Raw genomic sequence first — 56964 nt, forward strand, 5'->3', positions numbered from 1 at the left:
CCCAGGGGGCGGCGCGGGCGCGGAGAGGGGGACCGGCGCCGGGCGCGATGGGACGGCGCCGCGAGGGGCCGGGGGACGGCGCGCGGTGGCCGTCGATCCGCCACCGGCGTACCGCTGGAACCGGTCCCTGATCTGCGCCGCGCTCGGGCGGTCGGCCGGGCGCACCGCGAGGCAGTCCTCGAGCAGCGGCCGCAGGTCGCCGTCCACACCGTCCAGGCGCAGCTCGCCGCGGCGGATCCGGTCGAGGACCACCTCGATCGGACCCCTCCCGGACGGCGCGGTGCCGGTCGCGGCGTATCCGAGGACCGCCGCCCACGCCCACCAGTCGGTCGCCGGCGTGGCCTGGTCGCCGTACACGACCTCCGGCGCCACGTATCCCGGCGTCCCGATGAACAACCCGGTCATCGTGAGTCGGACGTCGTCGGCGAGCCGCGCGATGCCGAAGTCGATCACCACGGGGCGGTACCCCTCGAGCAGGACGTTCCCGGGCTTGAGGTCGCGGTGCACCACGCCGACGGCGTGGATGGCGCGCAACGCGCTGATCAGCCCGCGCCCCAGCGTGACCAGCCCCTCGCGCCCGAGAGGCCCGACGTCCGCCACGTAGTCGTCGAGCTGCGGGCCGTCGACGAACTCGGTCACGATGTACGGGCGAGCCGCCTCGAGGTCGGCGTCGATCACGTCGGCGATGTTGCGGTCGCGCACCCGCCGCATGAGCTCCAGCTCGCGCCGCAGCCGGGCCCGGGCCTGCGGGTCGTCCGCGATGTGCTCACGCAGCACCTTCAGGGCGACCGGCCGCTCGTCGGCGTCCACCGCCAGGTACACCACGCCCATCCCGCCGGAGCCGGCCTCGCGGACGATCCGGTACGGGCCGACGTAGTCGTCGTCCCGGCGGGCGGTCGGCAGCCACAGGCCGGCGCGGTCCGAAGCGGTCATGCGCTCTACGGTACGTCGCGGCCCCCGCGAAGGCACCCGCACGCTGCCCGCCCGTTCTGCGGTGGAGTAGTGCCCGCTGCGCGCCGACTACCGTGCACTGATCCACCGCGGAACGGCGATCGCGGTGGGCGCCCGCCGAAACCGGCATCGACCTGCGGAGGCGGTACGGCCCGGCGTGCCGTTGCGCTCGCGGCGGTGCCAGACTGGGCGGATGCGACCAGCCGGCGGGACCGACGTGCGGCGGGTCGTGGGCCTCGCGCTGCCCGCGCTGGTGGTGCTCGCTGCCGAGCCGCTGTACGTGCTCGTCGACACCGCCGTGGTCGGCCACCTCGGTGCGCTGCCGCTGGCCTCGATGGCGATCGGCGGCACCGTCCTGGCCCAGGTCTCGGGCCAGCTGAACTTCCTGGCGTACGGGACGACGGCGCGCGCGGCGCGGCGGTACGGCGCGGGGGACCGCGCCGGTGCGGTGCGCGAGGGCGCCAACGCCACCGTGCTGGCCCTCGCGATCGGCGCGGTGATCGTGGCGCTGGTCGAGCTGCTGGCGTGGCCCGTCGCCGCGGTCATCGGCGGCACCGGCTCGCCGGCGCTGGCCGGCGCCGTGGAGTGGATGCGGATCGCGATCCTGGGCGCGCCCGGGATCCTGCTGTCGCTCGCGGGCAACGGCTGGATGCGCGGCATCCAGCGCACCCGGGAGCCGACGGCCTACGTCGTCATCGGGTTCGGGCTGTGCGCCGTGCTGCTGCCGGTGCTCGTGTACGGGCTCGGCTGGGGGCTGGCCGGCTCGGCGGTGGCGAACGTGATCGCGCAGTGGGTGACCGGCGGGCTGTTCCTGCGGGCGCTGCTGCGCGAGGGCGGCCGGCTGCGCGGCGACCGGGCCGTCATGCGCGGCCAGCTGTCGACCGGCCGCGACCTGGTGATCCGCACCCTGGCGCTGCAGGGCTCGTTCATCCTCGCCGCGGCGCTGTGCTCGCGGCTCGGGCCGGAGGTGCTCGGTGCCCATCAGATCGGCCTGCAGCTGTACATGCTGACCGCGCTCGCGCTGGACGCGGTGGCCATCGCCGCGCAGTCGCTGGTGGGGGAGGCGCTCGGGCGGGAGGACGCCGCGGCGGCGCGCCGGACCGCCGCGCTGTGTGCGCGGGTCGGGTTCGCCGCCGGTGCCGGCCTGGCGCTGGTCCTGCTGGCGGTGCGCCCGTGGGCGCCGCGGCTGTTCACCTCCGACGCCGCAGTCCTCGCCCAGGCGGAGGTGATGTGGTGGTGGCTGGCCGGGATGCAGGTCGTCTCCGGCGTGCTGTTCGCGCTCGACGGGGTGCTGATGGGCGCCAACGACGTGGCGGTGCTGCGCACGATCACGATCGTCGCGCACGCGCTGGTGTTCGCGCCGATCAGTGTCGTCGCCTATCTCGCCGGCTGGGGGATCGGCGGCATCTGGCTGGGGCTGGCGGCGGCCCTGGTCGTGCGGCTGGCGCTGGGCGGCCGGCGGGTGCGCGGCGACCGGTGGATGTCCGCGCGCGTCGCCTGAGCAGCGCGACGGATGCCCCGGACGCTAGGCCGCGCGGCGTCCGACGCCACCGTCCCGGGCGGTCGCGGCCCGGCTCCGGAAATCGTCGCCCAGGAGGCTCGCTGTCCACCCCGAACGCCCAACGCTCGTCACGGGCGACGTTCTCCGGGAAGCCCAGCGCCGGTGCCCGCCGGCGGCCGCGTCGAGCCGCCCGCGGCTTCGGCTTTGCCGCCCGTTGACCGGTTGAATAGGCTCATACGACGACGACTCAGGGAGGGGCCATGCCACACCTTCGGATCAACTACTCCTCGAACCTGCCGGGGTTCGACGCCGGGCGCGCGCTGGAGCAGGTCGCGCGGGCGATGGTCGACTCGGGGGAGTTCAAGGAGGAGACCATCAAGGCCCGGGCCTACCGCGCGGACGTCTTCCAGGTGGGCACGGCGCCGAAGGGCCGCGGCTTCGTGGACGCCGCGATCGAGGTGCTCCCCGGACGCTCGGACGACGTGAAGGCCGCCATCGCCCGGCTGGTCTGCGAGACGATCCGCGACAGCGGCCACTGGTCGGACGACGTCGACGTCCAGATCACCGCCGACGTCACCGAGCTCAACCCCAGCTACACGAAGCTGGTCGTCGGCCCCAACGCCTGATCACCCCGGGCCGGCCGGCCGCGTAGCCGCGCGCCGCACCTGCTCGCAACCCGAAGCGGGCTTCGTCGTCGAGAGCGGGGAAAATTCCCCGCTCTTGCCTCCGAAGCCCGCTTCGTCGTCGAGCCCGCGGCGGGGATTCACGCCCGGCGGTAGGTCAGGAAGCGGTAGCGCAGGCCGTCGTTGCTCGACTCGAGCCAGCCGTCGGCGGGGGCCGACTCGGTCAGCAGCCACTCGGCGCCGATCACCGGCGCCCGGGTGTCGCCGTCCACCTGGAGGTCGACCTCGGTGACCTCGAGGACGTCGGCGGCGGCGAGTGCCTCCGCGTAGACCCGCGCCCCGCCGATCACCCACGTCTCCTCGGACCCGTCCAGCGCCTCCGGCAGCGAGGCGCACACCCGAGCGCCGGGCGCGGCGTACGCGCGGTCGCTGGTGATCACCACGTTCTCGCGGCCCGGCAGCGGGCGGAACCGCTCCGGCAGCGACTCCCACGTCCGTCGTCCCATGACCACCCGCGCCGCACCGGTGACCTCGCGGAAGTGCCGCAGGTCCTCCGGGATCCGCCACGGGATGCCGTTGTCGCGCCCGATCACCCGGTCGTGCGCCTGCGCCCAGATCAGCCCGAGCCTCATACGGCCACCGGCGCCGCGATGCCGGGGTGCGGGTCGTAGCCGACGATCTCGATGTCGTCGTACTCGTAGTCGAAGATCGACGCCGCCTTGCGCAGCCTCAGCGTCGGGTACGGCCGCGGCTCGCGCGCCAGCTGCCGCCGCACCTGCTCGACGTGGTTGTCGTAGATGTGGCAGTCGCCGCCGGTCCACACGAAGTCGCCCACCTCGAGGTCGGCCTGCTGCGCGAGCATGTGGGTCAGCAGCGCGTACGACGCGATGTTGAACGGGACGCCGAGGAACAGGTCGGCCGAGCGCTGGTACAGCTGGCAGGACAGCCGGCCGTCGGCCACGTAGAACTGGAACAGCGCGTGGCACGGCGGCAGGGCCATCTGGTCGACCTCCGCCGGGTTCCAGGCGGTGACGACGTGCCGGCGCGAGTCCGGGTTGGCGCGCAGCTGCTCGACGAGCCGCTCGATCTGGTCGATGTGCCCGCCGTCGGGCGTCGGCCACGCGCGCCATTGGACGCCGTACACCGGGCCGAGGTCGCCGTTCTCGTCGGCCCACTCGTCCCAGATGCTCACCCCGCGCTCCTGCAGCCACCGGACGTTCGAGTCGCCGCGCAGGAACCACAGCAGCTCGAGGGCGACGGACCGGAAGTGCACCTTCTTGGTGGTCAGCAGCGGGAAGCCGGCCTGCAGGTCGTACCGCAGCTGGTGACCGAAGATCGACCGGGTGCCGGTCCCCGTGCGGTCCGCCTTGGGCGTACCGGTCTCGAGCACGAGGCGCAGCAGGTCTTCGTACGGCGTGGGGATCTGCGAAGGCATGCCCCCAGGGTAGTGCGCCGGTGCCGGACCGCCGGGGGCCGTCACCCACGCGGCGGCCCGTACTCCACACGGCCCCACCGACCGCGGGCACCGCACCCGGGGGCTGCGCGCCACGCTGCTGTGGGCAGCGCTGCCCACGGCAGCACGGCGAGCCGGCGCCACCCCGCCGGGCGGACAGTGGCCCCATGACTGACGACACCCGGCGCCCGGGAGCGGCGCTCGACGACGTGCTCTACCGATCCCTGTTCGAGAGGCGGACGCTCGTGCTCGGCGAGCCGCTCGAGGACTGGAACAGCAACCGCATCTGCCATGGTCTGCTGCTGCTCGCGCTCGACGACTCGGACGCCGACATCCGGCTGCTGATCAGCTCTCCGGGCGGCTCGGTCCCCGGCATGCTGGCGATCCGCGACTGCATGCGCGCCATCCCGAACGACGTCGTCACGGTCAACATCGGTATGGCCTACAGCGCCGGGCAGTTCCTGCTGAGCTCGGGCACCCGCGGCAAGCGTTTCGCGATGCCGCACGCCAAGGTGCTGCTGCACCAGGGATCCGCCGGCATCGGCGGGACGGCGATGGACATCGCGATCCAGGCGGGTGATCTGCGCAGCACTCGTGACGTCGTGCTGAGCCTGGTCGCCGAGGACACCGGCCAGGACGTCGCCACCATCGAGCGCGACTCCCGGCGCGATCGGTGGTTCACCGCGCAGGAGGCGAAGGCCTACGGTTTCGTCGACCACGTCGTCGGTGACATCGACGACGTGCTGCCGATCCGGCGGCACCCGGTGGGATGGGGCGCCCGCTCGTGAGCAGCTACGCGATCCCGTACGTGACCACGCGCACCAGCGGTGGCGAGCGCACCGTCGACATCTACAGCCGGCTGCTGTCCGACCGGATCGTCTACCTCGGGACGGCGATCGACGACGGCGTGGCGAACGCGATCATCGCGCAGCTGATCCACCTCGAGTCCGAGAGCCCGGAGCAGCCCGTCGACCTCTACATCAACTCGCCCGGCGGCTCGATCCCAGCGATGCTGGCAATCTACGATGCCATGCAGTACATCCGCCCAGAGGTGCACACGACCTGCGTCGGGCAGGCCGCGTCGACGGCCGCCGTCCTGCTGTCCGGTGGCGAGCAGGGCCGCCGCGCGATCCTGCCGCACGGGCGTGTGGTGATCCACGCCCCGGCCGCGGAGGGCAGGGGAGCGATCCCCGACCTGATCCTCGAGGCGGAGGAGGTCGAGCGGGTCCGCACGATGCTCGAGGAGATCCTGGCGCGGCACACGGGCAAGACGGCGAGGCGCATCCGGGAGGACACCGAGCGCGACCTGATCCTGTCGGCCGACGCGGCGGCGGAGTACGGCGTCGTGGACGCCGTGGTCCGCGTCCGGGAAGCGGGCTGACCTACGCGGCCAGGCAGACCGGACCGGAGAGCCGGTCGGCGACCCGCGACGCGACGTCGGCCATCCGCAGTCCCAGCGCGCCCCCGACGGCCGACAGCACCTCGGAGGAGGCGTCCTTGCGGCCGCGTTCGATCTCGGAGAGGTACTGCGGGGCGATGCCGGCACGTCGAGCGACGTCCACGATGCGCTGACCGCGCTCCCGGCGCTCCTCGCGCAGCACCTCGCCCGCGGCCTCCCGCCAGAGCGGCTCGGGCGCCGGCGCCGACGGCCGGTCGGGGCGGGGGAGCGGAACGACGTTCGTCATGGCTCGAGCATAGGTCCGCACGTCCGGTGGTTCACCGGATGCGGTGGGATGTACCCCGCTGGGCGGACGTTAGCGGGGCACATCCCACCGCGAGACGCACCTGCCAGAATCGGGGCATGCCGGCCAAACCACTGAAGCTCCGCAAGGACCTCGACGTCCTCGACGTGCTGCTGGCTCGCCGCGACGCCGGCACGCGGGCCGGGGAGCACGACGACGGGCACAAGGTGGCCGTCGTCGTCGGCGGCGGCGGGATGCGCGGCGGCTCCACCGGCGGCATGGTGCTGGCGCTCGAGGAAGCCGGCCTCAGCGACTGCTTCGACGTCGCCTACGGCTCGTCGTCGGGGGCGTTCATCGCCGCCGCCATGATCCACCGACGTGGCTCGGCCGCGAGCAAGGTCTTCATGGACGACATGTCGTCGCCGGAGTTCATCGACCTCAAGCGGCTGTGGAAGCGCTCCCCGGTCATGTCCCTCGACCACCTGCTCGACGAGATCCTGACGCACAGCAAGCCGATCGACTGGGACGCCGCGCTCGCGCACCCGGTCCCGCTGCACGTGGTGGTCACCGACGCCGAGACCCTCCAACCGGTCGACCTCGGCGTGCTGAGCACGCGGGAGCGCTGGCGGCAGGCGTTCCGCGCGACGTCGGCGGTTCCCGGGTTCGCCGGAGGCGCGATCGAGATCGACGGCCGGCCGTACATCGACGGCTCGGTGTCGGAGCCGCTGCCGGCCATGCGGGCGGTCCGCGACGGCGCGACCCACGTGCTCGCGCTGATCGCGTGGAGCGAGGAGCGGCTGCTCGCACGCAAGCGCTCGTTCTACTCGCTCTGCGAGCGGCGCGCGCTGAACCAGGTCGTCCGCGGCCTCGGGGGGATGGCGCAGGGGCGGCTGCACTACGCGCGCGAGCTGACCGCGCTGCGTACTGTGGCGGCGCGGGTCTATGCGATGGCGAACCCCGTGTCGACCGGGGTGAAGAGCCTGACCCGCGACCTGCCGAAGCTCGAGCGCGATGCGGCGCTCGGGTACGTCACGGCGCAGGCCGCGCTGTACCGGTCGATCACCGACGACCACGAGCGGAGGACACCATGACGCGTGCCGTGACCAGCGGGCTGATCGTCGTCGACAAGCCCGCCGGAATCACCTCCCACGACGTCGTCGCCCGGATGCGCAAGATCGTCGGTACCCGCAAGATCGGGCACGCCGGCACGCTGGATCCCATGGCCACCGGGATCCTGGTGCTCGGCGTCGAGCGCGCCACCAAGCTGCTGGGCTACCTCATGGGGCACGACAAGACCTACCGCGCGACCGTGCGGCTGGGCGAGAGCACCACGACCGACGACCGCGAGGGCGAGACCGTCGAGCGGCACGGCGCCGCCGGGTTGGGCGAGCAGCAGATCCGGGACGCCTTCGCCACCCAGGTCGGCCGGATCGCGCAGGTCCCGTCGGCGGTCTCCGCGATCAAGGTCGCCGGCCGGCGGGCCTACGACCTGGTGCGCGAGGGCGAGGAGGTCGCGCTCGCACCGCGCGAGGTGACGGTGCACTCCATCGACATCGATCGAATCAGCCTCGGAGAGCTCGCCGACGTGGACGTCGTCGTGCACTGCAGCTCCGGGACCTACATCCGGGCGATCGCCCGGGACGTCGGTGCGCTGCTCGGCGTCGGCGGCCACCTCACCGCCCTGCGGCGGACCGCCAGCGGGGACGTCGACGAGTCGGTCGCGCTGACCCTGGAGCAGATCGCGGACCTGGACGACCCGGTCGCCGTACCGCTCGACGACGCCGTGCGACGCACCTTCCGCACCCGCGCGCTCACCGCCGACGAGGCCCGCGAGCTCAGCTTCGGACGGCGCATCTCCCCGGCGGGCGCGCAGAACGACGTGGTCGGCGCGCTCGACCCCGACGGCCACGCGATCGCGCTGGTCGACGGCAGCGGCAAGCCGCGAGTGGTCTTCGCCCCCGCCTGACCTAGGATCGTGAGTTGTCCAGCCCGCACCCGCCTTGGAAGGTTGCCCCTTGAGTACCGCGACGGCGTCCCTGCCCACCCAGCTCGCTGACGGGCTCCCGCTGCGTGTCGTACCCAACGCCAACCCCCGTCCGGCCGCCGAGCGCGAGGCGATCCTCGCCGACCCCGGCTTCGGGCAGCAGTTCACCGACCACATGGTGATCGTCCGGTGGTCGGCCGACCGCGGCTGGCACGACGCCACCCTGCAGGCCTATCAGCCGTTCTCGCTCGACCCGGCGGCCGCCGTCCTGCACTACGCGCAGGAGATCTTCGAGGGCCTCAAGGCCTACCAGCGCTCCGACGGCACGATCGCGTCGTTCCGCCCGGAGGCCAACGCCGAGCGCTTCGTGACCAGCGCGCGCCGGCTGGCGATGCCGGAGCTGCCGCCCGAGGCCTTCGTGGCCGCCTGTGACGCGCTCGTCCTCGCCGACCGTGCGTGGATCCCGACCGGCGGCGAGATGAGCCTGTACCTGCGGCCCTTCATGATCGCCACCGAGCCGTTCCTCGGCGTGCGCCCGAGCAAGGAGTACGTGTTCTGCGTGATCGCGTCCCCGGCGGCCGGCTACTTCGGCGGGACCGTCAAGGGCGTCAGCGTGTACGCCAGCGAGGACTACGTGCGGGCCGTCCCCGGCGGCACCGGGGAGGCCAAGTGCGGCGGCAACTACGCCGCCTCGCTGCTCGCCCAGGCGCAGGCCGCCGACGAGGGCTGCGACCAGGTGGTCTGGCTGGACGGCGTCGAGCGCAAGTACGTCGAGGAGATGGGTGGCATGAACCTGTTCTTCGTGTACGGCGCCGACCCCGACGCGGTCGAGATCGTGACGCCGGACCTGAGCGGGTCGCTGCTGCCGGGCATCACCCGCCGCTCGCTCATCGAGGCGGCCGGCGACCTCGGCATCGCCGCGAGCGAACGGCGCATCTCGCTGGAGCAGTGGCGCGCCGACGTCGCGAGCGGAGCGATCACCGAGACGTTCGCCTGCGGCACCGCCGCGGTCATCACGCCGGTGTACACCTGCAAGGCCCGCACCGGCGACTTCGAGGTCGGGTCCGAGCCGGGGCCGGTCACCATGCGGCTGCGCGAGCACCTGCTCGGCGTCCAGCACGGCACCATCGAGGACACCCACCACTGGATCCACACGATCGGATAACCGCGATGCTGCGCTGGAGACGAGCCGACAACGCACCTGCCGACTGGGGCCGTTGCGTGATGTCCATCGGGCAGTACGACGGCGTCCACCTGGGCCATCAGGCGCTCATCGCCGAGACCGTGCGGCGGGCCCAGGAGGCCGGGCTGCCCTCGCTGGTGATGACCTTCGACCCGCATCCGCGGGAGGTGCTCAAGCCCGGCTCGCACCCGCCGATCCTTACGCCGCTGCGGCGCAAGGCCGAGCTCATCGAGCAGTGCGGCGTCGACGCGCTCTGCGTCGTGCCGTTCACCCAGTCCTTCGCGAAGCTCAGCCCCCGGGAGTTCGTGCACGAGGTCGTGGTGGCGCACCTGCATCCCGAGCAGATCATCGTCGGCGACAACTTCACCTTCGGCCACAAGGCCGCCGGCACGGTCGAGACGCTGACCGAGCTCGGCCGGACGTTCGGCTTCGAGGTCGAGTCGCTCGGGCTGGTCAACGAGGGCAGCCACGAGATCTCCTCGACCTACATCCGGTCCTGCGTCGACGCCGGCGACATGCGCAAGGCGGCGGCGGCGCTCGGGCGGCCGCACCGCATCGAGGGCCTCGTCGTCCGCGGCGACATGCGCGGCCGCGGGCTCGGCTACCCGACCGCGAACCTGCGCCCCCCGATGTACTCCGCGATCCCGGCGGACGGCGTGTACGCCGGGTGGATGACGGTGCGCGACCAGCCGCGGGCCGCGGCCATCTCCGTGGGCACCAACCCCACCTACTCCGGGACCGAACGGCGGGTCGAGTCGTTCCTGCTGGACTTCGAGGGCGACCTGTACGGCGAGCAGGTGCAGATCGACTTCATCGACCGGATCCGGACGATGCAGCGCTTCGACTCCTCCGAGGCGCTGGTGGAGGCGATCGCCGACGACGTCGCCGCGACACGGCGGATCCTCGACGCCGCCGGCTGAGCCCGTGGGGACCGTCACCGGTTCCGGGCGGCCTCCGCGGCCTGCTGCCGCGTGCACGCTGATATGCTGGTCGACGGCCCATCAGCGGCCACGCGTGACTGTCACATTCTCCCGTGGGTAAGACCGGGGGGCGCGCGCGATCTACCGAGGAGAGAACATGGCTCTGTCGAGCGAGAAGAAGTCCGAGATCATCAACGACAACAAGACCAGCGAGTCCGACACCGGTTCGCCTCAGGTGCAGATCGCGATGCTGACTGATCGCATCAAGTCGCTGACCGAGCACCTCAAGACCCACAAGCACGACCACCACAGCCGTCGTGGCCTGCTGCTCATGGTCGGCCGGCGCCGTCGCCTGCTGAACTACCTGGCCAAGAGCGACCTCGACGCGTACCGCGCGCTGCTGGCGAAGCTCGGCCTGCGCCGCTAGTCGTCGATCGAGGGAGTGGTCCGCCGGATCACTCCCTCTTCGGTTCCGAGAAGGTCGCTGCCTTCGCGGACACACCTGAATAACGCGCCGTGGGATACGCTCACGGCACACCCTGCGCTCGCGCCGGCGATGAGCCTGCTCGCTGACGCTGGCCCTCGGTGGTGGTCACCGGATCTGCCTGAGCAGCCGCCGTTGACTTCGATCGAAGACCGGCTCAGCCACCCTTACCAGCAGCCTCTCGATGCGTTGGCGTGCGCGCCACACAGAAAGAGGACACATGTCTGAGACCCCATTCGAGGAGAACGAGGCCCGCGAGGCGATCGCCACGATCGACAACGGCTCGTTCGGCAAGCGCGAGATCCGCTTCGAGACCGGCCGCCTGGCCCGTCAGGCCGGTGGCTCCGCCGTCGTCTACCTGGACGATGAGACCATGCTCATGTCGGCGACCACCGCCCAGAAGCAGCCCCGCGACTTCATCGACTTCTTCCCGCTGACCGTCGACGTCGAGGAGCGGATGTACGCCGCGGGCCGGATCCCCGGCTCGTTCTTCCGCCGCGAGGGCCGCCCGTCCGAGGGCGCGATCCTCACCTGCCGGCTGATCGACCGTCCGCTGCGCCCGACGTTCGTCAAGGGCCTGCGCAACGAGGTCCAGGTCGTCGTGACCGTCATGGCGCTCGACCCGAACGAGGCGTACGACGTCGTCGCCATCAACGCCGCGTCGATGTCCACCCAGCTCGCCGGGCTGCCGTTCTCCGGTCCGATCGGCGGTGTGCGTGTCGCGCTCATCGACCAGCAGTGGGTCGCGTTCCCGACCGTCGAGCAGTCCGCCCGCTCGGTCTTCGACATGGTCGTCGCCGGCCGCGTCGTCGAGGCCGACGGCAAGCCGGACGTCGCCATCATGATGGTCGAGGCGGAGGCCACCGCGGCCACCATCGAGCTCGTCAAGGGCGGTGCCACGGCGCCGACCGAGGAGGTCGTCGCGCAAGGCCTCGAGGCCGCCAAGCCGGCCATCGCCGAGCTGTGCCGCGCGCAGAAGGAGCTCGCCGCGGTCGCCGGCAAGGAGACCGCCGAGTACCCGGTGTTCGTCGAATACCAGGACGACGTCTTCTCCGCCGTGTCGGCGAAGGTCGAGGCTGACCTCGCGCAGGCGCTCACCATCGCCGGCAAGCAGGAGCGCGAGGCGCGCCTCGACGAGATCAAGGACCGCGCGAAGGCCGAGCTCGCCGAGCAGTTCGAAGGTCGCTCCGGCGAGATCTCGGCGTCGGTGCGCGCGCTCACCAAGAAGCTGGTGCGTCAGCGGGTGCTCAGCGAGGGCCGCCGCATCGACGGCCGCGGGCTCACCGACATCCGGTCGCTGTCCGCCGAGGTCGCCGTCGTGCCGCGCGTGCACGGCTCGGCGCTGTTCGAGCGCGGGGAGACCCAGATCCTGGGCATCACCACCCTCGACATGCTGGCCATGGAGCAGAAGCTCGACACGCTCTCGCCCGAGACCTCCAAGCGCTACATGCACAACTACAACTTCCCGCCGTACTCCACCGGGGAGACCGGTCGCGTGGGCTCGCCCAAGCGCCGCGAGATCGGCCACGGCGCGCTCGCCGAGCGCGCCCTGCTGCCGGTGCTGCCCAACCGCGAGGAGTTCCCGTACGCGATCCGTCAGGTCTCCGAGGCGCTCAGCTCGAACGGCTCGACCTCGATGGGCTCGGTCTGCGCCTCCACGATGTCGCTGCTGAACGCCGGTGTGCCGCTGAAGGCGCCGGTCGCCGGCATCGCCATGGGCCTGATCTCGGACGTCGTCGACGGCAAGGCGTCGTACGCCGCGCTGACCGACATCCTCGGCGCCGAGGACGCCTTCGGCGACATGGACTTCAAGGTCGCCGGCACCCGCGAGTTCGTCACCGCGATCCAGCTCGACACTAAGCTGGACGGGATCCCGTCCGAGGTGCTCGCCGCCGCGCTGTCGCAGGCCCGCGAGGCGCGGCTGCACATCCTGGACGTGATGGGCGAGGCCATCGACGGCCCCGACGAGATGAGCAAGTACGCCCCGCGCGTCACCTCGCTGAAGATCCCGGTCGACAAGATCGGCGCGGTCATCGGCCCCAAGGGCCAGATGATCAACGCGATCCAGGACGAGACCGGCGCCAAGATCACCATCGAGGACGACGGCACGATCTACGTCGGTGCCGACAACGGCGAGTCGGCTCAGGAGGCGATCGACCGCATCAACGCGATCGCCAACCCGCAGCTGCCCAAGGTCGGCGAGCGCTTCCTCGGCACGGTCGTGAAGACCGCCGCCTTCGGCGCGTTCGTCTCGCTGCTGCCGGGCCGCGACGGCCTGGTGCACATCTCCAAGCTGGGCAACGGCAAGCGGATCGGCAAGGTGGAGGACGTCGTCAACGTCGGCGACAAGCTCCAGGTCGAGATCGTCGACATCGACCAGCGCGGCAAGATCAGCCTCGTCCCGGTCAAGAACGACGAGGCCTCGGCCGAGCCGGCCGCCGCGGCAGCCGAGTAGCCACCGGCTCTTGCCCGGCACCAGTCGCGCGTCGACGCGTACTGTCTACAGCTCGCCGGAAGGCGGTTCGGTTCGCCGGACCGTCCTTCCCGGCGGGCTGCGCGTCGTTACGGAGAACGTCCCCGGGGCGCTGTCGGCGTCCTTCGGCATCTGGGTCGGCGCGGGCTCGGTCGACGAGACGCCGGGGGAGGCCGGCGCCGCGCATTACCTGGAGCACCTGCTGTTCAAGGGCACCGCGCGGCGCAGCGCGATGGAGATCTCGTCCGCGATCGACTCGGTCGGCGGCGAGATGAACGCGTTCACCGCCAAGGACCACACCTGCTACTACGCCACGGTCCTGGCCAGCGACCTGCCGCTGGCGATCGACGTGGTCACCGACGTCGTCCTCGGAGCCACCATGCGCACCGAGGACATCGACATCGAGCGCCAGGTCGTGCTCGAGGAGCTGGCGATGCGCGACGACGACCCGGGCGACCTGGTCCACGACGTGTTCGCGCAGGGCATGTTCGGCAACCGGCCGATCGGGCGGCCGATCATCGGCGAGCCGGACAACATCCGCGCGATCGGCCGGCGGCAGATCGCCTCGCTCTACCGCAAGCACTACCGGCCGGAGAACATGGTCGTCGCGGTCGCGGGGAAGGTGGAGCACGGCGACGTCGTCAAGCGGGTCCGCAAGGCGTTCGCCGACGTGCTGGGCGACGCGCTCCCGCGTGCGGTGCGGCGCGCCGACCGCCAGCCGATCGCCCGGCCGAGCACGCCGGTGACCGTCGTGCACCGCCGCAGCGAGCAGGCGCACCTGGTGTACGGCGTTCCCGGCCTGGACCGGTTCGACGAGCGTCGGTTCGCCCTCGGCGTGCTGGAGACCGCGCTGGGCGGCGGCATGAGCTCACGGCTTTTCCAGGAGATCCGCGAGCGCCGCGCGCTGGCGTACTCGGTGTACTCCTTCTCGTCGATGTTCGCCGGAGACGGCGTCTTCGGGGTGTACGCCGGAACCGCGCCCGGCAACGCGAAGAAGGTGCTCGCGCTGGTGCAGGACACGTTCGGCGCCGTCGCGCGGTCGGGGCTGAGCGCCGACGAGATCGAGCGCGCCAAGGGCCAGATGCGCGGCAGCCTCGTCCTCGGCTTCGAGGACAGCGGGTCGCGGATGAGCCGGATCGGGCGCAGCGAGCTGGTCTTCGGCGACCACCGCGACGTGCCCTGGCTGCTGGAGCAGATCGCCTCGGTCACCACCGAGGACGTCGCGGCCGTCGCCGCCGAGGTGCTGAGCCGCCCGGCCGCGCTGGCCGTCGTGGGCCCGTTCCGCCGCGGCAGCTTCGATACCGTGATGTCGTAGACCCCGCCCAGGGGCAGGAGAGGACAGCATGCGCGTAGGAGTGATCGGTGCCGCCGGCAAGGTCGGCGAGCAGATCTGCATCGGCGTCGAGGAGGCCGACGACCTCGACCTGGTCGCCCGGATCGACCAGGACGACTCCCTCGAGGACCTGGTGGCGGCGAAGGCCGAGGCGATCGTCGACTTCACCCATCCCGACGCGGTGATGGGCACCCTCGAGTTCTGCATCGACGCGGGCATCCACTGCGTGGTCGGCACCACCGGCTTCACCGACGAGCGGCTGCAGACCGTCCGCCGGTGGGTCGAGGCCCGGCCCCAGGTCGGCGTGCTCGTCGCCCCGAACTTCGCCATCGGGGCGGTGCTGATGATGCACTTCTCCAGGCTCGCGGCGAAGTACTACGAGACGGCCGAGGTCGTCGAGCTGCATCACCCCACCAAGGCCGACGCGCCGTCCGGCACCGCCGCGCGCACCGCGGCGCTGATCGCCGAGGCCCGCCGGGAGGCAGGCCTCGGCGCGATGCCGGACGCCACCTCGACCGGGCTCGACGGCGCCCGCGGCGCGGACGTCGACGGTGTGCGGGTGCACTCGGTCCGGATGCGCGGCATGGTGGCCCACCAGGAGGTCATCTTCGGCACCCAGGGCGAGGTGCTGACCATCCGCCACGACTCGATGGACCGGACGTCGTTCGTCCCCGGCGTGCTGCTCGGCGTCCGCCAGGTGGCCGGTCGCCCGGGGCTGACGGTCGGCATCGAGCAGTACATGGGCCTGTAGCCGGCCGGTCTAGCCGAGCAGCGGCTCGGCCTTCTGGTAGGCCTTCTCGGCGAGGTCCTTCAGGGACGCCTCGTCGATCGCGCCGCCGATCTGCGTCGCGACGAGGGTGCTGTCGCCGCCGGTGATGTAGACCGACCCCGTCGTCTGGGACGGCTGCCCGGCGGCGCTCATGTCGATCGTGCTGAGGACGGCGGTGCTGGAGTCGCCGAGGTCGACCTTCACCGGTGTCATGGTCATCTTGACCGGCATGCCCTGGATCGTCATGGTCATCGAGGAGCAGCTCGCCGACGTCTTCTCCATGTCGGTGACCGACGGGACGACGGACGCCTTGCCGATCATCTCGGTCACCACGCTCTTGTCGCTGCCGGCGAGCATCGTGAGGGCGACCGAGTCGGGGTTGTCGAGGTAGGCGGTGCTGGAGGACATCACGTCGGTGACGGCGCTCTTGCACGCGGCCGGCTCGACCTGGACCTGGTCCATCATCGCCGCGAGACCGCCGGCGGAGGCCTGCTGCAGCGCCGCGGAGATCTGCTCCTGCGGGAGGGCGGTGTAGCCGGGCAGCTCGGCCCCGCTCAGCAGCGCGCCGTTGGCGGCGGTCTTGTCGAACGTGGCGGCGCCGGACGACGCGGCCGAGGTCTGCGAGCCTCCGGACGTCGTGTCGGCCGGCTGCGCCGCGGCGCTGCTCTCGGCACCGCCGTCGGAGTCGCCCGCGCCACAGCCGGTCAGCGCGACTGCGCTGCCGGCGGCGGCGCGCACGAAGGGGCTGGAGATCAGGCGGACGGTCACGGGGGATCCTCTCGTCGGGGCTTGTTCGTCGGGCGCATTCCCGCGCGCCCTTAGGAGGGACGCGCGCGGCCGCTCAGCGGACCAGTGACCTGCGCCTCATCCCGTCGTTCCGTGCGGGCCGGGGGAGAACCGGTCGACGTACTCCTGGCCGGTGAGCCGCTGGATCGCGGTCATGATGTCGATCGTCATGTCGCGGCTGCGGACCGCCATCGGTCCCGAGCGGTACTGTCCGGGACGCAGCAGAGGACCGAAGGTGACGACGACCTTCGCCGGCCGCGGCAGCCGGGAGCCCGGAGCCAGCAGCCGGTCCGAGCCGACGATGCCGCAGGGCAGCACCGGCGCCCCGGTGACCAGCGACAGCCGCGCCACGCCGGTGCGGCCCCGGTACAGGCGGCCGTCCGGCGACCTCGTGCCCTCCGGGTGCATCGCGAACGCGCGGCCGTCCTCCAGCGCCTGCTGGGCGGCGTCCAGCGACAGCAGCGCCGCACGCCCCTTCGCGCGATCCACCGGGATCGTGCCGAGCCGCTCCATGAAGCCGGCCGTGAGCCGGCCCTTGAGGCCCTCGCCGGTGAAGTACTCGGCCTTGGCCAGGAACGTGGTGGGGCGGTCCATCGCCAGCGGCACGATCACGGCGTCCATCGAGGACAGGTGGTTCGCCGCGACGATGACCGCGCCCTCCCGCGGCACGTTCTCGCGGCCCTCGACGCGCATCCGCGACAGCGCCCGGAAGGCCGGCCCCACCGCGACCGTGCGGAGGAACCAGTCGGTGCGCAGGTGCTTGTCAGGCATCGGTCCCCGCCTCACGCGCCAGATGGCTGATGTCGGTGTGCATGCGGTACTGGGGAATCTCCCGGTCGCCGGCGTCGAGGGTACGGCGCCAGCCGTCTCGCTCCCAGCCGGCCGAGCGCAGGAAGTCCTCGGTCGCCTTGTCGCCGCCGAGCACCCAGCAGATCATCCGGCCCGCGGACGCCGCCCGGGCCGTGTCGACCGCGGCCGACAGCAGCCGCGCCCCGTGGCCGCGCCGTCCCCACCGCGGCTCGACGAGCAGCGACACGATCTCCACGGCGTCCTCCGCCTCGGCCTCGTCGGTGGCCGCCGGGGCGAGCGCGACGAACCCGACGACCGTGGTGTCGGTGCGGGACGCCTCGAGCGCGATCAGCACCCGGTGCCCGGCGCCGGGAGGGCTGGTGACGGCGTCCCGCCAGGCCTCGGACGCCGCTTGCGGGGTCATCGCCTCCAGGGCGTCGGCCGGCAGCTGACGGGCGTACGCCTGGCGCCAGGTCGCCGACTGGATGCGACCGATCGCGTCGGTGTCGGTCGGCTGCGCGTCTCTGACGAATCCTTCGGCCACCCGTTCACCTTAGTGGCCGGTCGCGCACCGCGAGGCAGCCGCCAGCCGGCCGTGTCGGAGCGGTGCCCTAGGTTGGGCGGGGATGAGAGAGCTCAGCATCGCCGCGGCCCGGCGCATCGCCCTGGCCGCGCAGGGCTTCGCCGACCGGGCGCCCGCCGGTCCGCCGACCGCGCGGCACCTCCAGCGCGTCTACGACCGCACCGGCGTGGTGCAGATCGACTCGGTCAACGTGCTGACCCGGGCCCACTACCTGCCGGCGTACTCGCGCCTGGGGCCGTACGAGCGGGCGGCCTTCGACCGGCTGGAGCATCCGCGCCGCCGCGTGTTCGAGTACTGGGCGCACATGGCCTCGCTGTCGCCGGTCGAGCACCATCCGCTGCTGCGCTGGCGGATGGCGGACGCGCGCGGGCGCACCTGGGAGCTCATCGACCGCGTCGTGCGGGCCAACCCCGGCTACGTCGACGACGTCCGCGCGCTCGTGCGCGAGCGCGGCCCGGTGACCAGCTCGCAGGTCGACCCCGAGCGCACCGGCAGGGTGCGCGGCGAGATGTGGTCGTGGCACGACGCGAAGGCCGCCGTCGAGTGGCTGTTCCGCACCGGAGAGCTGGCGTCCATCCGCCGCAACGCCCAGTTCGAGCGGGTCTTCGACCTGACCGAGCGCGTCATCCCGCCCGCAGTGCTCGCCGCCCCGACGCCCTCGCGCGACGACGCGCAGCGGGCGCTGCTGGCCGTCGCCGCCCGCGCGCACGGCGTCGCCACCGCCGCGCACCTGCGCGACTACTTCCGCCTCCGCGGGCCGCAGACCGCCGTGCTGCTGCGCGAGCTCGTCGAGGAGGGCCTGCTGGAGCCGGTGACGGTGCGCGGGCTGCGCGGCACCTGGTACCTGCACCGTGACGCCCGGCTGCCGCGACGCGTGCCGCACGCCGCGCTGCTGTCGCCCTTCGACCCGCTCGTGTGGGAGCGCGACCGCACCGAGCGGCTGTGGGACTGCCACTACCGGATCGAGATCTACACGCCCGCGCACAAGCGCGTGCACGGCTACTACGTGCTGCTGTACCTGCTCGACGAGCGGATCGCGGCGCGGGTCGACCTCAAGGCCGACCGCGGCGCCGGCGTCCTGCTGGTGCAGGCCGCGCACCACGAGGCGGGCTCCGGCCTGCAGCCGGGCTACGTGGCCGACCGGCTGCGCGCCGAGCTCGGCCGCATGGCCGGCTGGCTCGCGCTCGAGCGGGTCAGCGTGGTCGGCAAGGGCGACCTCGCGGACCCGCTCGCGAGCGCCGCGCCGGGCACGGACGACCTCGCTGGCGACGGGACCGGCGGCTAGAGACCGGGGCGCTTCTGGATGGTCAGCGCGACCGGCTTGGTGACCGAGGCGAAGAAGTCGTTGCCCTTGTCGTCGACGACGATGAACGCGGGGAAGTCCTCGACCTCGATCCGCCAGATCGCCTCCATGCCGAGCTCGGGGTACTCCAGCACCTCCACCGACTTGATGCAGTCCTGCGCCAGGCGCGCGGCCGGTCCGCCGATCGAGCCGAGGTAGAAGCCGCCGTGCCGGTCGCAGGCGTCGGTGACCTGCTGCGAGCGGTTGCCCTTGGCCAGCATCACCATCGAGCCGCCGGCGGCCTGGAATTGGTCGACGTACGAGTCCATCCGGCCGGCGGTCGTCGGCCCGAACGACCCCGAGGCCATGCCGGCCGGCGTCTTCGCCGGGCCCGCGTAGTAGACGGGGTGGTCCTTCAGGTACTGCGGCATCGCCTCGCCGGCGTCCAGCCGCTCCTTGATCTTCGCGTGCGCGATGTCGCGGGCCACCACCAGCGTGCCGGTCAGCGAGAGCCGGGTCTTCACGGGATGCTTCGACAGCTCGGCGCGGATCTCGTCCATCGGCCGCGACAGGTCGATCTTCACCACGACGTTCTTGCCGGTCGACTGCAGGCCCGTGGTCTCCTCGTCGAGGTCGGCCGGGACCGTCTCGGGCAGGAACCGGGCGGGGTCGGTCTCGAGCTGCTCGATGAACACGCCTTCGGGGGTGATCTTGCCGAGGCACTGCCGGTCGGCCGAGCAGGAGACCGCGATCGCGACGGGCAGCGACGCGCCGTGCCGGGGCAGGCGCACCACCCGGACGTCGTGGCAGAAGTACTTCCCGCCGAACTGGGCGCCGATGCCGGTCTGCCGGGTCAGCTCGAGCACCTGCTCCTCCAGCTCGAGGTCGCGGAAGCCGTGGGCGGTGGGGGAGCCGGACGTCGGGAGCGCGTCGAGGTACTTGGCCGACGCGTACTTCGCCGTCTTCAGCGCCAGCTCGGCCGATGTGCCGCCGATGACGATCGCGAGGTGATAGGGCGGGCAGGCGGCGGTGCCCAGCGAGCGGATCTTCTCGTCGAGGAAGCGCAGCATCGCGTCGGGGTTCAGGATGGCCTTCGTCTCCTGGAACAGGTACGACTTGTTGGCCGAGCCGCCGCCCTTGGCCATGAACAGGAACTTGTAGCCGGTCTCGTGCCCCGGGAGGGTGTCGGCGTACAGCTCGATCTGCGCCGGCAGGTTGGAGCCGGTGTTCTTCTCCTCCCACATCGTCAGGGGAGCCATCTGCGAGTACCGCAGGTTCAGCTGCGTGTACGCGTCGTACACGCCCTTGCTCAGCGCGCGCTCGTCGGTGCCCTCGGTGAGCACCTGCTGGCCGCGCTTGCCCATGATGATCGCGGTTCCGGTGTCCTGGCACATGGGCAGCACGCCGCCGGCGGCGATGTTGGCGTTCTTCAGCAGGTCCAGGGCGACGAACTTGTCGTTGTTGCTCGCCTCGGGATCGTCCAGGATGTTGCGCAGCTGCTGCAGGTGCGCCGGGCGCAGGTAGTGCGCGATGTCGTGCATCGCGGTGCGCGAGAGCAGCTCGAGGGCCGACGGGTCCACCTCCAGGAACGTGCGGCCACCGGGGCCCTCGACCGTGCGCACGCCGTCGGTGCCCAGCAGGCGATAGGGGGTGGGATCCGTGCCGATCGGCAGCATGTCCTCGTATGCGAAGTCGGTCATCGACGCTCCTGGTTCGGTGATGCGGGCCGCGATCCTCGTGGGCACCGTCTGACATCTTCGCACCGCGAGCCGGAGGTTCCCCGGCGGACCCAGGCGGTAGGTTGGTGCACCATGAGCGATCAGACCACCCTGCGTGTCGACGTCATCGCTACCACCCGATTCAGCGCGCCCGCCGACGTGCCGTGGAGCACCGACGCGGACGGCGGCCAGGCGCTGGCCGAGTTCGCCGGCCGGGCGTGCTACCGGTCGTGGGACAAGCCCAAGGCGGCGACCGCGACGAACGCCGGCTACCTGCGGCACGTCATCGAGGTCGGGCACCTGTCCGTGCTCGAGCACGCGCAGGTGACGCTGTACATCCGCGGGGTCTCCCGCTCGGTCACCCACGAGCTGATCCGGCACCGCCACCTGTCCTACAGCCAGCTCTCGCAGCGCCACGTCATCGACGACCCGGCCTTCGTCGTCCCGCAGCCGGTCAACGGCGACGACGAGCTGGGCGGGCTGTTCGAGCGGGCCGCCGCGACCGCGCGGGCGGCGTACGACGAGCTGATCGAGGGGATCGGGCAGCGGCTCGCCGGCTCGGAGGGCGCGACCCGCAGCAAGCGCGCCCGGCAGGCGGCGCAGGCGCTGCTGCCGGCGGCGCGGGCGACCGAGATCGTGGTCACCGGCAACCTCCGGGCCTGGCGGCAGCTGATCGCGACCCACGGCTCGGACCACGCGGACGACGAGCTGCGCGAGCTCGCCGTCGCCTGCCTGCAGCGGCTGCGGGAGGTCGAGCCGAACGCGTTCGCCGACTTCCTGCTGACCGACCTGCCGGACGGCCGGCGCATCGCCTCGAGCGCTCTCGTGACGGAAGGATGAGCTGATGGCAGCCAACATCGCGCAGGCCGAGCGCCGCGCGCTCTGCGACCTCTTCGACGAGCTGGGACCCGACGCGCCCACCCTCTGCGAGGGCTGGGCGACCCGCGACCTCGCGGCGCACCTCGCCGTGCGCGAGGGTCGACCCGACGCCGCACCCGGCGTGCTGATCCCGGCGTTCGCCGGGTACACGCAGAAGGTGCGCGAGCAGCTGGCCGCCCTCCCGTGGCCGGTCCTGGTCGAGCGGATCCGCACCGGACCGCCGGCGCTGTCGGTGTTCCGGCTGCCCGGCCTCGACGCGAAGGCCAACCTCGGCGAGTTCTTCATCCACCACGAGGACGTGCGCCGGGCCCAGCCGGGGTGGGCGCCGCGGGACGCCGACGGCGAGCGGTACCGTGCGCTGGAGGGATCGCTGATGAGGATCGGCCGGTTCCTGCTGCGCAAGTCGCCGGTGACCGTCCGTCTCGACCCGGGCACCGGCCAGCCGTTCGTGGCGCGCGCGAGCAGGAACAAGGGCGGCGTCACGGTCGTCGGCACCCCCGACGAGCTCGCGCTGTGGTGCTACGGCCGCGAGGACGTCGCGCGCGTCGAGCTCATCGGCGACGAGGCGGACATCGAAGCGCTGCTGGGCAGCGCCCGAGGATTCTAGAGAACGGTAGATTTGAGCAATGACCCAAGCCAGTGACTCTCGCGCGCCCATCGGGCGCGTGCTGACCGCGATGGTCACGCCGATGACCGAGGACGGCGCGATCGACCACGACGGACTGGCCGCCCTCGCCGTACGCCTCGTCGACGACGGGCACGACGGGCTGGTCGTCTCCGGCACGACCGGCGAGTCGCCGACCACCACCGACGCGGAGAAGTCGACGATCCTGCGCACCGTGGTCGAGGCCGTGGGCGAGCGGGCGTGCATCGTGGCGGGCGTCGGCACGTACGCGACCGCGCACACCGTCGAGCTCGCGCGCGCCGCCGAGCAGGCCGGCGCCGACGCGCTGCTGGTCGTGACGCCGTACTACAGCAAGCCCACCCAGGCCGGTCTCGTCGCACACTTCACCGCGGTGGCCGACGCCACCGGGCTGCCCAACGTCCTCTACGACATCCCCGGGCGCTCGGGCATTCCGATCGAGACCCCGACCCTGCAGCGGCTCGCCGAGCACGAGCGGATCGTGGGCGTCAAGGACGCCAAGGGCGACCTGTCGGCCGGGCTCGAGGTCATCGCGACGACCGACCTCGCCTACTACTCCGGCGACGACCCGCTGAACCTGGCCTGGATGGCCAGTGGCGCGGTCGGCGTGATCAGCGTCGTCGGGCACGCGTTCGGCCGGGAGTACCTCGACATGCTGGACGCCGTCGAGCGCGGCGACCTCGCCGAGGCGCGGCAGATCCACGTCGACCTGATCCCCGCCGTCCGCACGATCATGAGCCGGTCCTCGCAGGGCGCCATCCGCGCCAAGGCCGTCAGCCAGCTGCTCGGCGTGATCGGCTCGCGGCAGACCCGGCTGCCGTTGCTGCCGGCCTCCGACGAGGAGGTCGGGCAGCTACGCGACATGCTCGTGGCGGCCGGCAAGGAGGTCAGCCGATGACCCGAGCACCCGGCACCCTGGCGGCGCTGCCGAAGCTGCCGAAGGACGGCCTGCGGATCGTCCCGCTCGGCGGCCTCGGCGAGATCGGCCGCAACATGGCGATCCTCGAGTACGCCGGCCGGCTGCTGGTCATCGACTGCGGCGTGCTGTTCCCCGAGAGCGACCAGCCGGGCGTCGACCTGATCCTGCCGGACTGGTCGGCCTACGAGGACCGCCTCGACGACATCGAGGCGATCGTCCTCACGCACGGTCACGAGGACCACATCGGCGGCGTGCCGTTCCTGCTGCGCGAGCGCCGCGACATCCCGATCGTCGGGTCCAAGCTGACCAACGCCTTCGTCGCCGCCAAGCTGCGCGAGCACCGCATCAAGCCCACCCTCAAAGACGTGCGCGAGGGGCAACGGGTCACCTACGGGCCGTTCGACCTCGAGTTCTTCGCCGTCAACCACTCCATCCCGGACGCGATGGCCGTCGCCGTCCGCACCGGCGCGGGCGTCGTCCTGCACACCGGCGACTTCAAGATGGACCAGGTGCCGCTGGACGGCCGCATCACCGACCTGGCCGGGTTCGCGCGGCTGGGCTTCGAGGGCATCGACCTGCTCATGAGCGACTCCACCAACGCGGAGGTGCCCGGGTTCGTCACCCCCGAGGAGAAGCTCGGCCCGGTCATCGAGTCGGTCATCCGGGAGGCGCAGCAGCGCATCATCGTGGCGTCGTTCGCCTCCCACGTGCACCGCATCCAGCAGGTGATCGACGCCGCGCACAAGAACGGCCGCAAGATCTCGTTCGTCGGCCGCTCGATGGTGCGCAACATGGGTGTGGCGAGCGACCTGGGCTACCTGAACATCCCCGCGGGGCTCACCGTCTCGATCGACCAGGCCGCGCGCATGCATCCTTCCCAGGTGGTGATCATCTCGACGGGGTCCCAGGGCGAGCCGCTGTCCGCGCTGTCGCGGATGGCGACCGGGAACCACCGGCACATCACCGTCGCCGAGGGCGACACCGTGCTGCTGGCCTCCTCGCTCGTCCCGGGCAACGAGACCGCCGTCAACAAGGTGATCAACGCCCTCGCCGAGCTGGGCGCCAACGTCATCAGCAAGGACAACGCGCTGGTGCACGTCTCCGGCCACGCCGCCGCGGGCGAGCTGCTCTACCTGCTGAACACGACACGACCGAGCAACCTGATGCCCGTGCACGGCGAGTGGCGGCACCTGCGCGCGCACGCCGCGCTGGCGCGCAAGACCGGACTCGGCGACGAGCACATCCTCCTGACCTCCGACGGCGACGTGGTCGACCTCGTCGAGGGCCGCGCCTCGATCGTCGGGCACGTCGACTGCGGCATGGTGTACGTCGACGGCAACAGCGCCGGCGTCGACGAGAACACCTTGAAGGACCGGCTGATCCTCGGCGAGGAGGGCTTCCTGGCCTGCACCGTCGTCGTGTCGACCTCCTCGCGGATGGTGGTGCGCAAGGCCCACGCGTTGGCCAGAGGGTTCGCCGACAACCCAGAGATCGTGGCCGCCGTCGAGCCGCTGGTCGACGCCGAGATCTCCCGGATGCTCGACGACGGCGTCACCGACGTCCACAAGCTGGCCCAGGCGATGCGCCGCACCCTCGGGCGCTGGGTCAGCGACACCCATCGGCGGCGCCCGATGATCCTGCCCAACGTCATCGACCTGTAGCGGGCCGGCGGCACGGCCGGTCCGCGATGAGTTTGCCGCGGCCGGCCGGTCTGTACGTGCATGGTGAATCTGCAGGCCGAAAACATGTCGCCTCCGGTCTCTAGGGTGGGCTCCATGAGCACCCCGGCCATCGAGGCAGTCGATCTGGTGAAGCGCTTCGGCGACTTCACCGCCGTGCACGGGGTGAGCTTCTCCGTGCCGCAGGGGAGCGTCCTGGGCATGCTGGGGCCCAACGGCGCCGGCAAGACCACGACCGTGCGCATGATGACGACGCTCAGCGAGCCGACGTCCGGGTCCGCGCGGGTCGCCGGCCACGACGTGCAGCGCGAGCCGGACGCCGTGCGGGCGTCCATGGGGCTCACCGGCCAGGCAGCCTCGGTCGACGAGCTGCTCACCGGCCGGCAGAACCTCCGGCTGATCGGCGAGCTCTACGGGCTGTCGGCCAAGCAGGTCAGGTCGCGCGGCGACGCGCTGCTCGAGCAGTTCTCGCTCACGGACGCCGCCAATAAGGTCGTCAAGGAGTACTCCGGCGGCATGCGGCGGCGCATCGACCTCGCGGTGAGCCTGATCGCCGCCCCGCCGGTGCTGTTCCTCGACGAGCCGACCACCGGGCTCGACCCGCGCAGCCGCAGTGAGCTGTGGGACGTGCTGCGCGGCCTGGTGCGCGAGGGCACCACGCTGCTGCTGACGACGCAGTACCTCGAGGAGGCCGACCAGCTCGCCGACAACATCATCGTCATCGACCAGGGACGCGTGATCGCCGAGGGCACCGCGCTGCAGCTGAAGGACCAGTTTGGCGCCGCGCGGCTGGTCGTGACGGTCTCCGACGCTGCCCGGCTCGCGGAGGCGGTCGAGGTGGTCCGCGGCGTGAGCGCCGAGGTGCACGTCGACGAGAGCAGCCGCCGCATCACCGCACCCACCGAGGGGCTGTCCGCGATCACCACGCTGGCCGGCCGGTTCGACTCCCTGGGCATGGACCTCGACGACATCGGGCTGCAGCGGCCGAGCCTGGACGACGTCTTCCTGCACCTGACCGGCCACCGTGCCGACGACAACGAAGCGGCCGCCGACAGCTCGGAGGGGCAGCCATGACCGTCACCACCAGCACACCCACGGCGCAGCGCGCGCCGCAGACCCGCACCCAGCGCGCGTCCTACTTGCGGCAGGTCCGCACCCTCGTCTGGCGCAACCTCACGCACATCAAGCGGCAGCCGGAGATGCTCTCCGACGTCACGATCCAGCCGATCATGTTCGTGCTGCTGTTCGCCTTCGTGTTCGGCGGCTCCATCCAGACCGCGAGCGCGGCCGGCTACCGCGAGTGGTTGCTGCCCGGCATCATGGCGCAGACGATGGCGTTCTCGTCGTTCATCGTCGCGCTCGGGCTCAACAACGACCTCGACAAGGGCATCATCGACCGCTTCCGCTCGCTGCCGATGAGCAGCAGCTCGGTCCTCGTCGCGCGCAGCATGTCCAGCCTGATTCACTCCTCGATCGGCATCGTCGTGATGGCGCTGACCGGGCTGATCGTGGGCTGGCGCATCCGCGACGGCCTGGGCGCGGCGGTCCTGGGCTTCGCGCTGCTGCTGCTGTTCGGCTTCGGCATGATCTGGATCGGCATCCTCGTCGGCTCGGCCATGCGGTCCGTCGAGGCGGTCAACGGCGTGATGTTCTCGACGATGTTCCCGATCACGTTCCTGGCCAACACCTTCGCGCCGACCGAGAACATGCCCGGCGTGCTGCGCACCATCGCGGAGTGGAACCCCATCTCCGCGCTGGTCCAGGCGCTGCGTGAGCTGTGGGGCAATCTCGGCGGCGCGCCCACGCCGTCCTCCGCGGCATGGCCGCTGCAGCACCCGGTTCTCGTCTCCATCGGCTGGTCGGTGCTGATCGCGGCGGCCTTCGCGCCGCTGGCGTTGCGCGCCTACCGGCGCCGGACCACCGACTAGCCCGACGGCCCGCGGCGTGCGTCGGTACCGGCGCCGGCCGGTTCCGGTACCGACGCACGCCGCACGTCCGCGCGCGGCACCATGGGGAGCGCCACCGCGGCGAGGACACCGGACAGCGCGAACGTCGCCGCGTAGCCCGCGTGCTCGATCACGGCGGCGAGCAGCGGGGTGCTGGCCGCGACCATGAGGAACTGGCTGGTGTTCTGGATCCCGAGCGCACGTCCGCTCCAGAACGGACCGGCGTACTCGGCGACCGCCGTGAAGGCCAGCCCGTTGTCGGCGGTCGAGATGACCGTCACCGCCACCGCGAGGGTGACGGCGAGCGCGCCGGGCGCGCCCCACGCCTCCGCGCCGGCCAGGCCGAGCGACCCGGCGATCCCCGCCACGGCGACCAGTCGCAGTGGCCGCATGCGGGACCCGGTTCGGTCGGACAGCGCGCCGACCGCGATCCGCCCCGCCGCCCCGGCGATCTGCGCGACGGTCACGACGACGCCCGCGGAGGCCGGGTCCCACCGATGGCCGACCACCAGCCACACCAGCAGGTACGTCTGCATCAGCGCCTGCGGCGCCACCAGGAGCACCGATGCGGAGTGGATGCGCGGGAGGTACCGGGCGCCGCGATAGGGGCTGGTCACCAGCGCGCCCGAGCCGGGTGCCTGGCGCGCCGGCCGCGGGGGATCGGTGATGCACACCCAGGCGACGAGGGCCGCGAGGGCGTTGAGCGCCAACGGCACGAGCAGTGCGGCCGACACCCCGTGCGCGCGGGCCAGCAGCGGCATGCTGATCGCCCCGATCGCCGCACCGAGCGGCTGGGCCATCTGCCGGATGCCCATCGCCAGGCCGCGTCGGTGCACCGGGAACCACCCGACGACCACGCGGCCGCTGGCCGAGTGCGCGGCCGCGCTGGCCGCGCCGGCGAGCAGGAACCACGCCCCGGTGGCGACTGGGGAGCGGGCGGCGGCCGCCCCGGCCACCGCGAGGGCCGCGGCCCCGGCGCCGGCCGCGAGCACGATCCGCTCGCCGATCCGGTCGACCAGGGCGCCCCAGGCGATGAGGCTCACCGCGGTACCGAGCACCGGCATCGCGACGAGGACGCCGGCGGTGGTGAGCCGCATGCCGCGGTCGTCGTGCAACGCGGGGATGAGGAAGGCCACCCCCGCGGTGACCGTGGCCGAGGCGGCGGCGACCAGCACGCTCGCCGCCAGCACGCCCCACAACCGGGCCGGGATGGGGGCGGGGGAGCGGTCCACGGTGCGCACCCGTCCGAGCGTGCTCCCGGCTCCCGGCTTCTGGAAAGTGGTTCCACCATATGGAAAACGCAAACCGAGACACGGATGGGACAGGAGAGGTTGATGAGGCGTGATGAGGTCGGTGTGCACTAGGGTGAGTACCCATGGCAGCCCGTCAGGCTCCCGCCAGCAAGCCCACGCGTCGCTCGAACGCGCGGAGCGGGTCGACCCGCGCGCGTACGAACCGCAAGCCTGCCGGTGGTGGCTCTTCCCCTGACTCAGCCCGCACCTCCGAGGTCGGTGGCTTCCCGAAGCTGGTGATCGGACTCTTCCGCTCGCTGCTTCTGGTCTGGAGCACCCTCGCTCAGGCGGTGGCGGGAGTTTTCCGGATCGGTGAGCACCCCGCCGTGCTCCCGGACACCTCCCTGGAGGAGTCGTCGCGCGGCAAGACCGCGACCGAGATCGCCGACGACGCCCGCGACCGCGAGCTGTCCAAGCGCCGCGCGCGGCACCGCGACTCCGTGGGCCTGTTGCTCATCGCGGTCGCGGTCCTGGCCGCCGTCGGCGTCTGGATGGCGGCCGGCGGCGGTGTCGCCCTCGCGCTGGCGGACGCGCTGCTGTGGGCCATCGGCGGCGTCGCCGCCTTCGTCCCCATCGTGCTCGTCACCGTGGCGATGCGGCTGTTCCGCAGCGCCGGCGACCCCGAGGCGTTCGGCCGGCTGGCCGTCGGCTGGTCATGCGTGCTGCTGAGCGTCGTGGGGCTGTTCCACCTGGGCTTCGGTGCCCCGACGACCCAGGCGGAGATCACCCGCGCCGGCGGCACGCTCGGCTCGGTGGCCGGGCGCGCGTTCGCCGGCGGTGTCGTCGCCACGGTGCTGGGCGTTCTCGTGCTCACCGCGCTGCTGCTGTTCGGGCTGCTGGTCGTCACCGGGACGCCGCTGCGCATGATCCCCGCGCGGCTCGCGGACCTGCGGGCCTGGCTGCTCGGCCAGCACGCCGGGGAGGCCGAACCGGAGAGCGCGGCCACCGAGGCCGCCTCGGCCGGGCCCCGCCGTCGCCATCCGGCCACCCCGGACGAGCTCGACGACGACGACCTCTCGGCCGTCCGGCTGCGCCGCCCGTCGCGGCGCCGCCAGGCGTCGCAGACCGACACGGCCGAGAAGGCCGCCGACGCCGGCGACCTGCCCGGCCACACCGCGCCCGAGCCGGACGCCGACGAGGAGGAGTCCGCGCCGAAGCGCAAGTTCGGGCTGAAGAGGGCCGGCGCGAAGGACAGCGAGCAGCTCGAGCTGGACGGTGTCGAGGACGACAAGAGGGGTGCCGAGGCCGCGACCTCCGCGCAACCGGAGTTCGTGCAGGGGCCGCCGTCGAAGGACGCCCTCGATGCCAAGGCCGCGGCCATCGTCAAGCGCACCATCGGCGAGGACGGCAAGGAGTACGTGCTTCCCTCGCTGGGCAACCTGAACGTCGGCGGCGCGCACAAGACGCACACCAAGGCCAACGACGACGCGATCGCCGCGATCGGCGACGTCTTCGAGCAGTTCGGCGTGGACGCGGAGGTGGTCGGCTTCACCCGCGGCCCGACCGTCACCCGCTACGAGGTCGAGCTCGGCCCGTCGGTCAAGGTCAGCAAGATCAAGCAGCTGCAGGACAATATCGCGTACGCCGTCGCCAACTCGGCGATCCGTATCCTGGCACCCATCCCGGGGCGGTCCGCGGTCGGCATCGAGGTGCCCAACGCCGACCGCGAGTACGTGATCCTCGGCGACGTGCTGCGCGATGCGAAGGTCCAGGCAGACAAGCACCCGCTGCTGGTAGCGCTCGGCAAGGACGTCGAGGGCAAGTTCGTCACCGAGAACATCGCCAAGACGCCGCACCTGCTCGTCGCCGGCGCCACCGGCGGCGGAAAGTCCTCGGCCATCAACTCCATGCTGGTCTCGTTGCTCGTGCGCGCGAGCCCGGACGAGGTGCGCCTCATCCTGGTCGACCCGAAGATGGTCGAGATGACGCCGTACGAGGGCATCCCGCACCTCATCACGCCGATCATCACCGACCCGAAGAAGGCGGCGACCGCCCTGGTGTGGCTGGTGGAGGAGATGGAGCACCGCTACCAGGACATGCAGGCGTCCCGCGTGCGGCACATCGACGACTTCAACCGCAAGGTGCGCAGCGGCGAGATCACCGCGCCGCTCGGCAGCGAGCGCGAGTACCGGCCCTACCCGTACATCGTCTGCGTCGTCGACGAGCTCGCCGACCTCATGATGGTCGCGCCGCGGGACGTCGAGGACGCGATCGTGCGGATCACCGCCAAGGCCCGGGCGGCCGGCATCCATCTCGTGCTGGCCACCCAGCGGCCGTCCACCGACGTCGTGACCGGGCTCATCAAGACGAACGTGCCGTCCCGGCTGGCGTTCACCACCTCGTCCGGCACCGACTCGCGGGTCATCCTGGACCAGAACGGCGCCGAGAAGCTCACCGGCAAGGGCGACGGTCTCTACCTGGGTCCGGGCGCCGGGTCGACCATCCGGCTGCAGGGCGCGTACGTCGACGACGCGGAGATCGAGAAGGTCGTCGCGCTGGTGAAGGAGCAGCGCGAGCCGGAGTACCGGGACGAGGTGCTCACGGCCGGCGCGCAGGAGAAGAAGGAGATCGACGGCGACATCGGCGGTGATCTGGACCTCGCCTGCGAGGCCGCCGAGCTGATCATCACCAGCCAGCTGGGGTCCACCTCGATGCTGCAGCGCAAGCTGCGGGTCGGCTTCGCCAAGGCGGGCCGGCTGATGGACATCCTGGAGACGCGCGGTGTCGTGGGTCCGTCCGAGGGCTCCAAGCCGCGCGACGTGCTCGCCAAGCCCGAGGAGCTGCCCGAGGTGCTCGCGGCGCTTCGTGGCGAGTCCGACGGCTAGTGCCCGCGCGGCCTACTACTGTGGGTCCGGTGAGTGAGATCAGTACACCTCGGCGGGTCAGCGTCGTGACGATGGGCTGCGCCCGCAACGACGTCGACTCCGAGGAGCTCGCCGGCCGGCTGGCCGAGCGCGGCTGGGCGCTCACCGAGGACGACGCCGACGTCGTGGTGGTCAACACCTGCGGCTTCATCGACGCGGCGAAGAAGGACTCGATCGACGCCGTGCTGGCCGCGGCCGACTCCGGCTCGAAGGTGGTCGCCGTGGGGTGCCTCGCGCAGCGCTACGGCAAGGACCTCGCCGAGCAGCTCCCCGAGGCCGACGCCGTGCTGTCCTTCGACGACTACAGCGACATCTCCGACCGGCTGGACGACGTGCTCGCCGGGAAGCCGCTGGTCCCGCACACCCCGTCCGACCGCCGCACGCTGCTGCCGATCGCCCCGGTGGAGCGCCAGCAGGCGCGAGTGGCGACGCCCGGCCACGGCGACGACCGGCGCGGGCGCCCCGCCAGCGGTCCGCGCGTGCTGCGCAGCCGGCTCGTCGGCGGCCCCACCGCCTCGCTCAAGCTCGCCTCCGGGTGCGACCGGCGGTGCACGTTCTGCGCCATCCCGTCGTTCCGCGGCTCGTTCATCTCCCGACGTCCCGAGGACGTCCTCGACGAGGCCCAGTGGCTGGCCGACGACGGTGTTCGCGAGATCGTGCTGGTGAGCGAGAACTCCACGTCGTACGGCAAGGACCTCGGGGACGTCCGGCTGCTCGAGAGCTTCCTGCCGCGCCTGGCCGAGGTGGAGGGCATCGAGCGCATCCGGGTCGCGTACCTGCAGCCTGCCGAGATGCGTCCCGGGCTGCTCGAGGTGCTGCTGGGCACGCCGAAGCTCGCGCCGTACCTCGACCTGTCCTTCCAGCACTCCAGCCCGCGCGTGCTGCGGCGCATGAAGCGCTTCGGCTCGACCGACGCCTTCCTCGGCCTGATCGAGCAGGCCCGCGCGCTCGCGCCCGAGGTCGGCGTTCGCACCAACGTCATCGTGGGCTTTCCCGGGGAGACCGACGAGGATCTCCTCGAGCTCGAGCGGTTCCTCACCGAGGGCCGCCTGGACGCCGTCGGCGTGTTCGGCTACTCCGACGAGGAAGGCACCGCCGCGGTGGCGCTGGACGGCCACCTCGGCGCCGGCGAGATCGCCGACCGCGTGGAGCGGGTCACCGCCCTGGTCGACGAGCTGAGCGCGCAGCGCGCCGAGGACCGCCTCGGCGAGCACGTCGTCGTGCTCGTCGAGGACGTCGACGGCGACCTGGTCGAGGGCCGCGCGGCCCACCAGGGTCCCGAGGTCGACGGCACGACGGCGCTCACCGGCGCCGGGGCCGCGCGGGCGCGGATCGGCGACCTCGTGCCGGCCACGATCATCGATACGGACGGAGTCGACCTGGTCGCCGAAGCCCAGGGCGCCTGATGGTCGACGCCGACCGTACCGACCCCCGCCCCCGGGTCAGCATCTACAACATCGCCAACGCCCTCACCGTCCTGCGCATCGCGCTGGTGCCGGTGTTCGTGTTCGCGCTCCTGCAGGACGACGGCGCCGCGACCTCCTGGCGCTGGATCGCCGCCGGGGTGTTCGCCCTCGCCATCGCCACCGACAAGCTCGACGGCGACCTGGCCCGCAAGCACGGCCTAGTCACCGACTTCGGCAAGATCGCCGACCCGATCGCCGACAAGGCGCTGATCGGCTCGGCGCTGGTCGGGCTGTCGGTGGTGCACCTGCTGCCGTGGTGGGTGACCCTCGTGATCATGACGCGCGAGCTCGGGATCACGCTGCTGCGCTTCCTGGTGATCCGCCACGGCGTCATCCCCGCCAGCCGGGGAGGCAAGGCCAAGACGTTCGTCCAGTCGCTGGCCATCTGGCTGTACATCATGCCGGTGGGCGGCGCGGTGGGGACCGTGCGGTGGTGGCTGATGGGGGCGGCGATCGCGCTGACCGTGGTCACCGGCCTCGACTACGTCGCGCGCGCCGCGCGGCTCGCCCGGGGCGCGTCCGCGGCCCGCGCCGACGCCGCGCCCAACGGCTGACCCGGCACCGCCCTGCCCGGGAACACCCGGCGCGGACGGCGCGTTGCATACTTACGTCCCCACCCTCACCCGGCGCGACCGGGGTAGTGTCGTGGGTGAGCGTCACCCCCACGGCCGGTCGGCCTGGGCGACGCTCGACACATACAGGAGGTCCACTTGCTGCTTCTTCGCGAAGTCCTCGGAAGCAACCTGCGTGCCCATCGTGAGCACCAGAAGCGCTCGCTGCGCGACGTATCCGCGGCGGCACGCGTCAGCCTGGGCTACCTGTCGGAGATCGAGCGCGGCCGCAAGGAGGCGTCCTCCGAGCTGCTCGCGTGCATCTGTGACGCGCTCGACCTCGAGCTGGCCGACCTGCTGGGCGACGCGTCGACCGACCTGCGGCACGCCGCCTTCCTCGGCGAGAACGCCGAACGTCCGGCCCCGGCGGCGGAGGTCCGCCTGGTGTTCGGGCAGGACGAGCGCGAGGTCGTCCCGGTCTAGCCGCGCCATGGGTGCCAAGTCCACTTTCCTCGACCCCCTCGCCGGGGCGCTCGGGGCCGCCGCGGGCGTCGGCTCGTTCCTGCTGATCCCCGGTGCCGCCGCGGCCATCCCGGCCGCGATCGGCATCGGGGCGCTGGTCTACGGGGCCAAGCTGGCGGTCTCGGCCCTCGGTAGCCGACGGCCTGCCGACAAGCCGCCCGTCGGTGCGGGCGCCGACGCCACCGCCGCGCCCCGGGTCAAACGCGGCTCGGCGACCGAGACCTGGCAGTCCCGCGGCGCCAAGGCAGTGCGCGGCATCGCCGACCTGGCCGCCGCGGCCGGCACGCCGCCGGTGATCCGTGGGCAGCTCGAGAACGTGGCCCTCGAGGCCCGCGACTCCCTCGTCGTGCTGGACCAGCTCGCCGAGCAGTCCGCCGGCGTCGAGGCTTCGCTGGACCGGATGCCGGCGTCGTCCCTGCGCGACCAGCGCGCTCGGCTGGCCGGCGCCTCGCCGCCGCCCGGCTCGCCCGAGGCCGCCGAGCTGCAGCGGGCGCTCGATGCGGTCGTGGCCCAGCAGCGCACGGTGGACCGCCTCGTCGCCGCCCGCGCCGGGCTGCTGGCCCGGATGGAGTCGATCGTGCTGGGGCTCGAGCAGCTGCAGAGCGAGATGAACGAGACCGTCGCCGTGAGCCTGGCCGCCGGCGACGAGGCCGGCGCCGGGGGCGAGCAGCACCTGCGTGACCTCTCCGACCAGCTGGCCGGTCTGCGCGCCGGTCTCGAGGAGACCCGGCGCTACACCGCCGAGGTGCTGGGGCCGCAGTCCTGAGCCCGCGGCGCGGCCGCTCGCGTCGTCGGCGCGATAGCATCGGCTGCGAGCGACCACACAGCCACTGATCACCCATCGACCGGGAGGATGCGCCGCAATGGCCAACCCATTCGTGAAGTTCTGGAAGTACCTGATGGCCGCCTTCGGCGCCAAGGTGGATCAGGTCGCCGACCCCAAGATCCAGATCCAGCAGGCCATCGAGGACGCGCAGCGCCAGCACCAGGCCCTCTCGCAGCAGGCGGCCGCGGTGATCGGCAACCAGCGACAGCTGGAGATGAAGCTGACCCGGCAGATGAGCGAGGTCGAGAAGGCCGGCGCCAACGCGCGGCAGGCGCTGACGCTCGCCGACAAGGCGCGCGCCGAGGGCAACGTGGAGAAGGCGCAGGAGTACGAGCAGACCGCGCAGGCGTTCGCCACCTCGCTGGTCGCCGCCGAGCAACAGATGGAAGACCTCAAGCAGATGCACGACCAGTCCCTGGTCGCCGCGCAGAAGGCGAAGGAAGCCGTCGAGCAGAACGCCTATCGGCTGAAGACCAAGCTGGCCGAGCGCACCAAGCTGCTCAGCCAGCTCGAGCAGGCCAAGATGCAGGAGCAGATCTCGGCATCCCTCAACCGCATGGGCGAGCTGTCCGCGCCGGGCAACGTGCCGTCCCTCGACGAGGTGCGCGACAAGATCGAGCGCCGCTACGCCAACGCTCTGGGCGCCTCCGACCTCGCCGAGAGCTCGGTCGAGGGCCGCATGATGGAGGTCGAGCGCTCGACGCTCGACATGGCCGGTCAGGCCCGTCTCGATCAGCTGCGCGCCAGCATGGGCGGCAGCAAGCTGGGCGGCCAGGCCGCGCCGACGGCCGAGCCCGCACAGCCGGCGCCGGCGCAGCCGAACGCCCCGCGCCGTGAGGCAGAGGGCGGCCTGCGCTAGGCGCCGACGGCGCACCACCGGACAAGGATGATCACGATGACCGCAGGACGGCCGGGAGGCGGCAACAACAACCTCTGGCGTGACCTGGCGGCCGTCGTGGTCCAGGAGGTCTCCGACCGGCTGCGGGCCGGCGCGGAGCAGGCGCGCACCCGGTTGGAGTCCAGCGATCGCAGCCGGCCGCTCCCGCCCCCCGCGCCGTCCGCCCCGCCGGCGACGAGCCTCGGCGGTGAGCTGAAGAAGCTCGTCGAGCAGGGCATCCGCGCGACGACCAGCCAGATCGTCGAGCACCAGAGCGAGAAGGAGCGCCGCCGCGCCGAGCAGCCGATGCGGCGCGCCCAGGCGCGGGCGACCGGGGCACGCGTGGGCGCCGGAGTGCTCGGCGGGTTCGCCGCCATGACGCTGGTCGGTGGCGTGAGCGCGCTGGCCGCGGACCAGCCCGTGCAGGCCATTCCGCCGGTGGTGATCACGGTGGGCGCCGGTGCCGGCGCCGCCGCGCTCGTGCGGCGCGGCAGGGCGCACCAGCGGGAGGCCGACGCCCACGCCAAGCGGCTGGGCGCGGCGTCGGCGTCGGCGGTGTCCCTGCACGGCGCGTCCGCCTATACCGTGCCGCTGCCGCCGCAGACCTCTCGGGCGTACGAGCCGACCCGTCGGCTGATCGCGCAGAAGGCGGCGCTGGCCGAGCTGCTGCCGGACGTCGAGGAGATCGCCCCCGAGCTGGGCCCCCTCGCGGTGGAGTCCGAGCGGACGCTGTCGGGGTACGCCGGCCGGATCGTCAAGCTCGAGCGCGCCCAGGCCGCGGCGGGCGGCTCCGGCGCCCTCGACGGGCCCCTGACCCGTGCGGTCGAGCAGTACGTCGACGGCGTCGAGGCGCATCAGAAGCTGGTCGAGGCGGCCGCCACCGTGCTGGCCGAGCTCGCCTCGCCGCACGTGCCGCACGCCGCGTACGACTCCATCACCGAGGCGGCCGACCGGCTGCAGGGCCTCGCCGAGGGCCTGCGCCAGGTGCGCCACGACATCCCCATCGGCGACCTGCCGACCATGCGCCGGCCGCCGCTGCACCGCGAGGGGCCGGCTGCGGCACCCACCGACGGGTCGCCACGGAGCCCGGCGCCGCGCAGCGCCGCACCCCGCAACCGCCGCCGGGACGTCGCCGGCTGAGCGATATCCTGTGGCGCATGACGGACTCCCAGGACATCGCCGCAGCCTCCTCGCAGATCTACCGCAGCGCCCTCGACATCATCGGCGGAATCGACCCGCGGATCGCCGATGCGACGCGCAGCGAGCTCACCGACCAACGCGCCTCGCTCAAGCTCATCGCCAGCGAGAACTACGCCTCGCTGCCGGTCCTGATGACGATGGGCACCTGGCTCAGCGACAAGTACGCCGAAGGCACCGTCGGCCACCGCTTCTACGCCGGCTGCCAGAACGTCGACACCGTCGAGTCGGTCGCGGCCGAGCACGCCCGCGAGCTGTTCGGCGCACCGTACGCCTACGTGCAGCCGCACTCCGGCATCGACGCCAACCTGGTCGCGTTCTGGGCGATCCTGGCCCACCGCGTCGAGGCGCCCGAGCTGGCGCGGTTCGGCGCCAAGAACGTCAACGACCTCACCGAGGACGACTGGGAGCAGCTGCGCGGCAAGCTCGGCAACCAGCGGCTGCTCGGCATGTCCCTGGACGCCGGCGGCCACCTGACCCACGGCTTCCGGCCCAACATCTCCGGCAAGATGTTCCACCAGCGGCAGTACGGGACCGACCCGCAGACCGGCCTGCTCGACTACGACCAGGTCGCCGCCACCGCCCGCGAGTTCAAGCCGCTGATCATGGTGGCCGGCTACTCGGCGTACCCGCGGCGCGTCGACTTCGCGAAGATGCGCGAGATCGCGGACGAGGTCGGCGCCACCTTGATGGTCGACATGGCGCACTTCGCCGGCCTGGTCGCCGGCAAGGTGTTCACCGGCGACGAGAACCCCGTCCCGTTCGCGCACGTCACGACCACCACCACCCACAAATCGCTGCGCGGCCCGCGCGGCGGCATCGTCCTCGCCCAGGAGGAATACGCCTCCTCGGTCGATCGCGGCTGCCCGATGGTCCTCGGCGGTCCGCTGTCGCACGTGATGGCAGCGAAGGCCATCGCGCTCGCGGAGGCTCGCCAGCCGGCCTTCCAGACCTACGCGCAGAACGTGGCGGACAACGCGAAGTCGTTCGCCGACGGGCTGATGAAGCGCGGCGCCAAGCTCGTCACCGACGGCACGGACAACCACCTCGTGCTGCTCGACGTGTCGTCGTTCGGGCTCACCGGCCGCCAGGCGGAGTCCGCCCTCCTGGACGCCGGCATCGTGACCAACCGCAACTCGGTCCCGGCCGACCCCAACGGCGCCTGGTACACCAGCGGCATCCGCTTCGGCACGCCGGCGCTGACCACCCGCGGCTTCACCGGCGACGACTTCGACCGGGTCGCCGAGCTCGTGGTCGACGTCCTCGAGGGCACTCAGCCCGGGACGACCAAGGCGGGCGCGCCGTCGAAGGCGTCGTACACCCTGGCCGACGGCGTGGCCGAGCGCACCAAGGCGGCGGCCGCGGAGATGCTCGACGTGCACCCGCTGTACCCGGGCCTGGAGCTCTAGCTAGGACCGCAGCCGCAGCCCACGCGGGGTGACGCGGAACCCCGCGTCGGTCAGCGCGCCGGCGAGCGGACCGTGGATGTCGATGCCGTCGCCGTCCGCGCGCTGGACGTGCAGGCCGTCGACGGCCCCCGCCGAGACGGACGCGGCGAGCGCCTTCGCGGCGGCGGCGAGCGTCGCGGGCTCCTCGGTGAAGCTCAGCAGCGTCTTTCCGCCACGCTCGACGTACAGCGCGAGGACGCCGTCGTGCAGCACCACGAGCGCACCGGCCTTCCTCGCCGGCCGGTGCCGCGAGGCCTCGCCGTCCGGACCGCGGCCCTCGGGCCAGGCGAGCGCCGCGCCGTACGGGTTCGCGGGGTCGCTCGCAGCGAGCACCAGCGTCTCGCCGTCGACGGCGTCGGCGCGCAACCGGTCGACCGCGCCCGCGGCGGCGAACTGGGCGGCCCCGAGCCCTTCGATGAAGTAGCCGCGGCGCAGCCGCCCGGCGTCCTCGTACGCGGCGAGCACGGGGTAGAGGGCCGCGAAGCCGCCGGGCACGTCCTCGGCCTGCACGGGCCCGCGGGTGAGCACGCCGTACCGCTCGACGAGCACGTCGCACACCAGCTGGGCGGTGGCATCGTCCGGATCGGCGCGCGGCACCGGCGACCAGCGACCGCTCACCGACGGCGGGCTGGGCGTCGCGATGCGGGTCCGGGCGCGGCCGTGCCGCGACCGGCGGGTCGCGGCACGGCCGGTGCCCCGCTGGGCGAGCCGCGCCCGCAACGGAGCGAGGGTGTCGTTGGTCAGGTGCCCGGCCCACACGAGGCGCCACAGCGCCTCGACGATGTCCTTCTCCGGCGTCGTCGCGTCGTCCTCGCGCAGCTGCGCGAGGATCTCCCGGAAGAAGCTGGCCGGCCGGGTGCGCGCCGCGGCGAGCACGGCGGTCTCCAGCGGGTCGGTGACGGGTTCCGGCGGCGGCAGGAGCCCGACGAGGTCGGTGGGCAGCAGCCGCAGGTAGCCGTCGGCACCGGACGAGCCGGCCCCCACCCACAGCAGGTCGCCGGCGGCCGTGAGCTCGTCGAGCAGGGCGGGGGAGTAGCCCACCACGCGGGCGGGCAGCACGAGGGACTCCCACGCCGAGGCCCCGACGACGGCGCCGGCGAGCTGCTCGACCACGGCGAACACGCCGTCGGCGCCCCGGTGCGCCCGCTGGCCGACGCCCTGCCACGCGGTGAGGAACCGGGCGTAGGCGACGTGGCTGACCGGTTCGACCTCCGCGCGCGAGCGCGCCAGCGACCGGCGCCGGATGCGCCGCAGGACGTCGACGTCGCACCACTCCGAACCGGTCACCCCTGGGGTCAGCTCGCCCTTGGTGATCCGGTCGTCGGCGGCGAGCCGCTCGAGGGTGCGCCGCGCCACCGCCTCCCCGATGCCGAACCGGGCCGCCACCTGGGCGGTGGTGAACGGCGGGTGCGTGCGCGCGAACCGCGCGACCAGGTCGCCCAGCGGGTCGGGCAGCACGGCGGTGAACGCCTCGGGCACCCCCACCGGCAGCGCGATGCCGAGAGCGTCCTGGAAGCGTCCGGCGTCCTCGATCGCGACGAACCGCTCGTCGCCGGCGATGCGCAGCGCCAGCGCCCGCCGCTCGCCGACCAGCGCGGCCCCCCACGCCGGGTCCGCGCCGCGCGCGGCCAGCTCGTCGGCGGTGAGGTCGCCGAGCTCGCGCAACGCGTCGGCCAAGGCCTCCAGCGACCCGATGGCGCGTTCGGGGGCGAGCCGCTGCAGGGCCGCGCCCACCTCGTCGATCGCATCGGGGTCGAGCAGCTCGCGCAGCTCGATCTGGCCGAGCAGCTCGCGCAGCAACGACAGGTCGAGCGACAGCGCGCCCGAGCGGCGCTCGGCGAGCGGCACGTCATCTTGATAGATGAAGCTCGATACGTAGCCGAACAGCAGGGACTGCGCGAACGGCGAGGCGCTCGAGGTCTGCACCTCGGTCAGCGCGATCGTGCGGCGCTCGATCTGGGTGAGCAGGTCGATCAGGCCCGGTACGTCGTAGACGTCCTGGAGGCACTCGCGCAGCGTCTCGAGGATGATCGGGAAGTCGTCGAAGCGGGCGGCGACCGTCAGCAGCTGGGAGGAGCGCTGCCGCTGCTGCCATAGCGGCGACCGTTTGGCCGGGTCGCGGCGCGGCAGCAGCAGCGCGCGGGCGGCGCACTCCCGGAACCGGCTGGCGAACAGCGCCGAGCCCATGAGCTGCTCGGTGACCAGGCGCTGCACGTCGCCGGGGTCGACCAGCACCAGGTCGAGGTCCGGTGGCGTGCCGGTGGTGTCGGGGACCCGCAGCACGATGCCGTCGTCGCCGTGCATCGCCTGCGCGTCGGCGCCGTACTCGCGCTCGAGCCGCGCACCGATGATCAGCGACCAGGGTGCGTTGACCTGGTCGCCGAACGGCGAGTGCACGATCACCCGCCAGTCACCCAGCTCGTCGCGGAAGCGCTCGACGACGATCCGGCGGTCGTGCGGCACGACGCCCGTGGCGACGCGCTGGGCCGCGACGTACGCGTGCAGGTTCTGCACCGCGTAGCCGTCCAGGTTGGCCAGCGCAGCCGGCTCGCGCCCGGCGTCGAGCTCGCGCAGGAACGCGCCGATCGAGCGGCCCAGCGGCAACGGCCGGCCTTGCGACTCCCCGGTCCAGAACGGCATCCGGCCCGGCACGCCGGGAGCCGGGACGACGAGCACGCGGTCGTGGGTGATCTCCACGATCCGCCACGTCGAGGTGCCGAGCAGGAAGACGTCGCCGACGCGCGACTCGTACACCATCTCCTCGTCGAGCTCGCCGACGCGACGACCGCCGCGTTCGTCGCCGGCGATGAACACGCCGAACAGCCCGCGATCCGGGATCGTGCCGCCGGAGGTGACCGCGAGCCGCGCCGCGCCGGGACGCCCACGGACCCGGTCGGTCAGCCGGTCCCACACGATGCGCGGGCGCAGGGAGGCGAACTGCTCGCTGGGGTAGCGGCCCGCGAGCATGTCGAGAACGGCGTGCAGCAGCGGCTCGGGCAGGTTGCGGTACGGCGCGGCTCGGCGGATCAGGTCGAACAGCTCGCCGACGGCGTACTCGGCGTCGGCGAGGATCGCGACGATCTGCTGCGCGAGGACGTCGAGCGGGTTGGCCGGGATGCGCAGGGGCTCGAGGTCGCCGGCGTACATCCGGTCGACGACGACGGCCGTGCTGACCAGGTCGCCGCGGTGCTTCGGAAAGAACACCCCCTCGCTGCGGACGCCGACCTGGTGCCCGGCTCGCCCGACCCGTTGCAGGCCCGAGGCCACGGACGGCGGAGACTCGACCTGGACCACCAGGTCGACCGCGCCCATGTCGATGCCGAGCTCGAGGCTGCTGGTCGCGACGACGGCCGGCAGCGTCCCGGACTTCAGGCCCTCCTCGGCGATGAGCCGCTGCTCGCGGCTGACCGACCCGTGGTGGGCACGCGCCACGACGTGCTCGTCGTCGCCGCCGTGCCCCAGACCGCTCTGCGCGATCATCTCGGCCGGGAACGCCGCCTCCCCCGCATCGCCGCCGGCCTCCGCCGCGGCCCGCTCGTTGAGCCGGGCGGTGAGCCGCTCGGCGGCCCGCCGCGCGTTGGCGAACACGATCGTCGACCGGTGGCTGCGCACCAGGTCGTAGACGGCGTCCTCGACCGCCGGCCAGATCGAGCGCCGCAGGTGCCCGGACGAGTCGGACTGGTCGGACAGGTCGGCCATGTCCTCGACCGGGACGACGACGCGCAGGTCGAGGCCCTTGTCGCTCGGCGGTGCCACGACGGTCGCCTCGCGGCCCGAGCCGGCGAGGAAGGCGGCGACCTCGTCGACCGGGCGCACCGTCGCCGACAGCCCGATGCGCTGCGCCGGCCGCTCCAGAAGCGCATCCAGGCGCTCCAGCGACAGCGCGAGATGCGCACCGCGCTTGGTGCCGGCCAGCGCGTGGATCTCGTCGACGATGACCGTCTCGACACCGCGCAGCGCCTCCCGGGCGCCGCTGGTCAGCAGCAGGAACAGCGACTCCGGGGTGGTGATGAGGATGTCGCCCGGCGCGGTGGCGAACCGGCGCCGGTCGGCCGCGGGCGTGTCGCCGGTGCGGGTGCTCACCCGGACCGGGCTGGTCGTCGAGCCCAAGCGGGCTGCCGCGTTCTCGATGCCCACCAGCGGCGCGGTCAGGTTGCGCTCGACGTCGGCGGCGAGCGCCTTCAGCGGCGAGATGTACACGACGCGGCAGCGGCGGCGCGGCTCCGCGGGAGGCGCCTGGGTCAGCACCCGGTCGATCGCCGACAGGAAGGCCGCCAGCGTCTTGCCCGAGCCGGTCGGCGCCACGACGAGCGCGTGGTCGCCGCCGGAGATCGCCCGCCAGGCCGCCGCCTGCGCGGGCGTCGGCGCCCGGAACGCGGCGGCGAACCACGCCCGGGTGGCGGGCGCGAACCCCTCGAGCGCGTCGACGGGGCCGGGATCGTGGGCGGGCATTCCCTCATCTTGCCCGCCGCCACCGACATCGGTCGTCGGCGGCCTCGGGAGCGGGGCGGGCGGGGCCGGCGGATAGAGTGCGCTCTGACCTGGAGCGGCCATCGTGGAAGGACGAGCGCGCATGAACGACACGCTGTACGACGCGGAGCACGAAGCCTTTCGGGAGAGCGTGCAGGCGTTCTACGCCAAGCACGTCTATCCGGCGTACGAGCAGTGGGAGAAGGACGGCCAGATCGACCGGGAGGTGTGGCGCGAGGCCGGCCGCGCCGGGCTGCTGGGCACCGACGTGCCCGAGGAGTTCGGTGGCGGCGGGATGAGCGACTACCGGTTCAACGCGATCATCGGCGAGGAGGCCAACCGCGAGTCGACCCCCGGGTTCGGGATCACCCTGCACAACGACGTCGTCGCGCCGTACCTCACCGAGCTCACGACCGACGAGCAGAAGAAGCGCTGGCTGCCCGGGTTCTGCAGCGGCGACCTGGTGACCGCGATCGCGATGACCGAGCCGGGCACCGGATCGGACCTGCAGGGGATCCGCACCACCGCCAAGGACGACGGCGACGCCTTCGTGCTCAACGGCTCGAAGATGTTCATCACCAACGGCATCCTCGCCGACCTCGTCCTCGTCGTCGCCCGCACCGAGCAGGACGCGCCCGGGTCGAAGTCGCTGAGCCTGCTCGTCGTCGAGCGCGGCATGCCCGGCTTCGAGCGCGGTCGGAACCTCGACAAGATCGGCCTCAAGAGCCAGGACACCGCCGAGCTGTTCTTCGACAACGTGCGGGTGCCGAAGGAGAACCTGCTCGGTGAACGCGGCCGCGGCTTCTACCACCTGATGCACAACCTGCCCCAGGAGCGGCTGACCATCTGCGTCGCCGCGATGGGCGCGATCGACGGCATGATCGCCCACACCCTGGAGTACGTGAAGGGCCGCAAGGCGTTCGGGCAGCCGATCGGCTCCTTCCAGAACACCCGGTTCGAGCTCGCCGACATGGTCACCTCCGCGCAGGTCGCCCGCTCGCACCTCAGCGCGATGATCACCAGCCACAACGCCGGCGAGCTCACGGCGGTCGACGCGGCCGGCGCCAAGGCGTGGTTCAGCCGGCTGCAGAATCAGACCGCCGATCGCTGCCTGCAGCTGCACGGCGGCTACGGATACATGAACGAGTACCCGATCGCGCGCTACTTCCGGGACGCCCGCGTGCAGTCGATCTATGGCGGCACCAACGAGATCATGCGCGAGATCGTCGGGCGCTCGCTCGGCCTGTAGGACGCCGCACCGGCGGGGATTGCGGCGATACTGGTGGTGCCGACGCCGACGGCGTCACTGGGTGAAGGGCGGGTACATGCGGCTGACTGACTTCTGGGAGCGGATGACCGCGTACTTCGGGGCCGAGTACGTCGGCTCGGTGGCCCAGGACCACGTGCTGTCCTCGCTGGGCGGACGCACCGTCGTCGAGGCGATCGAGGCGGGCATCGAGACCAAGCAGATCTGGAAGGCCGTGTACGAGGCCTTCGACATCCCGTACGCGCTGAAGTAGCCCGGCGTGTCGCGATAGCACAAGCGTACGTCGTACAGTTGTTCGTATAGGCTGATGTCCACAGGGCGCCGAGCTATCCACCGGCACCCAGCGCACCAGAATTTTGTCGGGGCCGGTTCGTAGCGTGGAGCCCGCACGAAACCACACCGGCTTCCCCGGCCGCCGCCGGGACAACTCGAGCTAGAGGGGCACGACATGGCAGCAGGAATGGACCGCGAGAAGGCGTTGGACAACGCGCTCGCGCAGATCGAGAAGTCGTTCGGCAAGGGGTCGATCATGCGGCTCGGGGACGACCAGCGCGCCCCGGTCGACGCGATCCCCACCGGCTCGCTCGCCCTCGACGCCGCACTGGGCATCGGCGGCCTGCCGCGCGGCCGGGTGATCGAGATCTACGGCCCGGAGTCCTCCGGCAAGACGACCGTGGCGCTGCACGCCGTCGCCAACGCGCAGAAGGCGGGCGGCATCGCGGCCTTCATCGACGCCGAGCACGCGCTCGACCCCGTCTACGCCAAGGCGCTGGGCGTCGACACCGACGCGCTGCTGGTCAGCCAGCCGGACACCGGCGAGCAGGCGCTGGAGATCGCCGACGTGCTGATCCGCTCGGGCTCCATCGACGTGCTGGTCATCGACTCGGTCGCCGCGTTGGTGCCGCGGGCGGAGATCGAGGGCGAGATGGGCGACAGCCACGTGGGCCTGCAGGCCCGGCTCATGAGCCAGGCGCTGCGCAAGATCACCGGTGCGCTCTCCCAGTCGGGCACGACGGCGATCTTCATCAACCAGCTCCGCGAGAAGATCGGCGTGATGTTCGGCTCCCCGGAGACCACCACCGGCGGTCGCGCGCTGAAGTTCTACGCGTCGGTGCGCATCGACGTCCGCCGGATCGAGACGCTGAAGGACGGCGGCGACGCGGTCGCCAACCGCACGCGGGCGAAGATCGTGAAGAACAAGGTGGCCGCGCCGTTCAAGCAGGCCGAGTTCGACATCGTCTACGGCGAGGGCATCAGCCGCGAGGGCTCCATCATCGACCTGGGCGTCGAGCACGGCATCATCCGCAAGGCCGGCGCCTGGTACACCTACGACGGCGACCAGCTGGGCCAGGGCAAGGAGAACGTGCGCCGGTTCCTGCGCGACAACCCCGAGCTCACCGACGAGCTCGATCTGCGGCTGCGGGAGAAGCTGGGCCTGATCCGTACCCAGGACGAGGACTCGCCGGACCAGATCGCCCCGGCGCCGGTCGACTTCTAGGCCGATGGTGGCCGACGCCGACCGCGCGGAGGAGCACGCCTTCGGCTATTGCCTCCGGCGGCTCACCTCCGCGGCGCGCACCGAGCACGACCTCGCCGGCAAGCTGCGCGAGCGCGGCTACGAGGACGGCGTCGTCGACGCCGTCCTCGGCCGCCTCCGGCGCCTCGGCTATGTCGACGACGCCCAGTTCGCGGACCAGTGGGTGCGCAGCCGGTCGCGCTCGAAGGCGTTGGCCGCGCCGATGCTGCGGCAGGAGCTGCGTCGCAAGGGCGTCGACGAGGAGCTCATCGAGGCGGCGTTGCGCGACGGCGTGGACAGCGACGACGACGCCCGGGCCCTGGCGCTGCTGCGCCGCAAGCTCCCGGGCGTCCTGCCGGCGGAGCGGTCCGAGCTCGACCGGCTCAAGCGCCGGCTCGGCGGGATGCTCGCGCGCAAGGGATACGACGGCGCCCGGGTGTGGCGGCTGGTCGACGCCGCGCTGTCCGAGACGGGTCAAGTTGCCTCCGTCCCGACGGACGAATAGCCTCGATCGACGGTGCCACTGCCGATGAAGGAGGCCGGATGCCGACCGCGCTCACGATCGCGCTGCTGCTGGCCGTGCTGGTGCTCATCGGCTGCGTGATCTACTTCGGGCGCAGGCTGCAGGCCCCGACGCCGGCCGACGCGAGCGGGCCCGGTGACGGGCCGGCGCCCGCCGCGCCGTCCGAGCCCGACCGCGCGCCGGAACCGCACCGCCCGATCTCGGCGGCCGAGCGCGACGAGCTCGTCGCCCAGGGCCACGCCGACGGCCTGGCCGAGGGCCACGCGGCCGGCTACGCGCAGGGCCGCCGCGCCGGGCGCAACGAAGCCAAGGCGGCTGCGCTGGTGGAGGCGCGCCTCGCCGCCAAGCGCCAGGTCAACGCCGAGTTCGACGTTGCGGCTCGCGAGCGCATCCGCGCCGAGCTCCAGGATGAGGTGCGCGATGAGATCCGCGACGAGCTGGAGGAGGAGGTCGAGGCCACCCGCCGGGCCGCACTCGCCGACGCCAAGGCCACGCGCGCGGCGGCGCAGGGCATCCGGGCGCGCATCGACGGCGAGCTGGCGGCGGCGCGCCGCGACGCCGAGCTGGAGATCAGCGAGCTGATGCTCACCAGTCGGCAGGACGCCGAGCGGGAGGCAGGTCGCATCCTCGGCCGGGCTCGCGAGCTGCAGAGCGACGTGGAGCGCCGCGAGCAGCGCATCATCGAGCGCGAGGAGCGCCTCGACGACGAGCTCGGGCGGGTGGACGCCCGAGTGGTGGAGCTGCGCCGTGCCGAGGCGAGCGCCACCGAGCGCGAGGCCGCGCTGGCCGAGCGCGAGGAGCGGGCGCGCGCCGAGCTCGAGCGCATCGCCGGGCTGACGGCGAGCGAGGCCCGCGACGAGCTGATCGCGGCTCACGAGTCGGCCGCCCGCAGGGAGGCTGCGGCGCTGAGCCGGCGCATCGAGCAGGAGGCCACCGAGCAGGCCACCGCGCGGGCGAAGGTGATCGTCGCCGACGCGATCGCCCGGGTCGCCAGCGAGCAGACCGCCGAGAGCGTCGTCACCGTGATCCCGCTGCCCAGCGACGACATGAAGGGCCGGATCATCGGGCGCGAAGGGCGCAACATCCGCGCCTTCGAGCAGGCGACCGGGGTCAACCTGATCATCGACGACACCCCCGAGGCGGTGCTGCTGTCGAGCTTCGACCCGGTCCGCAGGGAGGTCGGGCGGCTGACGCTGAGCCGGCTCGTCGCCGACGGGCGGATCCATCCGCACCGCATCGAGGAGGCCTACGAGCGCAGCCTCCAGGAGGTCGACGAGGTCTGCGCCAAGGCCGCCGAGGACGCCCTGCTCGAGGTCGGGATCGACGACCTGCACCCGGAGCTGAAGAAGCTGCTGGGCCGGCTGCGGTTCCGGACGTCCTATGGCCAGAACGTCCTGCTGCACCTGGTGGAGACCGCGCACATCGCCGGCGCCATCGCCGGTGAGCTGGGCATCCCGCCCGAGCTGGTCAAGCGCGGTGCGTTCCTGCACGACATCGGCAAGGCCGTCACGCACGAGGTGCAGGGCTCGCACGCGCAGATCGGGGCCCGGCTCGCCGAGCGCTACGGCGAGGCCCCGGAGGTCGTGCACGCCATCGAGGCGCACCACAACGAGGTCGCGCCACAGACCGTCGAGGCGGTGCTGACCCAGGCGTCGGACTCGTGCTCCGGCGGCCGGCCGGGCGCGCGCCGGGAGAGCGTCGAGGCGTACGTCGAGCGGCTGGAGCGGATCGAGAAGATCGCCGCACAGCGCGACGGGGTGGAGAAGGTGTTCGCGATGCAGGCCGGCCGCGAGGTCCGCATCATGGTGCGCCCGAGCGAGGTCGACGACGCGGGGGCGCACCAGCTCGCCAAGGACGTCGCGAGCCAGATCGAGGCCGAGCTGACCTACCCGGGACAGATCCGGGTGACGGTGGTCCGGGAGTCCCGAGCCAGCGAGGTGGCCCGCTGAGACCCGCGTCGCGCTAGCCGGTCGGGCAGTCGTCCGGGCGCGGGGGGATCGGCGCCACGATCCCCGACTTGCCCAGCGTCGACTCGAAGGCCGCCTTCCACACGCCCTGGTCGTACGCCTCGAGGATGGTCGCGCGCAGGAACCTGCACATCGCGATGTCGCCGTGCCGGTAGCCGATGCCGTAGCGCTGGGTCGTGAACGGCTCGCCCACGATGCTGAGGCTGTTCGGGTGCGCCTCAAGGAACCCCGCGAGGATCGCCCCGTCGGTCGACACCGCGTCGAGGTCGCCGGCGAGCAGCGCGTCCACGCAGGCGGCGTACGACGTGTAGGCCTTGGTGATCGCGCCGTGCGCGACGAGCGCCTTGTCGGACTCCGACGACGCGACCGAGCAGACCGTCTTGCCGTCGAGGTCCTTCAGGCCGGTGATCGGCGAGCCGTCGCGGACCATGATCTGCTGGCCGGTCACGTAGTACGGACCGATCTGGCCGACGACGGCGGCGCGCTCGTCGGTCATCGTGTAGGAGGCGATCACGAGGTCGACCTTGTTGCCGGTGAGCGCACCCTCGCGGTCGTAGGTGTCCATCGGGACCCACTGGATGCCCTGCTCGGGGATGCGCAGCTCGCCGGCGACGAACCTCGCCAGCTCGATCTCGAAGCCCTCCGGCGGCTGGCTGGCCGGTGCGCCCGGCGGCCGGTAGCCCAGGCCCGGGACGTCCGTCTTCACGCCGATGCGCACCGTACCGCCGGCGGAGAGCGCCGACATCGTGGTGCCGTCGGCGAACGTCTCCGGCCGGTCGCTCGTCGCGGCCGGTGGGGTCGACGGTGTCGCACAGGCGCCCAGTGCGGCGATCGCCGCGGCGGCGATCGCCTGGAGTGCTCTGCGCACCGTCCCTCCGATCCTCGACGTGGTCCATCATCGTAACGACTGCTCCGAGGCGACGCGTACCCTAGACGGGCTATGAGCATCGATCACCGTCCCGCGCGCACGTACGAGATCAAGACGTACGGCTGCCAGATGAACAACCACGACTCCGAGCGGCTCGCCGGGGTCCTGGAGAGCAACGGCTACGCGCCGGCGCGCCCGGGGGAGCAGGCCGACGTGGTCGTGTTCAACACCTGCGCCGTCCGGGAGAACGCCGACAACAAGCTGTACGGCAACCTCTCGCATCTCGCGCCGATCAAGCGCGCGCGTCCCGACCTGCAGATCGCGGTCGGCGGCTGCCTCGCGCAGAAGGACAAGCAAAGCATCGTCGATCGGGCGCCGTACGTCGACGTCGTGTTCGGCACGCACAACGTGGGCTCGCTGCCGGCGCTGCTGGACCGCTCGCGGCACAACAAGCGGGCGGAGGTGGAGATCCTCGAGTCGTTGGAGCAGTTCCCCTCCTCGCTGCCGGCCAAGCGCGAGTCGACGTACGCCGGCTGGGTGTCCATCTCGGTCGGCTGCAACAACACCTGCACGTTCTGCATCGTGCCGGCGCTGCGGGGCCGCGAGCGCGACCGACGCCCCGGGGAGATCCTCGCCGAGGTCCGGGCGCTGGTGGCCGACGGCGCCCTCGAGGTGACGCTGCTGGGCCAGAACGTCAACGCCTACGGCGTGGAGTTCGGCGACCGCTCGGCGTTCGCGAAGCTGCTGCGCGCCTGCGGCGGCATCGAGGGCCTGGAGCGGGTCCGGTTCACCTCCCCGCACCCGCGCGACTTCACCGACGAGGTGATCGAGGCCATGGCGCAGACGCCGAACGTCTGCCCGCAGCTGCACATGCCGCTGCAGTCGGGCTCGGCCGACGTGCTGAAGCGGATGCGCCGCTCGTACCGCCCGGACCGGTTCCTGTCCATCATCGACCGGGTGCGCGAGCAGCTGCCCGACGCGGCGATCACCACCGACATCATCGTCGGGTTCCCGGGCGAGACCGACGCCGACTTCGAGGCCACCCTCGAGGTCGTGCGGCGCGCCCGGTTCGCCAGCGCTTTCACCTTCCAGTACTCCCCGCGGCCGGGGACGCCCGCCGCGACGATGGACGCCCAGGTGCCCAAGCCCGTCGTGCAGGAGCGCTACGAGCGGCTGGTGGCGCTGCAGAACGAGATCAGCTGGGCGGAGAACCGCGCGCTCGTCGGGCGTGAGGTGGAGCTGCTGGTAGCGGTCGGCGAGGGGCGCAAGGACGCCGACACGCACCGGATGAGCGGGCGCGCCCGCGACGGGCGGCTGGTGCACTTCACGCCGACCGGCAACGCCGTGGACGGCGTGATCCGGCCGGGCGACGTGGTCGGCGCGACGGTGACGTACGCGGCGCCGCACCACCTGAACGCGGACGCCGATCTCGTCTGGCACCGGCGTACGCGGGCCGGTGACGCGCACGAGGCGGCGACCGCGGCCCCCGCGCCGGGCGTCCTGCTCGGCATGCCCACCGTCCGCCGCGGCTGAGCCTCGGCTAGAGCGACACCGACTTCTCGGCCTCGGCCAGCCACTGCTGCTTGGCCGCGAGGTTGTCCTTCGCCTCGGCGATCTTCTTCTCGTCGCCGGCGCTCATCGCCTTGTCGAGCTGCTTCTGCGCCTTCTCCACGCCCTCGCGCATCGACAGCAGCAACGGGTTGGACTGGGCGGCCGACTTCCGCCACTCGGCCTCCTCGGCCTCGCGGACCCGCCGTTCGACCGAGCGCATCCGGTCCTCCAGCGGCCGCATGGCGTCGCGCGGCACGTGCCCGATCTGCTCCCAGCGCTCCTGCAGGTCGCGCAGCGCGGCCTTCGCCGCGTCCAGGTTCGCCGCCGGGTCGATCTTCGGCCCGTACTCGGCGAGCAGCGCCTCCTTGGCGCGCTGGTTGTCGACGTACGACGCGTCCCGGGAGTCGAGCTCGGCCGAGCGGGCCGCGAAGAACCGGTCCTGCGCCTCGCGGAAGGCCGTCCACAGCTTGTCCTCGGAGTCGCGGGTCGCCCGGCCGGCCGCCTTCCACTCGCTCATCAGCGACTTCATCCGCGACGCCGTCGGGCCCCAGTCGGTCGAGTCGGCGAGCGCCTGCGCCTCGGCGACGATCCGCTCCTTGACGCCCTTGGCGGCCTCGCGCTGCTTGTCCAGCGCCGCGAAATGCGCGCCGCGGGCCTTGCCGAAGGCGTCGCGGGCCTCCTTGAACCGCTTCCACAGCGCGTCGTCGGTCTTGCGGTCGACGCCCTTGATCGCCTTCCAGTCGTCGATGATCGAGCGCAGCCGGTCACCGGAGGTCTTCCACTGCGTGGACGTCGCGAGCTGCTCGGCCTCGGCGACCAGCGCCTCCTTCGCGGCCACCGCATCGGCGCGGGCGTGCGCCTTCGCCGCCTGCGCCTGCTCCTTCTTGATCGCGGTCTGCGCGATGACTCCGTCGAGGCGGTCGCCCAGCGACGCGAGATCGCCGATCGCGTGGGCCTCGGGGAGCGACTCCTTCAGGGACGCCGCCGAGCGGGCCATCGCGGCGGGATCCGAGGACGGGGACTTCAGGCGGTTCTCCAGGAGGCTGACCTCGGTCTCGAGGTCCTCGAAGCGTCGGACGAAATGCGCCAGGCCCTCCTCGGGCGTCCCGGCCTGCCACGAGCCGATCGACCGGTCGCCGTCAGCGGAGCGCACATAGACCGCACCGTCGTCGTCGACGCGGCCCCACTCGTTGCTCGCTGCCATAGCTGGGAACCTCCGTGGTCGAGAACACCTGCATCAGTGATTGTGGCATTCTCACAGATTCCGCGCCGTCCGCGGCGGCGCGGGGTGCGATTGCACCGGATAACCTCGTCGGGTGCCAACCAGCCAAGCCAGCAGGGCCGTGATCTGCCCGAACCCGCCCGCGTTGCTGCCCGGTGCGACGGGGCGCACGGCGGTTGCCGAGATCGAGCGACTTCGTGCGGCGGCTCAGGCCGCGGTCGGCTGGCTGCGCGAGGGTGGCGCGCCGGTGCTGGTGCTCGGCGGCGCCCCGCCGGCCGCCGTCCAGCGGGGACAGCTCCTCAGCGCACGGGCCTTCGGTCTGCGGTACGAGGTTGCCTGGGGCGACGGCGACGGCGACGGCGCCGGCCCCGGCGACGCGGTCGCGCTCACGGCAGCCGCGCCGCTGGTGGCGGCGTACCTGCTGGACGGCCACGACGCGCGCTACCTCGGCGTGCGCGACCCGCGGGAGGCGCGCGCGGCGCTGGCCGGCAGCGACGTGCGGTCCGTGCTCGTGATGGGCGGCGGGTCGGCCCGGCGGCGCGACGGCGCACCGGGCTACCTGGACGAGCGGGCGGTGCCCTTCGACGACGAGCTGGCGCGCCGGATCGGCGGCCCCGACCTCGACGATCTGGCCGACCCGGATCTCGCGCTCGCTGCGCGGCTGCTGGCCGATCTGCCCGCCCCGCTGGCTGTCGCGGCCGGGCTGTGCCGGGCACCGATGCAGGCGCGCCTCGAGTCGTACGACGCGCCGTACGGCGTGGCCCAGTACGTCGCCCGGTGGTGGCGCCCGTGAGCCGGACGATCGTCGTGCTGGGGCCCACAGCGTCCGGCAAGACGAGCCTCGCGCTGGACATCGCCGAGCGCCTCGGCGGCCCGGACGCCGCCGAGATCGTCAACGCGGACTCCATGCAGGTCTACCGCGGCATGGACATCGGCACCGCGAAGGTCCCGCCGGCCGATCGCCGGGGGATCGCGCACCACCTGTTCGACGTGTGGCCGGTCGAGCACGCCGTCACCGTCGCCGAGTATCGCGAGCTCGCGCGGGCCACGGTGGCCGAGATCCAGGCGCGCGGCAAGCATGCGCTGCTGGTCGGCGGCTCCGGGCTGTACATCACGGCGACCATCGACGATCTGCGGTTCCCGGGCACCGACCCGCTCGTCCGCGCGCGCCTCGAGAGCGAGCTGGCGGCCGAGGGCGCGATCGCGCTGCATCGCCGGTTGCGCGCCGTCGACCCGGTGGCCGCGGAGCGGATCCTGCCGACGAACGGGCGGCGGATCGTGCGCGCGCTGGAGGTCGTCGAGATCACCGGCGCGCCGTTCACCGCGTCCCTCCCGACGGCGGCCGCGCCCGTGCTCGAGGCCGTGCAGCTCGGGCTCGACCGGCCGGCGGACGAGCTCGCGCGCCGCATCGAGACCCGGGTCGACCTGATGTGGCGGGACGGGCTCGTCGACGAGGTACGGGGGCTGCGGCCGGGCATCGAGCAGGGGCGGACGGCGTCGCGGGCGCTCGGCTACGCGCAGGTGCTGCGCTTCCTGCGCGGCGAGGTCTCCGAGCAGCAGGCCCGCGACGACACCGTGACGGCAACCCGCCGCTTCGCCCGCCGGCAGCGGTCCTGGTTCGCCCGCGACCGCAGGATCCACTGGCTGGACGCCGCCTCCGGCGGCCTGCTGGATGCCGCCCTGCGTACCATCGACGGGTGAGCAGCGTGAGGTTCGCGAAGGGGCACGGCACCGAGAACGACTTCGTGGTGCTGCCCGACGTCGACGGCCGGCTCACCCTGACCGCCCCCCAGGTGCGGAGGCTCACCGACCGCCGCCGCGGCGTCGGCGGCGACGGGGTCCTGCGGGTGGTGCGGTCGGCGAACGCCCCCGAGGCCGACAGCACGGCACCGTGGTTCATGGACTACCGCAACGCCGACGGCTCGATCGCCGAGATGTGCGGCAACGGCGTGCGGGTGTTCGCGCGCTACCTGCGCGAGTCCGGTCTCGACGACGGCGCCGAGGTAGTGATCTCCACGCGCGCCGGGACGAAGACAGCGCGCTTCGAGGACGACGGCACGATCACCGTCGACATGGGACCGCCGCGGATCCTCGGCGCCGGCTCGACGGTGCTCGGGCGCCGTCGGCTCGACGGGCTCGGGATCTCGATGGGCAACCCGCACCTGGCGATCGACCTCGCGCCGTTCGGGCTCCACCTGGACGAGCTCGACCTCACGGAGGAGCCCCAGTACGACCACGGCCTCTTCCCCGAGGGCGTCAACCAGGAGCTGTACGTCGACGCGGAGCCGGTCGCCGGCGCCGACGCGCACGTGCGCATGCGCGTCCACGAGCGCGGCGTGGGGGAGACGCCCTCGTGCGGCACCGGGATCTGCGCGGTCGCCGTGGCCGCGCTGGCGCGCGACGGTCGCGACTCCGGGCGGGTCGTCGTCGACGTCCCCGGGGGGCGGCTGGAGACCGACGTACGGCCCGACCGGGTGCTGCTCCGCGGGCCGGCCGTCATCGTGGCGCAAGGAGAGGTGGAGCTGTGAACCGACCGATCGCCGGGCTGATGATGCGCCAGAAGATCACCATGATGGTCAACCGGTACCGCATCACGCCGTTGTTCCCGGACGGCAGCGAGGGACCGCTGATCGCCTTCGCGCAGCAGAAGCGCCTGAAGCTGCGCGAGGAGGTCGCCTTCTTCACCGACGAGTCGAAGACGCGCATCGCGTTCTCCTTCAAGTCGCGCAACATCATCGACATGGCCGCCACCACCGACGTGCTGGACGCGGAGGGCCGCCCGATCGGCGTCTTCCGCAAGGACGCGGCGCGGTCGCTGCTGAACTCCACCTGGTACCTCGAGGGCCCCGGCGTCCAGGCCACCGGGCGGGAGCGCAGCCAGAAGGTCGCGGTGGTGCGCCGCTTCGGCGGGATGCTGCCGATCGTCGGCGACCTCCTCGACCTGGTGCCGTGGCAGTTCCACTTCGACTTCGTCAACCCCGCCGGCGAGACGGTCTTCGTCAGCGAGCGCCAGCGCAAGGTGCGCGACGAGTACCGGCTGCTGCTGCCGGTGTTCGGCCAGGGCCGTCAGCTGGACTGGCGGCTCGGCGCGGCGATGGGCGTCGCGCTCGACGCCTTCCAGGGCCGCTGAGCACATCGGCCGTCGGCGCGGACCGGCGGCGTGAATAGTCGGATGCGCCCGCGCCGGGACCGTGGGAGAATGGGCCGCAATATGACAACCGACATCCCCCACGCCGACACCGGCGGCCTCGACCTCGAGGACCGTCAGTCACTGCGCCGCGTCGCCGGCCTGTCGACCGAGCTCGAGGACATCACCGAGGTCGAGTATCGACAGCTGCGCCTCGAGAAGGTCGTCCTCGTGGGCGTGCAGCTCGGCGAGCTGCGCGACGCCGAGAACTCGCTGCTCGAGCTCGCCGCCCTGGCCGAGACGGCCGGTTCCCAGGTGATGGACGGCGTCCTGCAACGCCGCACCAAGCCCGACCCGGCCACGTTCATCGGCTCCGGCAAGGCCAAGGAGCTGGCCGCGATCGTGGCGGCCACCGGTGCCGACACCGTCATCGCCGACAGCGAGCTCGCGCCGTCCCAGCGCCGCGCGCTCGAGGACGTCGTGAAGGTCAAGGTCATCGACCGCACCGCGCTGATCCTGGACATCTTCGCCCAGCACGCCAAGAGCCGCGAGGGCAAGGCGCAGGTCGAGCTCGCGCAGCTGCAGTACCTGCTGCCGCGGCTGCGTGGCTGGGGCGAGTCGATGTCCCGGCAGGCCGGTGGCCGGGTGGCCGGCGGCGAGGGCATCGGCTCGCGCGGACCCGGTGAGACGAAGATCGAGCTGGACCGGCGGCGGATCAACTCGCGGATCGCCAGGCTGCGCCGCGACATCGCGGCCATGAAGACCGGCCGCGACACCAAGCGCTCGTCGCGGCGACGCTCCGAGGTCGCCAGCGTGGTCATCGCGGGCTACACCAACGCCGGCAAGTCCACGCTCATCAACCGGCTGACCGGGGCGGGCGTGCTCGTCGAGAACGCGCTGTTCGCGACGCTCGACCCGACCGTCCGCCGCGCGGAGACCGCCGACGGCCGCCCGTACACCATCAGCGACACGGTCGGGTTCGTGCGGTCGTTGCCGCACCAGCTCGTCGAGGCGTTCCGCTCCACGCTGGAGGAGGTCGAGGACGCCGATCTCGTGCTGCACGTCGTCGACGGATCGCACCCCGATCCGGAGGGCCAGATCAGCGCCGTCCGCGAGGTGTTCGCCGACATCGGCGCGACGGAGGTTCCCGAGCTCATCGTGATCAACAAGAGCGACGCGGCCGAGCCGGAGACGATCGAGCGCCTGCAGCGCGCGCTGCCCCGCTCCGTGGTCGTCTCGGCGCGCACCGGCGCGGGGTTCGACGCGCTGCGGGCGGCGATCGACACCGCGCTGCCGCGCCCCGCCGTCACCATCGACGTCGTGATCCCGTACGACCGCGGCGACCTGGTCGCCGTCCTGCACGAGCGGGCGGACGTCGAGTCGATCGAGTACACGCCGGAGGGCACCGCCGTGGTCGGCAAGGCCTACCCGTCCGTCGCGTCGCAGGTCGGACCGTACGCGCGGGTCGCCCCGTAGTCTGAGGCGGTGAGCTCCACCGCCCCCCTCGACGTCCCGCCGTACGGCGATCTCGACGGTCGGTGGCCGACCCCGCACGCGGCCTTCCGGCCGCGCCGGTGGCAGCTCGTCACCGCGGCGGTGATCTTCGCCGGGCTGCTGCTGGACGTCGCCATGGACGGGTCGCTGCGCGCCCTCGACCACCACGTCTCCGCCGCACTCCTCGACGTCGGCGTGCGCGAGCACCCGGCGTGGAGCGGCGTCGGCTTCGTGCTGAGCCAGGCGGGCGGACGCGGAACCAACCTGGCCTGGATCTGCGTGCTCTGCGCGGTGATCCTGCTGCAGCGCCGCACTCTGGCGCCGCTGGCCAAGGCGCTGAGCGCGAGCGCCATCATGGTGGTCGCGGTGTACCCGTTCAAGGAGTTCCTGTCCCGCAGCTACCCGGCCGATCCGCGCGGGGACTACCTGCACGCTCCCGGAGCGCTGGGCGGCGCCTTCCCGTCCGGGCACCAGGCGAACGCGACCTTGCTGGCGAGCATCGGCGCCTGGATCGCGATGGAGTACGTGCGCAGCGCGTGGGTACGCCGCGTGGTCGGCGCCTACGCGATCGCCGCCCCGGTGGTGTCGGCGATCGCCGTGCTGCTCATGGGCTACCACTGGCTCACGGACGTCGTGGCCGGCACCTGCGCCGGCATCCTGCTGCTGGCCCTGGTGCGCTGGCTGTGGTCGACCCCGTGGGGGCTGCGGGCCGAGCGGGCGCTCGGCTTCCGGACCGGCTAGACCCTGCGCAGCACGGACACGACGCGGCCGAGGACGGTCGCCTCGTCTCCGTTGATCGGCTCGTAGGCGGGGTTGTGCGGCAGCAGCCAGATGTGCCCGTCCCGCTTGCGGTACGTCTTGACGGTCGCCTCGCCGTCGATCATCGCCGCGACGATGTCGCCCTGCTCGGCCACCGGCTGCTGGCGGACCACCACCCAGTCACCGTCGCAGATCGCGGCCTCGACCATCGAGTCGCCGACCACCCTCAACAGGAACAGCGTGCCCTCGCCGACGAGCTCGCGGGGGAGCGGGAACACCTCCTCGATCGCCTCCTCGGCCAGGATCGGACCACCGGCGGCGATGCGGCCGACGACCGGCACGAACGTCGGGGTGGGCGCGTTCTCCGGCCGCTCGCTGTGGTCGCTGCGCACGTCGACGGCGCGCGGACGGTTGGGGTCGCGGCGGAGGAAGCCCTTGGCCTGCAACTGGCGCAGCTGGTGCGCCACCGACGACGGGGAGGCCAGCCCGACGGCCTCGCCGATCTCGCGCACGCTCGGCGGGTAGCCCTGCCGCTCGATCGCCGACCGGATGACCTCCATGATCTTGCGCTGCCGCA

Annotated in this window: 52 protein-coding genes (1 of these 52 only partly in view); 39 read left to right on the top strand and 13 right to left on the bottom strand. The window is 72.5% G+C overall.

Going from position 1 to position 56964, the window contains the following annotated elements:
- Positions 1-933, bottom strand: a 933-nt coding sequence (locus tag F8A92_RS09210) for a serine/threonine-protein kinase (RefSeq protein WP_153504869.1), incomplete at its 3' end; no start/stop codon positions are given.
- Between the two features lie 211 nt (positions 934-1144).
- Between F8A92_RS09210 and F8A92_RS09215 the strand changes: the two genes are divergently transcribed.
- Both F8A92_RS09215 and F8A92_RS09220 read left to right on the top strand, forming a co-directional pair.
- Positions 1145-2452, top strand: a complete 1308-nt coding sequence (locus F8A92_RS09215; protein WP_153504870.1) for an MATE family efflux transporter — start codon at positions 1145-1147, stop codon at positions 2450-2452.
- A gap of 260 nt (positions 2453-2712) precedes the next feature.
- On the top strand, positions 2713-3078 hold the full coding sequence (locus F8A92_RS09220; protein ID WP_153504871.1) for a 5-carboxymethyl-2-hydroxymuconate Delta-isomerase: 366 nt from the start codon (positions 2713-2715) through the stop codon (positions 3076-3078).
- A gap of 137 nt (positions 3079-3215) precedes the next feature.
- On the opposite strand, the gene F8A92_RS09225 is transcribed toward F8A92_RS09220, so the two are convergent.
- Both F8A92_RS09225 and F8A92_RS09230 read right to left on the bottom strand, forming a co-directional pair.
- Positions 3216-3707 (bottom strand): dihydrofolate reductase, encoded by a 492-nt coding sequence (locus F8A92_RS09225; RefSeq protein WP_153504872.1) that lies wholly within the window; start codon positions 3705-3707, stop codon positions 3216-3218.
- Entirely contained in the window at positions 3704-4510 is an 807-nt protein-coding gene (locus F8A92_RS09230; protein WP_153504873.1) for a thymidylate synthase, read from the bottom strand. The genes F8A92_RS09225 and F8A92_RS09230 overlap by 4 nt, the downstream gene beginning before the upstream one ends.
- A 185-nt stretch (positions 4511-4695) precedes the next feature.
- On the opposite strand from F8A92_RS09230, the gene F8A92_RS09235 reads away from it, so the two are divergent.
- Together F8A92_RS09235 and F8A92_RS09240 are read left to right on the top strand one after the other, a co-directional pair.
- Positions 4696-5316, top strand: a complete 621-nt coding sequence (locus F8A92_RS09235) for a ClpP family protease (RefSeq protein WP_153504874.1) — start codon at positions 4696-4698, stop codon at positions 5314-5316.
- Positions 5313-5909, top strand: coding sequence for a ClpP family protease (locus F8A92_RS09240; RefSeq protein ID WP_153504875.1), 597 nt, complete (start codon positions 5313-5315; stop codon positions 5907-5909). Before F8A92_RS09235 ends, F8A92_RS09240 begins: the two co-directional genes overlap by 4 nt.
- Position 5910: 1 nt before the next feature.
- On the opposite strand, the gene F8A92_RS09245 is transcribed toward F8A92_RS09240, so the two are convergent.
- Positions 5911-6213 carry a helix-turn-helix domain-containing protein gene (locus tag F8A92_RS09245; RefSeq protein ID WP_153504876.1) on the bottom strand — a complete coding sequence of 101 codons (303 nt, stop codon included), beginning with the start codon at positions 6211-6213 and terminating at the stop codon, positions 5911-5913.
- Between the two features lie 116 nt (positions 6214-6329).
- On the opposite strand from F8A92_RS09245, the gene F8A92_RS09250 reads away from it, so the two are divergent.
- The 8 genes from F8A92_RS09250 (at position 6330) to dapB (ending at position 15338) form a co-directional block, all read left to right on the top strand.
- Positions 6330-7301, top strand: coding sequence for a patatin-like phospholipase family protein (locus F8A92_RS09250; RefSeq protein ID WP_194291425.1), 972 nt, complete (start codon positions 6330-6332; stop codon positions 7299-7301).
- Positions 7298-8176 carry a tRNA pseudouridine(55) synthase TruB gene (truB, locus tag F8A92_RS09255; RefSeq protein WP_153504878.1) on the top strand — a complete coding sequence of 293 codons (879 nt, stop codon included), beginning with the start codon at positions 7298-7300 and terminating at the stop codon, positions 8174-8176. The genes F8A92_RS09250 and truB overlap by 4 nt, the downstream gene beginning before the upstream one ends.
- Before the next feature lie 49 nt (positions 8177-8225).
- Positions 8226-9359 carry a branched-chain amino acid aminotransferase gene (locus F8A92_RS09260; RefSeq protein WP_228389320.1) on the top strand — a complete coding sequence of 378 codons (1134 nt, stop codon included), beginning with the start codon at positions 8226-8228 and terminating at the stop codon, positions 9357-9359.
- 5 nt (positions 9360-9364) lie between these two features.
- Positions 9365-10297 carry a bifunctional riboflavin kinase/FAD synthetase gene (locus tag F8A92_RS09265; RefSeq protein WP_153504879.1) on the top strand — a complete coding sequence of 311 codons (933 nt, stop codon included), beginning with the start codon at positions 9365-9367 and terminating at the stop codon, positions 10295-10297.
- 157 nt (positions 10298-10454) lie between these two features.
- Positions 10455-10724 carry a 30S ribosomal protein S15 gene (gene rpsO / locus F8A92_RS09270; RefSeq protein WP_153504880.1) on the top strand — a complete coding sequence of 90 codons (270 nt, stop codon included), beginning with the start codon at positions 10455-10457 and terminating at the stop codon, positions 10722-10724.
- A gap of 277 nt (positions 10725-11001) precedes the next feature.
- Complete coding sequence (locus F8A92_RS09275) at positions 11002-13236, top strand: polyribonucleotide nucleotidyltransferase (protein WP_153504881.1); 2235 nt, start codon at positions 11002-11004, stop codon at positions 13234-13236.
- A 10-nt stretch (positions 13237-13246) separates the two neighbouring features.
- A complete protein-coding gene (locus F8A92_RS09280; protein WP_153504882.1) occupies positions 13247-14569 on the top strand; it encodes a M16 family metallopeptidase in 1323 nt (440 codons plus the stop codon).
- A gap of 28 nt (positions 14570-14597) precedes the next feature.
- Positions 14598-15338: a 4-hydroxy-tetrahydrodipicolinate reductase gene (dapB, locus tag F8A92_RS09285; protein WP_153504883.1), complete on the top strand. Its 741-nt coding sequence runs from the start codon at positions 14598-14600 to the stop codon at positions 15336-15338.
- 9 nt (positions 15339-15347) lie between these two features.
- Here dapB and F8A92_RS09290 read toward each other — a convergent pair whose 3' ends face one another.
- From F8A92_RS09290 to F8A92_RS09300, 3 genes are all read right to left on the bottom strand, one after another.
- Positions 15348-16124, bottom strand: a complete 777-nt coding sequence (locus tag F8A92_RS09290; RefSeq protein WP_153504884.1) for a hypothetical protein — start codon at positions 16122-16124, stop codon at positions 15348-15350.
- A 96-nt stretch (positions 16125-16220) separates the two neighbouring features.
- A complete protein-coding gene (locus tag F8A92_RS09295) occupies positions 16221-16913 on the bottom strand; it encodes a lysophospholipid acyltransferase family protein (protein ID WP_153504885.1) in 693 nt (230 codons plus the stop codon).
- Positions 16906-17475 carry a GNAT family N-acetyltransferase gene (locus tag F8A92_RS09300; RefSeq protein ID WP_153504886.1) on the bottom strand — a complete coding sequence of 190 codons (570 nt, stop codon included), beginning with the start codon at positions 17473-17475 and terminating at the stop codon, positions 16906-16908. Before F8A92_RS09300 ends, F8A92_RS09295 begins: the two co-directional genes overlap by 8 nt.
- An 82-nt stretch (positions 17476-17557) precedes the next feature.
- Between F8A92_RS09300 and F8A92_RS09305 the strand changes: the two genes are divergently transcribed.
- Positions 17558-18799, top strand: a complete 1242-nt coding sequence (locus F8A92_RS09305) for a winged helix-turn-helix domain-containing protein (protein ID WP_153504887.1) — start codon at positions 17558-17560, stop codon at positions 18797-18799.
- Here the strand turns inward: F8A92_RS09305 and F8A92_RS09310 are convergent.
- Positions 18796-20496: a fumarate hydratase gene (locus F8A92_RS09310; protein WP_153504888.1), complete on the bottom strand. Its 1701-nt coding sequence runs from the start codon at positions 20494-20496 to the stop codon at positions 18796-18798. The genes F8A92_RS09305 and F8A92_RS09310 overlap by 4 nt on opposite strands.
- A 111-nt stretch (positions 20497-20607) precedes the next feature.
- Here F8A92_RS09310 and thyX point away from each other — a divergent pair, with 111 nt between their 5' ends.
- The 6 genes from thyX to F8A92_RS09340 all read left to right on the top strand — a co-directional run bounded on the left by thyX (position 20608) and on the right by F8A92_RS09340 (position 26562).
- Entirely contained in the window at positions 20608-21354 is a 747-nt protein-coding gene (gene thyX / locus F8A92_RS09315; protein WP_153504889.1) for an FAD-dependent thymidylate synthase, read from the top strand.
- A 4-nt stretch (positions 21355-21358) separates the two neighbouring features.
- Positions 21359-22000: a TIGR03085 family metal-binding protein gene (locus F8A92_RS09320; RefSeq protein WP_153504890.1), complete on the top strand. Its 642-nt coding sequence runs from the start codon at positions 21359-21361 to the stop codon at positions 21998-22000.
- Between the two features lie 19 nt (positions 22001-22019).
- A complete protein-coding gene (gene dapA, locus F8A92_RS09325; protein WP_153504891.1) occupies positions 22020-22934 on the top strand; it encodes a 4-hydroxy-tetrahydrodipicolinate synthase in 915 nt (304 codons plus the stop codon).
- A complete protein-coding gene (locus F8A92_RS09330; RefSeq protein WP_153504892.1) occupies positions 22931-24616 on the top strand; it encodes a ribonuclease J in 1686 nt (561 codons plus the stop codon). Before dapA ends, F8A92_RS09330 begins: the two co-directional genes overlap by 4 nt.
- 114 nt (positions 24617-24730) lie before the next feature.
- Complete coding sequence (locus F8A92_RS09335) at positions 24731-25708, top strand: ATP-binding cassette domain-containing protein (protein WP_228389321.1); 978 nt, start codon at positions 24731-24733, stop codon at positions 25706-25708.
- The gene (locus F8A92_RS09340; protein ID WP_153504894.1) at positions 25705-26562 is read left to right on the top strand and encodes an ABC transporter permease; all 858 of its coding nucleotides are present in this window, start codon (positions 25705-25707) and stop codon (positions 26560-26562) included. Before F8A92_RS09335 ends, F8A92_RS09340 begins: the two co-directional genes overlap by 4 nt.
- Here F8A92_RS09340 and F8A92_RS09345 read toward each other — a convergent pair.
- Positions 26559-27821, bottom strand: a complete 1263-nt coding sequence (locus F8A92_RS09345; RefSeq protein WP_228389322.1) for an MFS transporter — start codon at positions 27819-27821, stop codon at positions 26559-26561. The two genes, F8A92_RS09340 and F8A92_RS09345, sit on opposite strands and share 4 nt — an antisense overlap.
- Positions 27822-28108: 287 nt before the next feature.
- Between F8A92_RS09345 and F8A92_RS09350 the strand changes: the two genes are divergently transcribed.
- The 8 genes from F8A92_RS09350 (at position 28109) to F8A92_RS09385 (ending at position 37584) form a co-directional block, all read left to right on the top strand.
- Positions 28109-30697 carry a DNA translocase FtsK gene (locus F8A92_RS09350; protein WP_228389323.1) on the top strand — a complete coding sequence of 863 codons (2589 nt, stop codon included), beginning with the start codon at positions 28109-28111 and terminating at the stop codon, positions 30695-30697.
- Between the two features lie 29 nt (positions 30698-30726).
- A complete protein-coding gene (rimO, locus tag F8A92_RS09355; RefSeq protein ID WP_228389324.1) occupies positions 30727-32142 on the top strand; it encodes a 30S ribosomal protein S12 methylthiotransferase RimO in 1416 nt (471 codons plus the stop codon).
- Positions 32142-32756: a CDP-diacylglycerol--glycerol-3-phosphate 3-phosphatidyltransferase gene (gene pgsA / locus F8A92_RS09360; RefSeq protein ID WP_153504895.1), complete on the top strand. Its 615-nt coding sequence runs from the start codon at positions 32142-32144 to the stop codon at positions 32754-32756. Before rimO ends, pgsA begins: the two co-directional genes overlap by 1 nt.
- A gap of 156 nt (positions 32757-32912) precedes the next feature.
- Positions 32913-33236, top strand: a complete 324-nt coding sequence (locus F8A92_RS19270) for a helix-turn-helix domain-containing protein (RefSeq protein ID WP_153504896.1) — start codon at positions 32913-32915, stop codon at positions 33234-33236.
- A 7-nt stretch (positions 33237-33243) separates the two neighbouring features.
- Positions 33244-34041, top strand: a complete 798-nt coding sequence (locus F8A92_RS09370; protein ID WP_153504897.1) for a hypothetical protein — start codon at positions 33244-33246, stop codon at positions 34039-34041.
- A gap of 97 nt (positions 34042-34138) precedes the next feature.
- A complete protein-coding gene (locus tag F8A92_RS09375; protein WP_153504898.1) occupies positions 34139-34960 on the top strand; it encodes a PspA/IM30 family protein in 822 nt (273 codons plus the stop codon).
- 36 nt (positions 34961-34996) lie between these two features.
- Positions 34997-36118, top strand: a complete 1122-nt coding sequence (gene pspM / locus F8A92_RS09380; protein ID WP_153504899.1) for a phage shock envelope stress response protein PspM — start codon at positions 34997-34999, stop codon at positions 36116-36118.
- A gap of 17 nt (positions 36119-36135) precedes the next feature.
- The gene (locus F8A92_RS09385) at positions 36136-37584 is read left to right on the top strand and encodes a glycine hydroxymethyltransferase (RefSeq protein WP_153504900.1); all 1449 of its coding nucleotides are present in this window, start codon (positions 36136-36138) and stop codon (positions 37582-37584) included.
- Here F8A92_RS09385 and F8A92_RS09390 read toward each other — a convergent pair whose 3' ends face one another.
- Positions 37585-42075, bottom strand: coding sequence for an ATP-dependent helicase (locus F8A92_RS09390; protein WP_153504901.1), 4491 nt, complete (start codon positions 42073-42075; stop codon positions 37585-37587).
- Positions 42076-42196: 121 nt separating this feature from the next.
- Here F8A92_RS09390 and F8A92_RS09395 point away from each other — a divergent pair, with 121 nt between their 5' ends.
- From F8A92_RS09395 to rny, 5 genes are all read left to right on the top strand, one after another.
- Positions 42197-43342 (top strand): acyl-CoA dehydrogenase family protein, encoded by a 1146-nt coding sequence (locus F8A92_RS09395; RefSeq protein WP_153504902.1) that lies wholly within the window; start codon positions 42197-42199, stop codon positions 43340-43342.
- A gap of 76 nt (positions 43343-43418) precedes the next feature.
- The gene (locus F8A92_RS09400) at positions 43419-43613 is read left to right on the top strand and encodes a DUF3046 domain-containing protein (RefSeq protein ID WP_153504903.1); all 195 of its coding nucleotides are present in this window, start codon (positions 43419-43421) and stop codon (positions 43611-43613) included.
- A gap of 195 nt (positions 43614-43808) precedes the next feature.
- On the top strand, positions 43809-44858 hold the full coding sequence (recA, locus tag F8A92_RS09405; RefSeq protein ID WP_153504904.1) for a recombinase RecA: 1050 nt from the start codon (positions 43809-43811) through the stop codon (positions 44856-44858).
- 4 nt (positions 44859-44862) lie between these two features.
- A complete protein-coding gene (locus F8A92_RS09410) occupies positions 44863-45381 on the top strand; it encodes a regulatory protein RecX (RefSeq protein ID WP_153504905.1) in 519 nt (172 codons plus the stop codon).
- A 38-nt stretch (positions 45382-45419) separates the two neighbouring features.
- On the top strand, positions 45420-47348 hold the full coding sequence (gene rny, locus F8A92_RS09415) for a ribonuclease Y (protein WP_153504906.1): 1929 nt from the start codon (positions 45420-45422) through the stop codon (positions 47346-47348).
- Positions 47349-47361: 13 nt separating this feature from the next.
- Here rny and F8A92_RS09420 read toward each other — a convergent pair whose 3' ends face one another.
- Entirely contained in the window at positions 47362-48234 is an 873-nt protein-coding gene (locus F8A92_RS09420) for a glutamate ABC transporter substrate-binding protein (RefSeq protein ID WP_153504907.1), read from the bottom strand.
- 72 nt (positions 48235-48306) lie between these two features.
- On the opposite strand from F8A92_RS09420, the gene miaB reads away from it, so the two are divergent.
- The gene (gene miaB / locus F8A92_RS09425; RefSeq protein ID WP_153504908.1) at positions 48307-49767 is read left to right on the top strand and encodes a tRNA (N6-isopentenyl adenosine(37)-C2)-methylthiotransferase MiaB; all 1461 of its coding nucleotides are present in this window, start codon (positions 48307-48309) and stop codon (positions 49765-49767) included.
- A gap of 7 nt (positions 49768-49774) precedes the next feature.
- Here the strand turns inward: miaB and F8A92_RS09430 are convergent, their stop codons facing one another.
- Positions 49775-50989, bottom strand: coding sequence for a DUF349 domain-containing protein (locus tag F8A92_RS09430; protein ID WP_153504909.1), 1215 nt, complete (start codon positions 50987-50989; stop codon positions 49775-49777).
- 112 nt (positions 50990-51101) lie between these two features.
- Between F8A92_RS09430 and F8A92_RS19005 the strand changes: the two genes are divergently transcribed.
- From F8A92_RS19005 to F8A92_RS09455, 6 genes are all read left to right on the top strand, one after another.
- On the top strand, positions 51102-51800 hold the full coding sequence (locus F8A92_RS19005; protein ID WP_228389325.1) for a class III extradiol ring-cleavage dioxygenase family protein: 699 nt from the start codon (positions 51102-51104) through the stop codon (positions 51798-51800).
- Positions 51797-52708 carry a tRNA (adenosine(37)-N6)-dimethylallyltransferase MiaA gene (gene miaA, locus F8A92_RS19010; protein WP_228389326.1) on the top strand — a complete coding sequence of 304 codons (912 nt, stop codon included), beginning with the start codon at positions 51797-51799 and terminating at the stop codon, positions 52706-52708. Before F8A92_RS19005 ends, miaA begins: the two co-directional genes overlap by 4 nt.
- Complete coding sequence (gene dapF / locus F8A92_RS09440; RefSeq protein ID WP_228389327.1) at positions 52705-53535, top strand: diaminopimelate epimerase; 831 nt, start codon at positions 52705-52707, stop codon at positions 53533-53535. Before miaA ends, dapF begins: the two co-directional genes overlap by 4 nt.
- Positions 53532-54137 carry a hypothetical protein gene (locus F8A92_RS09445; protein ID WP_228389328.1) on the top strand — a complete coding sequence of 202 codons (606 nt, stop codon included), beginning with the start codon at positions 53532-53534 and terminating at the stop codon, positions 54135-54137. Before dapF ends, F8A92_RS09445 begins: the two co-directional genes overlap by 4 nt.
- Before the next feature lie 81 nt (positions 54138-54218).
- Entirely contained in the window at positions 54219-55610 is a 1392-nt protein-coding gene (gene hflX / locus F8A92_RS09450; RefSeq protein ID WP_228389329.1) for a GTPase HflX, read from the top strand.
- A gap of 9 nt (positions 55611-55619) precedes the next feature.
- Positions 55620-56369, top strand: a complete 750-nt coding sequence (locus F8A92_RS09455) for a phosphatase PAP2 family protein (protein ID WP_153504912.1) — start codon at positions 55620-55622, stop codon at positions 56367-56369.
- Here F8A92_RS09455 and lexA read toward each other — a convergent pair.
- On the bottom strand, positions 56366-56964 hold the 3' portion of the coding sequence (gene lexA / locus F8A92_RS09460) for a transcriptional repressor LexA (RefSeq protein WP_153504913.1). Its footprint extends 67 nt past the window's final position; the window shows 599 of its 666 coding nt (coding positions 68-666); its start codon lies off the right edge, out of view; the stop codon is at positions 56366-56368. The genes F8A92_RS09455 and lexA overlap by 4 nt on opposite strands.

It is taken from the genome of Cumulibacter manganitolerans (assembly GCF_009602465.1).
Taxonomy (GTDB): domain Bacteria; phylum Actinomycetota; class Actinomycetes; order Mycobacteriales; family Antricoccaceae; genus Cumulibacter; species Cumulibacter manganitolerans.

Bases quoted from the DNA above. Each gene is read 5' to 3' on its own strand.
- F8A92_RS09215 (WP_153504870.1), top strand. From the start codon at position 1,145: ATGCGACCAGCCGGCGGGACCGACGTGCGGCGGGTCGTGGGCCTCGCG.
- F8A92_RS09220 (WP_153504871.1), top strand. From the start codon at position 2,713: ATGCCACACCTTCGGATCAACTACTCCTCGAACCTGCCGGGGTTCGAC.
- F8A92_RS09225 (WP_153504872.1), bottom strand. From the start codon at position 3,707: ATGAGGCTCGGGCTGATCTGGGCGCAGGCGCACGACCGGGTGATCGGG.
- F8A92_RS09230 (WP_153504873.1), bottom strand. From the start codon at position 4,510: ATGCCTTCGCAGATCCCCACGCCGTACGAAGACCTGCTGCGCCTCGTG.
- F8A92_RS09235 (WP_153504874.1), top strand. From the start codon at position 4,696: ATGACTGACGACACCCGGCGCCCGGGAGCGGCGCTCGACGACGTGCTC.
- F8A92_RS09245 (WP_153504876.1), bottom strand. From the start codon at position 6,213: ATGACGAACGTCGTTCCGCTCCCCCGCCCCGACCGGCCGTCGGCGCCG.
- F8A92_RS09250 (WP_194291425.1), top strand. From the start codon at position 6,330: ATGCCGGCCAAACCACTGAAGCTCCGCAAGGACCTCGACGTCCTCGAC.
- truB (WP_153504878.1), top strand. From the start codon at position 7,298: ATGACGCGTGCCGTGACCAGCGGGCTGATCGTCGTCGACAAGCCCGCC.
- F8A92_RS09265 (WP_153504879.1), top strand. From the start codon at position 9,365: ATGCTGCGCTGGAGACGAGCCGACAACGCACCTGCCGACTGGGGCCGT.
- rpsO (WP_153504880.1), top strand. From the start codon at position 10,455: ATGGCTCTGTCGAGCGAGAAGAAGTCCGAGATCATCAACGACAACAAG.
- F8A92_RS09275 (WP_153504881.1), top strand. From the start codon at position 11,002: ATGTCTGAGACCCCATTCGAGGAGAACGAGGCCCGCGAGGCGATCGCC.
- dapB (WP_153504883.1), top strand. From the start codon at position 14,598: ATGCGCGTAGGAGTGATCGGTGCCGCCGGCAAGGTCGGCGAGCAGATC.
- F8A92_RS09295 (WP_153504885.1), bottom strand. From the start codon at position 16,913: ATGCCTGACAAGCACCTGCGCACCGACTGGTTCCTCCGCACGGTCGCG.
- F8A92_RS09305 (WP_153504887.1), top strand. From the start codon at position 17,558: ATGAGAGAGCTCAGCATCGCCGCGGCCCGGCGCATCGCCCTGGCCGCG.
- F8A92_RS09310 (WP_153504888.1), bottom strand. From the start codon at position 20,496: ATGACCGACTTCGCATACGAGGACATGCTGCCGATCGGCACGGATCCC.
- thyX (WP_153504889.1), top strand. From the start codon at position 20,608: ATGAGCGATCAGACCACCCTGCGTGTCGACGTCATCGCTACCACCCGA.
- F8A92_RS09320 (WP_153504890.1), top strand. From the start codon at position 21,359: ATGGCAGCCAACATCGCGCAGGCCGAGCGCCGCGCGCTCTGCGACCTC.
- dapA (WP_153504891.1), top strand. From the start codon at position 22,020: ATGACCCAAGCCAGTGACTCTCGCGCGCCCATCGGGCGCGTGCTGACC.
- F8A92_RS09330 (WP_153504892.1), top strand. From the start codon at position 22,931: ATGACCCGAGCACCCGGCACCCTGGCGGCGCTGCCGAAGCTGCCGAAG.
- F8A92_RS09335 (WP_228389321.1), top strand. From the start codon at position 24,731: ATGAGCACCCCGGCCATCGAGGCAGTCGATCTGGTGAAGCGCTTCGGC.
- F8A92_RS09340 (WP_153504894.1), top strand. From the start codon at position 25,705: ATGACCGTCACCACCAGCACACCCACGGCGCAGCGCGCGCCGCAGACC.
- pgsA (WP_153504895.1), top strand. From the start codon at position 32,142: ATGGTCGACGCCGACCGTACCGACCCCCGCCCCCGGGTCAGCATCTAC.
- F8A92_RS09370 (WP_153504897.1), top strand. From the start codon at position 33,244: ATGGGTGCCAAGTCCACTTTCCTCGACCCCCTCGCCGGGGCGCTCGGG.
- F8A92_RS09375 (WP_153504898.1), top strand. From the start codon at position 34,139: ATGGCCAACCCATTCGTGAAGTTCTGGAAGTACCTGATGGCCGCCTTC.
- pspM (WP_153504899.1), top strand. From the start codon at position 34,997: ATGACCGCAGGACGGCCGGGAGGCGGCAACAACAACCTCTGGCGTGAC.
- F8A92_RS09385 (WP_153504900.1), top strand. From the start codon at position 36,136: ATGACGGACTCCCAGGACATCGCCGCAGCCTCCTCGCAGATCTACCGC.
- F8A92_RS09390 (WP_153504901.1), bottom strand. From the start codon at position 42,075: ATGCCCGCCCACGATCCCGGCCCCGTCGACGCGCTCGAGGGGTTCGCG.
- F8A92_RS09395 (WP_153504902.1), top strand. From the start codon at position 42,197: ATGAACGACACGCTGTACGACGCGGAGCACGAAGCCTTTCGGGAGAGC.
- F8A92_RS09400 (WP_153504903.1), top strand. From the start codon at position 43,419: ATGCGGCTGACTGACTTCTGGGAGCGGATGACCGCGTACTTCGGGGCC.
- recA (WP_153504904.1), top strand. From the start codon at position 43,809: ATGGCAGCAGGAATGGACCGCGAGAAGGCGTTGGACAACGCGCTCGCG.
- F8A92_RS09410 (WP_153504905.1), top strand. From the start codon at position 44,863: ATGGTGGCCGACGCCGACCGCGCGGAGGAGCACGCCTTCGGCTATTGC.
- rny (WP_153504906.1), top strand. From the start codon at position 45,420: ATGCCGACCGCGCTCACGATCGCGCTGCTGCTGGCCGTGCTGGTGCTC.
- miaB (WP_153504908.1), top strand. From the start codon at position 48,307: ATGAGCATCGATCACCGTCCCGCGCGCACGTACGAGATCAAGACGTAC.
- F8A92_RS09430 (WP_153504909.1), bottom strand. From the start codon at position 50,989: ATGGCAGCGAGCAACGAGTGGGGCCGCGTCGACGACGACGGTGCGGTC.
- hflX (WP_228389329.1), top strand. From the start codon at position 54,219: ATGACAACCGACATCCCCCACGCCGACACCGGCGGCCTCGACCTCGAG.